Raw genomic sequence first — 57,671 nt, 5'->3', positions numbered from 1 at the left:
AAATTGCATAGACAAAAACTAAATCATAGAACAGCTCAAACATCCCTACCGGCTTAGCAATTATCTTTTTCATTTTTTCTCCATCATTCCAAATTACCAGTATTTTTTCAAAGGTGAATTATCGCGACCATTTCTTGTTTGATAAAGATGCTCTTCCACGATTTCAGTTAATACCTCTGCTAATTTATCAATCTGTTCAACTGTCGCATATTCATAGCGACCGTGATAATTACCGCCACCATTAAATAAATTAGGTGTAGGGATGCCCTTCTTAGTGATAAAGTTACCATCCGTACCACCTCTAAAAGTTTGTACATTTGGCTTAATACCTAACTTTTTATAAGCATCCAAAGCTAAATTAACGACATAAGGTTGATCCTTAATTACGTTATAGATGTTCTCATACTGGCGTCTCATCTTTAATGTAAAACGATCACCATATTTCTGATTCATTTCGGCAACTAAATCTTTAATCAGTTTTTCTTTGCCAGTAAATTTATCCCAGTCAAAGTCGCGGATAATCAAGCTAATATCCGCGTGGTCAACTGTGCTTGCAGTACTAAGTACCAAGAAATAACCATCATGATCCTTAGATTTTTCAGGAACCTCATCTTTAGGCAATCGATCCAAGAAATCATTCATTAAAGTCGTAGCATTCACCATTAAGCCGTATGCTTCACCAGGATGAACTACGGTGCCACGAATATGAACCTGTGCCTCAGTAGCATTAAAAGTTTCATATTCAAAATCACCCGGCCGTCCATTTTCCAAAGTATAAGCCAACTCTACTCCAGGAAAATCTTTAGCATCAAAACGGCGACCACCATAGCCAATTTCTTCATCAGGACCAAAACCGATATAAATATCTCCATGTTCAATCTTAGGATGTTCGGTCAAATATTTAAGCATACTCAGTATTCCGACAATACCGGCTTTATCATCTGTTCCCAACAAGGTATGTCCATCAGAAGTAATCAAAGTTTCACCCTTGCAAGTTGCTAAAGCTGGAAATTCTTTTGGATCTAGAAATATCTTTTCTTTTTCATCTAAAACGACCCTTTTACCATCGTAGTTGCGATGAACTTGTGGACGAATATTTACGGCATTAAAATCGGCCGTGTCAATATGTGAGAAGAAGCCAATAGGTGTCACGTTATCTTTTACATTGCTCTTCAAATGGCCGATGGCAAAACCAGTTTTATCATTGTAATAAGCATCTAACCCTATATCTTGAAGCTGCTTAGTCAATTCTTTACCCATCTTAATCTGACCAGCAGAAGATGGAACTTGATCATGTTTGTCTTCATAAGATCTAGTATTTTCTTTAGCATAATGAATAAAAGTCTTTTCAATAAAATCTAAATCATAAAAAGCCATAAAATCCTCCTTGTAAATGTAAAATTAAATTTTATTTAATTTTACACTTATTTTTAGGTAAAAAAAGGCCGAAACTTCTTTTTCAGAAATTTCGGCTTTTTAAGTATTTATTCTTTACTTATTCTTCAATTGCTTCAAGTGTTCCTTAATCTTATCAGCAGCAACTTGAAGTTGTTCACGTTCCTTTGAAGTCAATTTCAATTCTATGACTTGTTCAATCCCATCACGGCCAATAATTGCCGGATAGCCAATGTAAGTCTTGTATTCTGGATTATAAACAGATACAGGAGCATACAAACGTGAATCAGCAAAGATGGCTTGAATCAATTTGGTGGCACAAGTAGCGATAGCATAGCTAGTATAACCTTTGCCCCTTGCAACTACGAATGAATTCTTATTAGGTTCTTTATTTAACTTGCTTTGTTCATCTTCACTAAACAATTGAATCGCAATCTTATTGTTTACGCGTACTGTTGACCAAGCAATAAATTGAGCAGAACCATGTTCGCCTAATACCCAACCTTCAACATTACGTGGGTCTTGACCAAGCTTTTCGCCAACAATTCTTTGCATTCTAGCGGTATCCAAGAAAGTACCAGTACCTAATACTTGATTCTTAGACAAGCCAGTAGTCTCTTGCAAGATTTGACTTACAGCGTCACATGGATTAGAAATATTGACGATTACGCCTTTGAAGCCAGATTCTTTAATCTTTTCACCAACTTCTTTAGCATTCTTGGCATTAAGTTCAAATTCACCAAAACGGTCGCCTGTCTTAACGCTAGCTGCAATATCACCAAAAGCGGTAACAATAATATCAGCATCTTTTAATTCATGCCAATCTTGCATGGTGACGCGAACATAGTAGTTATTTCTAGCTAAGGTATCATGCAGATCATTATATTCTGCAGCAGCCTTATTTTCATTCTTGTCAATTAACACTAATTCATCTGCAATACCATGAGTAAACAAAGTGTAAGCAACAGTTGCACCAACATGGCCTAAGCCGATAATACCTACTTTTCTCATAAAAAATCCTTTCTAAAGCAAAAAAGGAGATAGATTACCTACCTCCTTTTTATTTATTCAGCTTCAACCTTGTTAATTACAACGTCAAATTTGCCACCAGGAGTGGTAATTGATACTGTTTCACCTTTCTTTTTACCAAGCAAAGCTTGAGCAATTGGTGAATCATTAGAAATCTTGCCATTCAATGGATCAGATTCATCACTACCTACGATAGTGTAAGTCTCTGGATCATCTGTACCAACTTCAGTATAGGTAACAGTCTTACCTACTGAAACTTCGTTAGGATCAACACTGTCAGCATCGACAACTTGTGCATACTTAAGCATGTCTTCAACTTGAGCAATTCTGTCTTCTACATGACTTTGTTCATCCTTAGCTGCATCGTATTCAGAGTTTTCTGATAAGTCACCAAATGAACGAGCAACTTTAATACGTTTGATTACTTCTGGACGTTTAACTAATTTTAAATTCTTTAATTCTGCTTGAAGTTTTTCTTTACCTTCAGCAGTCATTGGATAAGATTTTTCAGGCATATTTTTTAACTCCTCAGAAATTAAATTTACTTTGCACTGATCAATAATATTGGTTTACACCACTAAAGTCAACCTTTAACGGATTTTAATGTCAAGATCATTCTCAAGACCTGCTCTGATCTTGTCCATTGCATTATTAACAACCTTGTCAGTTAAGGTATCTTTTCTATTCAAGAAAGTTAAACTGTAAGCCAAACTCTTCTTGCCAGTATCAATATGATTACCTTCATAGACATCAATTACCTTAAGATCAACTAAGTATTTACCAGCATTAGACTTAATTACATTTTCAACTTCTTGATTAGTTACATTCTTATCAGTCAAAAGTGAAAGATCACGTTCAATTGCTGGGAACTTAGGAGCAGGTTGCGCAGTCATACCCTTGGTAAGCATTGGAATAATAGTATCCAAGTTGATTTCGTAGCCGTAAAGTTCACTACCACGCAAAGCCTTGTCAGCAAATGTTACAGCATGAGCAATCATACCAATCATACCTACATATTGCTTATCAATATAAATACCAGCAGTTCTAGTTGGGTGCATCCCTTCAATACCTTCGGCACGGTAAACTACCTTTTCAGGATCAATGCCAACTGCATCAAATAAGTTAGTCAATTGACCTTTAACGAAGTAAAAATCAACTTTTTGAGTCAAGTGTTGCCAGTTTTCTGCAAAAGTATTACCTGCATACAAAGCTGCCAAGTGTTCATGTTCATTGTAGGTACCACCGTCATGATCATAAACACGACCTTGTTCAAATAATGCCAATTGGGTTTGCTTTCTAGCAAAGTTGTAGCTAGCTGCATCGACTAAACCAGTCATTAAGTTTTGACGCATTACTGAACGACTTGAATTCAAAGGCCATTGAACCTTAACGATGTCTTTAGGATCTTTAGTATAACGAACAGCCTTTTCAGGTGAAGTTAATGAGTAAGAAATAGCTTCCATTAAGCCTTGTCCTTCGACAATTGCCTTCATGCGACGCATCATTTCTTCTTTTTCTGAATAGCCACCGTGAGTTTCTGCTAACAATGGTTGAGTTGACTTCAAATTGTCATAACCATAGATACGGCCAACTTCTTCAACTAGGTCAGCTGGAATAGAAATGTCCCATCTTCTGTTAGGTACGTGAACAGTAATGTCGTCACCGTCACGATCAACACTAAAGCCCAAACGATCAAAGATCTTAAGCATATCTTCTGGACTAATTTCTGAGCCTAAAACCTTGTTAATGTATGAAACAGTAGTCTTAACTGCAACTGGCTTGCGCTGAGTATCAGTAGCCTTGATAATACCTTCATCAACAGTAGCTTGGGCATCATTTCTAAGAAGTAATGCAGCCATGTTGATTGCCTTTTCTGTGGCATCCCAGTTAGTACCCTTTTCGTAGCGACTTGAAGCCTCGGTACGGTTAGCATGACGGAAAGCAGCTTTTCTAACTAAAGTTGGATCGAAAATAGCAGATTCAAGGATAACATCAGTCGTATCTGCAGTAATTTCCGAATTGAGACCGCCCATCACGCCAGCCATCATTACCGGCTTTTCACCATCAGTAATGATGATGTCATGTGGATCAAGTTCAACTTCTTTTTCATTAAGCAAAGTCAACTTTTCACCTTTGTTAGCTAATCTAACTTCGAGCTTGCCACCGGCAAAAGTCTTTGCATCATAAGCATGCATAGGTTGACCTGTCAAAAGCATGACATAGTTAGTAACATCAACTACGTTGTTGATTGGACGAATACCAGCATTCCAAAGACGTCTTTGCATCCAAAGTGGTGAATCTTGAATCTTAACGCCAGTCAACTTACGCAAATAGAACTTAGGGGCTAGCTTAGCATCAACTTTAGCATCAAGTGAATCAGTCCAATCAGGACCATCTTCCTTTAAGACAACGTCTTCAATCTTTGGCTTTTGGTCAACAATAGCACCAACTTCATAAGCTGCGCCTTCCATACCCAAAGTATCGGCACGGTTAGGAGTAATATCGAAGTCTAAGATGTAATCATCCATGCCAAGTGCTTCATAAACATCTTGACCTGGTTTAACATCGGCATCTTCTGGGAAAACATAAATACCATCAGCAAATTCTTCTGGTACAACGCTATCATTGAAACCAATTTCTTGCAGACCACAGATCATACCGTAACTCTCCATGCCACGGATTTTACCCTTCTTGATCTTTTCATTGCCAGCAATTCTGGCACCATGAAGGGCAACAATTACCAATTCGCCTGCAGCTACATTAGGAGCACCACAAACAATTTGCAATGGTTCATCTTCACCAACATCAACATGAGTTAAGTGCAAGTGCGTACCTTCAACGGCTTTGCAGTCTAAAACTTTACCGACTACTAACTTTTTAAGTCCCTCTTCTGGATGCTTAACGTCAGCAATTTCTACACCAGTACGAGTGATTTTTTCAGCTAAAGCGTGAGGATCTTGATCTAAGTTAAGAAAATCTTGTAACCAATTGTATGAAACTAACATATTTTACTTTTCCTCCTTGCGGAATTGTTCCAAGAAACGAACATCGTTAGTGTAGAAATCACGAATGTCGTCAATGCCATATTTCAAAATTGCAAAACGATCAAGTCCTACACCAAAGGCAAAACCACCGTAAACGGATGAATCTACGCCAGCATTTTCCAAAACATTAGGGTGAACCATACCAGCACCTAAAACTTCGATCCAGCCAGTGTACTTACAAATTGGGCATCCCTTGCCATCACAATTGAAGCAAGATACATCCATTTCTACTGATGGTTCCGTGAATGGGAAGTAGCTTGGACGAAGACGAGTAGCTCTATCTTGACCAAAGATATGCTTAGCGATCATTTCCAAGGTACCCTTTAAATCACCCATGGTAACATTCTTGTCAATTACCAAGCCTTCCATTTGCATGAATTGGTGAGAGTGAGTTGCGTCATCATCATCACGACGGTAAACCTTACCAGGACCTACCATCTTAAGCGGACCCTTTGAGAAGTCATGTTTTTCAAGGACACGAGCTTGGTCACCTGAAGTTTGACTACGCAATAAGTTTTCATTATCGATGTAGAAAGTAGCTTGCATATCACGTGCAGGGTGATCTTTAGGCAGGTTCATCATTTCAAAACAGTAGTGGTCTGTTTCGATTTCTGGACCTTGAACTACTTTATAACCCATGCCGATAAAGTAGCTTTCAAGGTCATCTAAAATAATATTGATTGGGTGCTTGGAACCTAAATGACCTTGACGACCTGGCAAAGTAACGTCGATCTTTTCTTCTTCAAGTCGCTTAGCCAAAACAGCTTTAACGATTTGTTCCTTTGCGGCATCTAATTGAGTGTTGAACAAGTCACGCAATTCATTAACTTTTTGCCCAACTTCACGTCTGTTCTCTGGTGCAACATCACGCATTGAGTGCAAAATCTTGGTTAATTCACCTTTACGACCAACCAATTCAACTCTAACTTTATTTAACGTTTGCTCATCAGTTGCTTTGTTGATTTGCTTAAGCCCTTCTTCATGGAGCTCTTTCAACTTATCAAATAAGTCCATTAATTCTTTCCTTTCAAAACAAAAAGCTTCGCCCCTCATAGGGACGAAGCGTCGCGGTACCACCCTAGTTTAGACATAATCTGCCTACACTTAAGTTTTCTTTAACGGTGAAATACCGGAATTGATTAGATTCTACTCCCAAGATGAAATTCACAATCGTTGTCTCATCTTCTCTCTCAGCTTTTTAAAGAAGATTCTCTGTCTGAAACACTAACTGTTACTAGTCTTGATCTTAGTAATTAATTAATATAATATTTCTTTTTTGGAATTCTTGCAAGTCCTTAAGCCCATTTATCAGCCCAGTGATGAACTTGATCAAAAACAGGCTTCAGCTCAGCTCCTTTTTGAGTCAGACTGTAAGAAATAATGCCGGTGTCCTGATCTACGCTTCTTTTAACGATTTGCTCTTGCTCAAGCTCCTTTAATCTTTCAACTAAAACACGGTCTGAGCAAGCCTCGATGCAACGAGCCAAATCTTTAAAACGCATATCTTGCGTGTCACATAATGAGCTAATAATCAACCCATTCCATTTTTTGCCAATTATTTGAAAGGCTTTAATAAAGTGACAACACAATTCATAATCTTCAGGTTTACAAGGAACGGTCTCCTTTTTTTCTTTAACTTCTTGCATAAGTAAATTCCTCCATCGTCATAAAATTCCAGTAAAAATATTATCATATTTTATTTTTATTGTAATTTCCATATACAATTATAGAAAATTCACTTACTAATTACAAGCGCTAAGCAAAGTGATAGATCATTATCCCAGCAGCAACAGCAGCATTCAATGACTCTGCCTTGCCCTTAATTGGAATGTATAATTTTTCATCGCACAAACTAGCAATAGTTGAACTAACTCCATGAGCTTCATTTCCAATAATTAAAGCTAGTTGTGGTACTTTGGCAAAATCTTGCAATTGCTTAGCCTTTTTATCCAACATACTGGCATAAACTGGAATAGCCACATCCTGAAAATCAGTAATAACGTCAGCTAAATCACGTTTAATTAAATCAATATGGAATTGACTGCCTTGCATAGCCCTTTGAGTTTTAGGATTATACAAATCCGCGCTTTCAGGCGATAAAACAACGCCATCAAAGCCTGCGGCATCTGCTGTTCTGATAATAGTACCTACGTTGCCAGGATCAGCTAAATTATCTAATAAAACCCATTTGCCATAATTAAACGGAAATTCCTTTGGCTGATCAATTTTAAGCACCATAAAAATTTCTTGTGAATTTTTGGTACTACTTAAATGACGGGCAATTGCCTTATTGATCAAAATTACATTTTTGCCACTTAAATCAACGTCATAATCGCTTTCTGCTTTATCTAGGGCTTCTTCAGTTCCTAATAAATACTGATATTTTTTACCCGCTTTAATAGCTTCATCAAATAAATGAAAGCCCTCAATTAAGTAACTATTTTCTTCATCGCGATATTTCTTTTGCTTTAATTTAGCTAATTTTTTTACTGTTGCGTTGTTAACTGAACTAATTTGTTGCATAATGACTCTCCTTTTTACTCTTCTTATTATAAAGTATAATTATTCATAGACATGGTAAAATTTAGAATAGAGTAAATTTTAAGAAGGAAAATAAAATGGAAACAAGAAAATTAATTGTCTCTGGCTTAGTTCAAGGAGTCGGCTTTCGCTGGAGCACCCAAAATTTAGCAAATCAAATGAACATCCCCGGTACAGTTAGAAATAATTCTGACGGTACTGTTACGATCTATTTGCAAGGCGATTCAGATACTATTGATAAATTCATTAAAAAATTACCATCCGCTTCTGGATTCGCTCATATTAAAAATATTGAACAAGAATCTGTCCCAGAAGTAGAAAAAATGCATGATTTTCATGTATTATATTAGAGATGCATATTTTATTGAAAATAGAAACTAAGTGGTGATTATTTTAATGAAAAAAATCAAAAAATATACAGGAGTCCTCGCAATTGTGTTGATTGCTGCTCTTGTATTAAGTGCTTGTGGTGCTACTAATAATCCAAATGTTACACCACACAGTGGTATTTACGGTTGGGTTTACCAATGGCTAGGCAAGCCTTTGCAGAATATCATGATCCATACTGCCCACATGATTGGTGGACAAAATGGCGCAGGCTGGGGTATCGTAATTATTACTGTTGTCGTTCGAGTAATCTTGATGCCCTTAATGCTTATTCAACAAAATAAGAGTGTACGTCAACAAGAAAAAATGGCTCGTTTGCAACCACAGATGAAATTAATCCAAGCTGCAATGAAGCATAAGGGCATTACGCCACAACAACAAATGACTTTATCTGGTTGGCAAAGAGAGTTATATTCTAAGAACGAAATGTCGCTCACTGGTGGAATTGGCTGTTTGCCATTAATCATCCAGTTGCCTATCATGTGGGGTATTTACCAAGCGGTATTCTACTCACCACAATTAGCTCACTCAACTTTCTTTGGTATTTCTTTAAGCCAAAAATCTCTTGTTTTAGCTATTATTGCTACAGTCTTCACGGTCATTCAAGGATATATTTCATTAATTGGAATTCCTGAAGAGCAAAAGAAGACAATGCAATCAATGATGTTGTTCAACCCAATCATGACTTTATTCTTCAGTTTATCCTTCTCTGGCGCTCTAGCTTTGTACTGGGCTGCTGGTAACTTAGTAATGATCGTTCAACAAATAATTGTTACATTTATCCTTACTCCACAAGTTAAAAAACATGTGGCTAATGAAATAAAGGATAAGCCGGTTGAAGTTGTGGTTACTAAGGAAAAAGTTGATTCACTATTCAACTCTGATTCTGAAAGCAGTACTTCAAACGAAGCTAAAAAAGAATTACACCAAGATTTACGCAAACGTAATCAAGGCAAACAACAAAAGCGAAATAATAAAAAATAATTGATAAGCAAAAAAGTAAGAGTATCAAAATTGATACTCTTACTTTTTTTGTCTTATTTTAAAATTCCATCTGGTAAATCATTCTTGTGTTTTTCAGCTTCAATCTTACGCAGCTTCGCTGCCTTCTTTTTGGAAAGAAGCGGGAATCTCATCTTAAATTGACTTCCCTGTCCTACAACTGATTCTACACTGATGCTACCTTTATAACTGTCTACCAACTTTTGTGCAATAGATAAACCTAAGCCATTGCCACCTTTTTCACGAGTTCTTGCTTTATCAACTCGGTAAAAACGGTTAAAGATCTTCTTTTGGTCTTCTGAAGCAATCCCTTCACCAAAGTCTTGAACAATGATACTGACTTCTTTTTTAGTAACACCAGCAGAAACATTGATTTGCTTTCGGTCAGTAGAATACTTAATCCCATTATCAATCAAGATTACTAATAATTGCTCTAAATGACCATGATAGATTTGTATTTCTGTATCATCTGGCAAATCATCTTCATCTAATTGAATATTAAAGTCGGGATGCACCATTGCCAAATCAGAGACAACTCGGCGAACCGTCTCATTAACATTAGTTATCTCATATGGATATTGAACATCAATCTGTTCAGCTCTAGTTAAATCAAGCATTTCTTGAATCAAGTGCTTCATTCGATCTGCTTCCTGCAGAGAAGCTTTAATAGATTCATCCAGAATTTGTGGATCATCCTTACCCCAACGTTCAAGCATATTTAAGTGCCCTTCAATTACGGCTACAGGAGTCCGCAATTCATGAGAAACATCCCCCACAAATTGCTTTTGTTGCTCAATATAGCTCTGCATTCTATCTAGCATTAAGTTAATCGATGTTGCTAATTCTGCTAATTCATCATCACGATTAAGCTTTTTAATACGCGCCTCGCTATTTGGATCAGCATTTACTTCTTTAGCTACCTTCGACATATCCTTAATTGGTTTAACTACGTTAATTACCAAAATATATGAAGTTGCCACGAAAACGATAATAGCAATAATTGAAATAACTAGCATCCAATGAAGCAGATTGCTCATCAAATGGTTATAATAGGTCATTTCATTGGCAACAACTACATAACCAGTCAGCTTATTATTAACTGACGAGTAAACTTTCTGATAGGTTAATAAAATCGTACGGTGATTTCTTTTAACTTTCATCACCTTCTGACTGCCCTCAAAAGTTCTAAACTTAGGAGTCGTTGTTCCGTTAGCAAAAACTACTTCGTTGTGTTTATTATAAACAGCAACATTGATATCAGGATTGGAAATTGATGAAATCAAATTATCACTAAACGCATTATTTCGGAGATCTTTTTCATTAATAGCAGGACTTCCCTTTAAAATTCGTCGAGTCGATGGAGATAATGACGGAATTACGTTAGAGATTTCAAGTTCATCTGGAATTGAGCTTAATGTTCTATCTAGAGTTACAACTACATTATTTGAAGTTTCTGCTTGTTGATTTAAAGACTGTCGACTAACAATCTGATAAACAACAACTGAAAATATGACAAAAGAGACCGTAATCGTCAACGCAACGATACTTACCCACCGTATAACTAACGATGAGTGTTTGGTCTCTTCAGTTTCTCTTTTATTCTTTATCATCATCTTCATCTCTTACCATATAACCGGTACCACGAACCGTCTTGATGTAAGAAGGCTGGCCTGGTACATCGATCTTATTACGTAAGTAACGAACATAGACTTCTACAACATTGGTTTCAATATTTGATTCTGGTCCCCAAATCTTATTCAATAGTTGATCACGACTGACAACATTATTTTTATTCTCAATCAAAGTCATCAACAAATTGTATTCACGTTTAGTCAAATCGATTGCTTTACCATCACCACGGTGAACAATTCTATTAGCAGTTTCAATAGTAAGATCCTTAAACTTAACGATCTTTTGCTTGGCAACTGTAACCTTAGAAGCATCTTTTTCAATCTTGACGCGACGTAGAACAGCACGTAAACGTGCAAGCAATTCTTCAATTGCAAATGGCTTAACGATGTAATCATCAGCTCCATGATCCAAACCAGATACGCGATCAATAACAGAATCACGGGCAGTCATCATGATGATTGGAGTAGTTTTTACTTGACGAACACGACGAGCAATTTCCAAACCATTTAAGTCAGGAAGCATCAAGTCAAGCAAAATTGCATCAAAATTTTGTTCAAGAGCATCATCTAAGCCCTTGCGACCATTATTTTCTACTACAGTTTCATAATTTTCATGTTGTAATTCAAGCTCGACAAAACGAGCCAAGTTCTTTTCATCTTCAATAATTAGAATTTTTGCCATGTTAATTCAATTCCTCATAGATCAATTTGGTTTTCTAATACTAATAAATTAATTAAAAAATGTTTTTATAATTAAAGGATACTTTAAAAACGTTCCTAAAACAAGATCAAAAAACAATCAAAGTTAAAATTCTTTGATTGTCACTTAATACTATTTTTTAAATTATTTATTATCTTTGTTATCTAACAGAACCTTTAACTTAGCAAAGGCTGGGTTAATTTGATTCTTCTTTCCTTCTTCAAATGCAGATTCAGAAACTACTTCCCAACCTTTGCCTTCAGGATAAATGTTCTTTGTTTTTTCCTCTGGTGTCAAAATAGTAGTTGGAATATTAAGCAACATATTATCTTCAACCGCAGTTTGCAAGTCAATGACGTCATTTTCAATTTGTACAATTGTATCGTTATCTTCTAATTCTTCTTTAGTAGGTTTACGATCAATGTAATTTTCAATAAAGGTAAAGTCTTCATGATAATCTACTGGCTTTAAACTTCTACTTGATGGTACTGTCAAATCTGCAGTGATATGAAAATTACCTGTTACAAAAGGTTCTTGATAAAACAAATCACCCGAAAGATGTACATTTTGAGCATCAATCAACAATTCTTTGCTTCTATTAAAGAATTCCGGGCGCATTTCAACATCACGTTCAATATGCGTCAATGGCTCTGCAGAATTCATAATTTTAGAAAAATTAATTTCTAACATATTACACCTCGATTGGCCGTTGACCAAAATTCTGATCAACACCCATTATTTGTTCAAATAAACGGTCTGTTCTTACTTGTAAGGCTAAAGAACCGCTCTTTGCACTTCTTTTATCAACCTTAGAAATAATCTCTGTTTGGAAATCTTTGCGATGTTCCTTCAAAAATTTACGTCCAATCTTACTAAAGCCCAATAGCATCAAGGACTCATGATTAAAACTGGCAATCATATCATCTTGAGTTACATTTAACAACGTATATAAGCTTAAACGACGTAAACGAGAATAAGTATAACGTTTAGATTTAATTCTGCGTAAAAACTCAGTAAAATCACGAGCAAGATGAATCTCTTGTTTCATCTTGTATTCTAATCCTTCACTCATTTGATAAATTTTTTGTAATTCTGAAATTGAAGAAGATTCAATCCGATATTTTAAAAATGGGTAAAGTAAATTCCAGTTAGGATAGACGCTCTGCTTACTCAAAATAGCTGCTTCAGCCTTGGGCATCCAATATTTAAGATTACTCGTATCTTCTCCATGCAACAACAAATTTCGGATTGCACTTGCACTTTGAACGACGCCACTACGTTGCAAAAGATCATCATGTCCTGCACCAATCCGATTTACAGGATGAAGTTTTAGCGGTGAACCTAAATTATGATTGGCCACTGCATAAGCCAAACCTAAAATAGCATTAGGCTGATTAATTTCATGACCAACTTCACGAGCAACCATTTGATTATATTGCGTCGAATAAGTCTGACTATAGTCCTTAAAATCCATATGATTTTGTGGAATTTCAGCAATTTTGCTACCAAGATAAGCAAAATTCAAATTGGCATCATCTTCTACACCAAAAACTAAGTCAGTTACGCCTAATTTAGCTAGTTGCTCAAGGTTGCCTAAAGAGAACAAATCTGCAGGTTCAACTGCAGTTGAAAATGGTGACTCAAACACCAAATCAGCACCCGATTGTAAGGCAGCTTTAGCTCTCTCCCATTTGCTCATAATAGCCATTTCACCACGTTGAACATAATTACCGGACATAATGACTACAATAGGATCATTTTTCGCAACAAGTCGAGCCTGATTTAACAAAAACTCGTGTCCACTGTGAAAAGGATTAAATTCCGCAATAATCCCAACAACGCTCATTTTTAACTAAGCTTCCTTTAACTCAACTTGCTTACCATTAGCCCAAAGTTTTTCAAGGTTGTAAAATTCACGAGCCTCTTTGGTAAACACATTAACTACAACGTCACCCAAGTCTAACAAAAGCCAGTTAGAATCTCTGGTACCTTCAATGCGGTAATCAGTGTAGTTATTCTCATGAGCTGCTTCGACAATTGAATTAACAATAGCATGAAGTTGACGGTTAGAACCAGCACTAGTGATCACGTAATAATCAGCTAAAATACTAATACCACGCATATCATAAGCTTCAGTATCTTCACCATGACGATCGCTAATTGCCTTAGTAGTAAAATCTAAAATTTCTTGACTAGTCAAATTATTTCTCCTTTATTTTTATAATTTCGTACTCCAAACATTGTATGCTTCAAGAGTACGTGGATAAATCTTATTTCTTTTTTCAACCAAAAATGCAAGAGTATGAGCTAATTGATAACCTACACCCTCATCAAGATTAGCATAAGTAATTTTACGTGCTTCTTCAACACCAGGAAAATCACGCCCTGGTTCAATAAAATCGGCCATAAAAACGATTTTATCCAACGTGGTCATCACAATATCACCTGTTGTATGACGACGAACCGCAGTTAAGATCTCAGCATCCCTGATCTTTAAATCACGTTCAATAAAGTAAGTACCTACAATGCCGTGCCAAATAGCGCGATTCCAGTTAAGCAAGTCTTTATCAAAATCTTGTTCCTTAATAACTTTACGATATTCTTCAACAGGAACTTGCTTAGCATAATCATGCACAAAGCCAGCTAAAGCTGCTTTGTCTTCATCGTAATTATTCAGTTTGGCCAACTTACGTGAAGTTTCACTAACCCGTACACAGTGTTGAAATCTCTTATCATCCATATTTGTCTTTTCTTTAGCAATGATCTCATCACTAGATAGAGGTGAATAGGTCTTCTTAAATGTTAGTTTCGTCAAGATAAAGCCCCTTTTCTTCAATATACTTTCTGACTGCTTCTGGTACTAAGTATCTAATTGAAGTGCCAATCGCAACTGAGCGACGAATAGCCGTTGAACTTAAACGAATATCCGGAGCATCTACCCAAATCATTGGATATTGCGGATCTTGTGGGTAGCCAGGACGGCGAATACCAACCAAAGTTACCATTTTAGCTAAAGTAGGTGCTTCTTTCCAAGTATGAAAACTATTTACTTGATCACTACCCATGATTAAGTAGTAGTCGTTTTGCGGTGCCTTTTCTTTCAAATAGCGCATCGTATCAACAGTATAGGATACGCCACCACGGAATAATTCCAGCAACTTAACTCTAAACTTTGGATTATCACGTGTAGCTAGATCAAGCATCGTTGCTCTATCTTTAGCAGAAGTAAGTGGGGCATTCTTATGTGGAGGAATATTATCAGGAATAAACCAAACTTCATCCAGACGTAATTTAGTCATCGCTTGTTCAGCCGCAACCAAGTGTGCAATATGAACTGGATTAAAAGTTCCACCCATAATGCCAATTTGACGCCCTTTACCATTTTCACGTTCCAATTGAGCTTTAACTTCAGCAGCAGGTGCTTTTTCAATACATTTTGGATTTACCATATGCAAAACCTCTAAATCAATGCACGACGAATTCCTAAACCAATACCATCTGGGGTATAAGTTTTAACAACGCATCCCTTAGGTACAGTTACAAAACCGATTCCACCGAATAAAAGATCACTCTTATATTCCGTTTTAAATTCTTGCCCTTTGAGTGATGCCATCTCATCATCTTTTGCCGGTGGTGCAAGAAGTTCACCTTTATGCTTTTCATAAAAAGCATCTGCATTTGTAGTCTTAGTCCGGTGAACATACATACCACGAGCTACATATACTGTAAAACTAGTTGATTCACCCTTAAGGTAATCAATACGACCTAAGCCAGCTAAAAATAGCGTATTACCTGGCAACAATTGATAAGTTGCTGGTTTTAACGGCTTTTTAGGAGAAATCAATTCCAAATCTTTAGCATTTAAATGCGTTGCTAACTGATTATCAGTCATAATCCCTGGCGTATCAATTAAGAAATGACCACTATCAAGTGGAATCTCAATCTGATCAAGCGTAGTACCTGGGAAACGTGACGTGGTAATTAAATCTTGAATATCGCCCATCATATCAATAATTGCGTTAATCAAAGTAGACTTACCAACATTAGTGGTTCCTACAAAGTAAACGTCTTTATCTTGTGATTGTTTATTAATATAGGCAATTAATTTCTCTAAATTTAACTTCTTTTTAGCTGAAACTAAGAAGATCTCTTTAGGGAATAATCCCATACGATTAGCTTTCTGACGCATCCAGTCCTTAATCTTGCTCTGCTTTGAATTTTTGGGGAATAAATCAAATTTATTTCCTACTAAAATGAAGTCATTCTTGCCTACAAAACGCTTCAGAGAAGATAAAAGCGAGTTAGAGAAATCAAATAAGTCAACCACATTGACAACCAATGCTTTTTTCTCAGAAAGTGAATTGAGCAAAGCTAAGAAGTCATCGTTATTTAAATCAACTGGCATAATTTCATTATAATGCCGTAATCTAAAGCAACGTTGACAATAAACATCTGTATTTTCTTCATTCTTTGCTTTTTCAAGGGCGCTTTTTGGTAAATAACCTGCCTTTTTAGGATCATCAGATTGAAGCGTTGCCCCACATCCAATACAAATAATATCCTCATCCATGTCGCAAATTCTCCTTAAAAGTTACTCGATGCGATAAATTAAGAAAGAAAAAGATAAACTTTTCAAAGAAACGATTAATTCGTGTGTTCCATTTATCTGTCTTAACTAAAGGCTGAACCAAAACAGTTTGTACACCAGCCAAATTACCTGCTTGCATATCAGTAATTAATTGATCGCCCACCATCATTACTTGATTTTTAGTAAGATGCATGGCTTCACGCTTACGGGTAATTGCAAATGGCAATGGCTTACGTGATTCTGAAACAAAGTCAATATGATAAGGATTGAGTACTTTCCCCACTCGTTGAGCATTATTATTAGAAATCACTACTAACTTAATATTCGCTTTAGCCAATTTCTGATTCAGCTTATCCATCTCTTTAGCAGTTTCAAACTTGTTCCATGCAAGCAATGTATTATCCAAGTCTGAAAATACTGCTTTTATTCCCATCTCATTCAATTTCTGGGGGTCCAGATTATAAATAGTATCTATTGTATATTTTGGTCTAAATAACATAAAAACTCTCCATTTTTTGTCACTTTCTATAATATCAAAAATGCGTTTCTATTAGAAATTTTTGTCTCAAACTTCTGAAAAAGTGATAAAATACTAAACAATTTAAGCAAATTCATCAATTTATCAGAAAGGAAATAGAATGAGAAAATTTATCGATTTACATCTTCATCTCGATGGTTCAGTCCCTGTAGCAACTATCAAAAAATTAATTAGTGAACATCATTATCCTATCCCAAGTGACGAAAAATTACGTCAAGAATTATCTGTTGATTCTAATTGCAAGAGTCTAGATCAATTTTTGGAAAAATTTGCATTACCCAATAAGTTAATGCAGACTAGACACGATATCAAGACAATTGTATATGATTTATTGGTTGAATTGAAAGAGCAGGGGTTAGTCTACGCAGAAATTCGATTTGCTCCACAACTCCATACTAAGAAAAGATTAACCCAAGAAAACGTAATTAAAGCCGCAATTGAAGGATTAAATCAATTTTTAATTGATCAAAAACAAGAAAATAGCAATCAACCCGAGCTTCATGCCGGCTTAATTCTATGCTTAATGCGTTTTGCTAACAATCAAAAAGAAAATATGGAGACCGTTGAATTAGCTAAAAAATTTTTAAATCATGGCGTAGTTGGTCTAGATTTAGCTGGTGCAGAGGGACCTATTCCTAATATTAAATACAAGCAATTTTTCGACCGAGCTCAAGAACTTGGAATACCTTATACAATTCATGCTGGCGAAGCAGCTGGTCCTGATTCAATCAGACAAGCCTTAGAAATGGGCGCTAAAAGAATTGGTCATGGTATTCGCTGTACTGAAGATAAGAAATTAACACAAGAATTAATCGATCGACAAATTATTCTTGAGTGTTGTGCTACTTCAAACATGAACACTAAAGCTTTTGATCAAATTGATTCATATCCTATCAAAAAATTATTACACAAAGGTATGAAAGTTACGCTTAACTCAGATGATATGACAGTTTCCAACACTAATTTGCCACGAGAATACAAATTACTTGAAGAAAAGACCAACTTAACCTCGGAAGAAGAAACGACACTTTACCTAAATGCAGTTGATGCTGCTTTCACTTCTCCAGATGAAAAAATTCGTTTAAGAGCTTTAATTCAGAAATGAAAAATATAAAAAATAAAGGTCAGGGAAATTCTCCCTGGCCTTTATTCATAGTGAACTATTAGTTCAATGCCTTCTTAGCAGTTTCTGCTAATTGTGCAAAAGTCTTTGAATCGTTGTAAGCAATATCAGCTAACATCTTACGGTTCATGTCAACACCAGCTAACTTCAAGCCGTGCATTAACTTAGAATATGAAATATCATTTTGTCTTGCAGCTGCGTTGATACGAGCGATCCATAACTTTCTGAAGTCACTCTTACGTCTTCTACGGTCGCGGAATGCGTACTTGTATGAAACAAATAATTGAGTACTTGCGGCCTTAAATTGCATGTGCTTTGCGCCACGGTAACCCTTGGCAAGCTTCATGACCTTCTTACGACGTTTACGTGTTACAATTCCACCTTTAACTCTTGGCATTTGAAATTCCTCCTACTATAGTCTTTTCAAGAACAAATAATTAACGCATTTGAGCAAGCATTTGCTTGATACGCTTCATATCACTGCGTGAAACCATAGCAGCTTTTCTCAAGTGACGACGTTGTTTCTTAGTCTTACCGTGGAAACGGTGACCAGTAAATGCATGGTGACGCTTTAAACCACCATTTGCAGTTCTCTTAAAACGCTTAGCAGAAGCGCGGTGTGTTTTCATCTTTGGCATATTTCTATTTCCTCCAATTAACTACTTTTTCTTTTTGTCCTTTTCACTCTTAGGTGCGAGCATCAAGAACATTGAACGGCCTTCCATCTTAGGTCTGCTAATAACACTAGCAATATCTGAAGTTGCTTCAGCCATCTTTTCAAGTACTTGTTGACCTAATTCCTTATGAGTGATGGCACGGCCTCTGAAACGAATTGATACACGAACCTTGGCACCTTCCTTGCTGAGGAACTTACGAACATGCTTCAATTTCGTATCGAAGTCGTTGCCTTCAATTGTTGGACTCAAACGAATTTCTTTTACACTGACTGTCTTGGACTTTTTACGGGATTCTTTAAGTTTCTTTTGTTGTTCGAAACGATACTTCCCGTAGTCCATGATACGTGCTACAGGTGGTTTAGCATTTGGTGAAATTAAGACAAGATCAAGACCAGCATCGCTTGCACGACGTAAGGCTTCCATCTTGTTCATAACGCCAACTTGCTTACCATCTTCATCGATTAAACGAACTTCGCGTGCGCGAATTCTTTCGTTTAGGATTAAACTCCTTGGTATGACTATTCACCTCCGTGTTAATTTGAGGACAAGAAAAAGGCGGGATAAGTATCACCCGCCTTTAATCAACAGAAATTATCGATCAGCCCAGAGGTTAATTTAACGTAGGCGAGAAGCGGGAGCTTCTTCTTGTTCTCAACTAGAAATAGTATACTCGTTTCTATTATACGCGTCAATAAAATATTGCTATTTTATAGTAGAATTTTCAGCTATTTTACTAATTTCTTATTGTGATATGCATAGCTAATGAAGAAATTGCCAGCGCCTTCGCCTACACGCAAAGCATTAATTTTCTTTCCTTTAACCGTCCTTTTCACTGGAACATAGTAATATCCATCACCGCCACCAGCAAGCCAGCCGTTGGCGTTAAAGCCAGTTACGCCATGAAACTTAAAAGTATAAGCTTCAAGTTTAGAACTGGATACCTTATCAGCAAACTTATAATCTGCTTTCTTATCTGCAACCATTAATCTTTTGAACCATTTGACTTCTTCTTTACCTTTTAAAACCTTGTATAATTTGATTCCATTTACTGCATGAGCGGTAATCTTTGTTCTGACTACTCTCCCATCTTCTTTATGATACCAAACGCCGCGAGTTCTTTTAGGAGTTGTAAAAACCTTTTTGGCACCCCAACTTGCAGCATTTACCGTTGTTGCCTTAACATTAACCACACCTAAAACTACTAAAAAAACAGTTAAAAATAATAAAGCCTTTTTCTTCATCTTTAACATTCCCCTTAAAATTTATATATATATTATGCCACGAAAAATTATAATAAGAGGACATAAAAAAAGCTTCATAACTGTTAGATCTCTTTCTAACGGTTACGAGGTACTTTAAATCGCATCTCAATTTCAATTTTCATGAGTTAAGAACTGCTTTCTTTTAAATCTTTGTTTTAACAATTTTATTCAGTAACAGTCCAGCCATTGTTCTCAAATAGCTTTTTGCCATCTTCAATGGTTAATTTGTGATCTGCAAAATGAATACCGTTTAAATCTACATTACTTTCTAACATGTCAAACATAATTATCTACCTTTCAATCTTAATTTCTTATTACTTTTATATCTCTCAACACATTTATAATAACACTATGTATTTTAAAGTAAAGTCCAAGATCGTTGATATGACGGCACTTTGCAAATTATATACAAGTATATAAAATAACATATTTTTGACAATAAATTGTACAAGCTGATTTAAAATATAGGATATAAGTATCAAAAATAAAAAAAAGAATATACTTTATATCACCCTTTATAGGCTATAAATTGACAAAAAAATTTTTTATTTTTTTGTTTTTATTATTCTATTTATAAATAGATTTAGATAGAAAAAGGGTAGTAGACAAATATTGTCTACTACCCTTTTAATTATTTAACTATTTTAATTAGTCGTTTTTACGTGAGTATGACTTAACGTCAGCATCAATTTCCTTAATAAAGTCATCTAAGCTCTTAGAAATTTCTTCATCAGTACCGTAACGACGAACATTAACTTTACCGCTCTTCATTTCGTCATCACCTAATACCAAAGTGTAAGGTACCTTTTGGGTTTGTGATTCACGAATCTTGTAACCCATCTTTTCATTTCTGTCGTCAACTTCTGCTCTGAAACCACGCTTAGCAAGTTCTTGACGAACCTTTTCAGCGTATTCGCCGTGAGCTTCATTGTTAACTGGGATGATTTCAGCTTGGATTGGAGCAAGCCAAGTTGGGAATGCACCCTTGTAGATTTCAGTAAGGTAAGCGATGAATCTTTCCATAGTACCAACAATACCACGGTGGATCATAACTGGACGGTGTTCTTCACCATCTTGACCTACGTAAGTCAAACCAAATCTTTCTGGAAGCATGAAGTCAAGTTGAATAGTTGACATAGTTTCGTCGTTACCCAAAGCAGTCTTAGTTTGAATATCAAGCTTTGGACCGTAGAATGCTGCTTCACCTTCAGCTTCAACATAGTCAAGGCCAAGGTCATCCATAGCACCCTTAAGCATCTTTTGACTTCTTTCCCACATTTCATCGTTTGCAAAGTACTTTTCAGTGTTCTTTGGATCACGGTATGAAAGTCTGAAGTAGTAATCAGTAATGTCGAAGTCCTTGTATACATCCATGATCAACTTCAAAATCTTAGCGAATTCATCTTGAACTTGATCAAGTGCTACGAATGTGTGACCATCGTTCAAAGTCATTTCACGTACACGTTGAAGACCTGACAAAGCACCTGATTTTTCATATCTGTGCATCATACCAAGTTCAGCAACACGAAGTGGTAAATCACGGTATGAACGAATGTGGTGCTTGAAGATTTGAATGTGTGATGGGCAGTTCATTGGACGAAGTTCAAGCATTTCACCATCACCCATGTCCATTGGTGGGAACATGTCGTCACGATAGTGTGCCCAGTGACCTGAAGTCTTGTAAGCATCAAGGTTCATCAAAACTGGAGTGTAAACATGATCATAACCGTCAGCTACTTCACGGTCGATGATGTAGCGTTCAACAACACGACGAATAGTAGCACCCTTTGGCATCCAGTAAGGAAGACCTGCACCAACCTTAGGATCAACGAAGAAGAGGTCAAGGTCACGACCGATAGTTCTGTGGTCGCGTTCCTTAATTTCAGCACGACGCTTTAAATCGTCCTTTAATGCTGATTCCTTGAAGAATGCAGTACCAAAGATTCTTTGAAGCATTGGGTTTGATGACTTACCTAACCAGTAAGCACCAGCAACTGACAAAAGCTTGAAGTGCTTAATCTTGCCAGTGTTTGGAAGCAATGCATCAAAACCGAAGTCAACAAAGTCACCTAACTTGTAAGCATCAACCTTGTCACCTTCAACTTTGTTCAAAAGTGCACTCTTATATGGATCATCCTTGTACATATCTGCAAGTTCTGATTTAGCCATTTCAACGTGTTCAATTGCTTGACCACTCTTGATCAACTTTTGCATAGCTTTTTCAAGATCTGGCAATTCAGTAACCTTAATTTGATCCTTCTTATCAGTATCTACGTAAAAGCCGCCTTCATCAGCAACATGTTCACCCAAGTGAAGTTCAGGATACTTCTTCTTAGCAACTGCTTCAAGTGCAAATGCTGCAGTAGCTCTTAAGATGTCTAAACCTTCTTCATCTTTATCAGTAAGGATTGCAACTTCAACGTCACTGTTAATTTCATAGTCAAGTGGCTTAACCGCACCATTTACCTTAGCACCAACAGCTGCCTTTCCAAGAGAAGTAGCAATTGATGAAGCCAAATCCTTAACTGAAACAGCTTTATCAAAATCTTTCTTTGATCCATCTGGCAAAGTGATTGAAAAACTCATATTTTTACCTCCAAATAAAAAATCCCAGTGCCTAAAGCACTGGGACGTTAATTGCGTGGTTCCACCCAAAATTCAGGCTAGCGTAAATCTAACCTCTTAACATGGATTAATAAAGGTATCCGACCTAAAAATTTTAATTTTGGGAATAAACGATTGGGGTGATTCTCTAATGAAGAACTTCCAGAACTAGGTTCTTCTCTCTGAATCGAGAACCATCATGTCTCGTTTAATTAACTACAATTATACGCATTCAAATCTTTGATGCAAGACTTTTTTCAAATTAATGCAAAGAATTTCTACGATCAGGACCAGAAACTACAACTTCCTTAGCTAAGAAGCGAATTCGTTGCATTAATCTTCTGGCTTTGACAGGATCAGTTGCATTTCGTGTTTCTTCAAAGTGTGATTGCAATGCATCCATATCTAAATTGGATGAGAAAAATGTTGGCAAAACATTATCCATTCGAGCTTGCAAAATAACGCCTAAAACATCATCTCGAGACCACTGGCTGAGGCTCTCAGCTCCAATATCATCCATGATAAGCAAGTCGCAGTCTGACAATCTACGAATCTCTTCCTGCAAGCTCATTCGACTATTATCATCGAAATGACTAGCAAGCCCCGCAATAAAAGTGGGAACATGTAGAAAAATGACATTCTTATTGAAGTTAGTAACTACATAATTAGCGAGTCCCGCTAAAATATAGGTTTTACCAACGCCAAAGTCACCAGATAAGTAAAGTCCCTTTTGATGTGGATCTTTTTGATATTTTTTCAAGAAATCATAAATTAAAGTTAATACTACCTTCCGATCATCAGTTACATCTAATTGACTTAGACTCACATTATGCAGACGCGGAGGCAGGTCTATTAATTGCAAGCGTCTTTGCGCGGCTAGTTTACGATCTTGTGCCACTTTAGCTCGAGTAGGTGAATAACGAACATCAATTACCTTTCCGTTTAAAAATAATTGTGGAGCATAACCTGCCATGACCTTATTAGGATGCTTCTTTTGCGTATAAAATTCATACAAATTAGGCATACTATTGTCGACTATTTTTTGATCAATTCTATCTGCATGCTTGTTAAGAAAAGCACGTACATCTGGATCTTGTAAAGTTTTCTCCTTCAGGTCCTTGGCACTCCCCAAATTACGTTTTTTAACAATTTGGTCAATTACTTTTCCAATTGGTTCCATTTTTTCACCTACTTTTTATTTTACTTATTATTTAAATCTTTAAATAAATCTTTTAGCTTTTCAGTTGACATACCAGCACTTGTGTCAGCTTTTTTCTTGCTCCAGTCTGTCCCCTTTTCAACACGCTTAGTTTGATAATTCCGGCTAGTTCTTCTTTTACCAAAACTATCACGCCGCTTTTTTATATATTGCAAAGCCTGAACTGCTGTAGCAACCCCATGTTGCAACCAATCATTAGCAATTTTATAGGCTAGATTAGAACTAACCACAGTATCATAGGTCAGACAAGTATAGGTCAAAATATTTATTAGATCTTCGGGCAAACCATACTGAGTATGTAAATTGTCAATAATATGTTTTTCACCCGCACTAGTAATTCCGCCTTTTTGCGTTTTTAGTTTATACAAAAATTCAGCTGGCGAATTTTCATTGGCTTCTTTAAGCAGTTTAATATCGTTATCGTCCATGCCCTTAATAGCAGCTAATGCTTTTTCGTGGCTTTCTTTCATCTTCTTTTGAATATTTTCACGCGTATTAAGACGCTTGAAATTTTCGGCCAGCGTATTACCAATATCACGCATATTCAATTGGTATGAGCCATGCAAACAAGGTAAGCTTTCATCTACAAATTCTTTTTCAGACAAGCCATAAGTTTGCATTAAGCTGCGAATTTGGTTCTTCTTAAGATCAATTTCACTCGCTGGAATTTGATAAATTGCATACTGCTCTTTAATCCATTCCCAGTCTATCCCATCTTTATCATTGACTTTTGCTTCTTCAACCTCATGAACTTTATTCTCTTTAGCAGCTTCAACCACATCATTTGAAGGAGTAATCGCTTCATCCCCCGGTAAACGAAACACATCAAAAAAGTTTGCTGACACATCTCTAGCATTTTTAATGGGCTTTTCTTTCAACTTAGCTTCTTTCGCAAAAGCGTGACTCAATTTACGAAAAGTGGGGACGCCTACTTTTTCTTTAAGTAAACTAGCTAATAAGGGTGTAGCGAAGAATTTATCCGCATTGGGTACTCTCAACAGTTTAAAAACTAATATATTGTTAAAAACATTGTCAGATAGGTATGTTTGGACTAACCCCACAGCCTCTAACTTATGTAATGACTGAAACATTTGCTTTAAACTGCAATCCATTTGCTCCTGCAAGGAATAAATTCCTTTGGAATCAGAAATGATGCCATAAGGATTATAATCATTAATCAAAGTCTGATATAACGCAATAGCTATACCACCAACCAAGGGTTGGTAAAGTTTGATCAATATTTCTTCATTTTCAGGAAAAAGCGTAATTTTATTAGCCACATAATAGAGATGCTTGGGATTAGAAGTCTCAAACATGATTAATTACCTTTCCCCTTTTTGGCCATCATATCTTCCATTGTTTTCATAAAGCTAGACATATCTTTAAACTCACGATAAATAGAAGCAAATCTAATGTAAGCAACATCATCCAAATCAGCCAATTCATCCATTACATATTGACCAATCTTTTTAGATGAGATTTCACTAACTCCTTGTTTTCTAACTTTATTTTCTACATGATCAACTAGTTGCTCAAATTGTTCACTACTAATTGGACGTTTTTGACCAGCAGCCATAACACCATGCAAGATTTTCTTTCGACTAAACGGTTCACGTGTACCATCATTTTTAATAACCAATAATGGTGCAGTTTCAATTCTCTCAAAGGTAGTAAAACGAAAACCACAATTTTCACACTCTCTGCGTCGTCTGATTGCACGGTTTTCATCACTAGGACGTGAATCAATAACGCGGGAGGCATTTTGATGACAATTTGGACATTCCATAGCTATCCCTCTTCTTTGATTTTAATTAATAATTGTTCTAGTTTCTTCTCTAGTTCTTTTATTGTACCAGTATTTTCAATGACAAAGTCAGCCATTTCAGCTTTTTTAGCTAATGACATTTGACTATCAATTCGTATCCTTGCCTCCTTATCCGTTAAACCGTTTCTTTTTTTCAAACGAGCCAACTGCATTTTTTGAGGTAAAGTAATGACTAACACGCCATCAGCTAATTTTTTCTTATCCATTCCAGATTCAAAATACACTGGAGCATCAAGAATGACCAGCTTTTGCTTCTGATACTCTTTTATCTTTTGTATTGTTTTAGCGAAAATTAAGGGATGAGTCAACTGATTTAACTGATCAAGTGCATTTTGATTGCTAAAAACCAACTGCCCCAATTTCTTGCGATTAATTGTTTGATCCGCATTTAGATAAGCAGGGCCAAAATGTTCTTTAATTGCTAACCAAGATGCATTCTGTGGTTTCATTAAATCATGAGCAATTTGATCACAATCAATCACGGGAATATTTTTATTCTTAAAAAACTGATCCGCTGTACTCTTTCCCGTTGCAATTCCACCTGTTAAGGCTAATACATATGTCATTTATAAATCACCTGACAGTGAGGACAAAATGTTGTCCCTCTCCCTGAAACTTTAATTTTCTCAAGAATAGTGCCACATTTAAGACACTTTTCTCCAGCATGCCCATAGACTTTAAGCATCTTTTGATAGCCACCAGTTTTGCCATTAGCATCAAGATATGTATGGACAGTAGTACCACGTTCTTTTGTCGCAACTGTAATAGTATGATTAATATTTTGGCGCAGCTGTTTAACTTTTTCTTCTGGAATCTTATTAGCCGCACTTAAGGGATGAATGCCGCTTTGCCATAAAGTTTCATCAACATAGATATTACCCAGACCTGCAACAGTTCTTTGATCAAGCAAAGTATTTTTAATATTTTTCTTTTTGCGTTTCAGACTATCTATAAAATATTGTTCACTAAATTCTGAACTATTAGGTTCTGGTCCTAACTTGCCAATGCCAGTTATCTGTCTTTCAGTACCAGTTAATATCAACTGCATCCGCCCAAATTTGCGCACGTCATTATAACGTAAAGCTGTACCATCAGTAAAAATAAATTCAACGTGATCATGTTTATCTTTAGGCGCATCTGGTGTAGTCAAATGATATTTACCTTCCATCCGTAAATGTGACACAATCGTCAAATTATCACTTAAACGAATGAGTAAGTATTTCGCATATCGATCGATATCAATAATTTTCTTGCCCGGTAACTCTTCAACAAATTTATCATGATCCGTAGCTACAATCTTGGGATACCACAAAATCACTTTTTTAATTGTTTTCCCTTTTACTAACGGCAATAAAGTTCTCCGAACAGTTTCCACTTCGGGCATTTCAGGCATTTTATCACCTACTTTGCATCATACCAATTGTGACCCCAGCCAGAGTCTGCAATCAGTGGCACATCAAGTTTAACAGCTGATTGCATTACTTCTGGGACAATCTTCTTAATCGTTTCAAGTTCATCCTTAGGTACATCAAAGATCAATTCATCATGAACCTGTACTACCATCTTGGTTTTCAGATGCAATTCATCTAACTTCTTTTGCATATTGATCATGGCAATCTTGATAATATCTGCAGCTGATCCTTGAATTGGTGAATTAATAGCGGTTCTTTCAGCGAAAGCACGTACCGTGTACTTCTTAGCATGAATATCAGGCAAGTATCTGCGCCTATGCATAATTGTTTCTGCATAACCCTTATCGCGTGCTTCTTGAACAGCTTTATTCATGTAATCCTTAATTTGTGGATATTGTTCAAAGTAATTATCGATGAATTCCTTGGCCCGTTTTCGAGAAATACCTAAGTTCTTGGATAAACCATAATCTGAAATTCCATAAACAATCCCAAAGTTAACGGCCTTAGCATGACGACGCATGAGGGGTGTAACTTGATCTGGTGAATCCAAGTGGAAGATCTTCATAGCAGTGTGTGAGTGAATATCATAGCCGGTCTTAAAGGCTTCCTGCATATGAGCATCCCCAGACACATGTGCTAACACACGCAGTTCAACCTGTGAATAGTCACAAGAGAAAATATAGCCGTCTGGTTCACTAGGCACAAAGGCTTTTCTAATTTGTTTGCCTTCTTCAGTACGAGTTGGAATGTTTTGTAAATTTGGATCAACACTAGAAAGTCGACCAGTTGCAGTCAAGGTTTGCAAATAACGCGTATGAACACGACCATCAGGCTGAATTACATCAAGCAAGCCTTTGACATAAGTAGATTGAATCTTCGCTATCTGACGATAATCAAGAATTTCACTTACAATTGGGCTTTGCGTCTTCAATTGGTCCAAGACTTCTACTGAAGTTGAATAACCAGTCTTCGTCTTTTTCAGAACTGGAAGCCCTAGCTTTTCAAACAAAATATGACCTAATTGCTTAGGTGAATTCAAATTAAAGCGTTCGCCGGCTTGTTCATAAATCTTGTCTTCTAGTTCTTTTAACTTAACCGCAAATTCATTTTGCAATTGGATCAAGGTGCTGGCTTCCACCTTCATCCCATTCATTTCCATTTTTGCCAAGACACGAGCAGTCGGAATTTCAATTGTATCAAATAAATCATCTTGCTCATGTTCCTTCAATTTCTTCAAAAGTGGTTCTTTCAATTTTTCAATTGCATTAACTTTAGAAGCTAGGTGGTTGAACAATATATCATCATCTGGAATATGTTCACTCTTACCCTTACCATAGACTTCCATGTCGGTTTTAACCGAATAATCTCCATAAAGATGAGCAATTTCACCTAAATCATTAGAGTTGTTTTCATTATTAACTAGGTACGAAGCAAGAAGCATATCGTAATCCAAGCCATGAGCATGAATGCCTAAACGATGTAAGCCTACTGTTGTTCTCTTTAGATCAAAAACATTCTTTTTTATTTTTTCATCTTCCAATAAATGCTTTAAATTATCTTCTTCAAGCAGTTCGACATCTTTGGAAACGTAAATTTGATCATTAATCTTTAAACTGAAGCCGACAAAATCTGCCAAATGATAATTTGCACCGAGCATCGCTAAATAGAATTCAACCTGATCATTTTCTGTGACTTTAACATCTTTAAAATTATGATCATCGAGTACCGTATATTCCACTTTTTCAGTAGCAGTATCATCTTGTCCCTTACCAGAAGCATTCAATTCAGCTAAGAACTTGCGGAAGTTCAATTTTTCATAAAACTGGCGCAATTTTTCATAATCAACTGGTTGTCTCTTAACATCATCAATATCAATGGTAACAGGTGAATCACGATCAATCGTCGCTAACTTCTTAGCTAAAAATGCCTTATCCTTGTCATTGATCAAGTTTTCCTTTAGCTTCGACTTCTTCATTTCATCTACATGTTCATAAAGATTTTCAACTGAACCGTATTTTTGAGTTAAACGAGAAGCAGTCTTAGGACCAACTTTAGTTACGCCTGGATAATTATCTGAATTATCACCCATTAAGGCTTTCATATCAATGAATTCAGTTGGTGTAACACCATTAACTTCTTTCATGTGTTCAGGTGTATAAGCTTCAAGTTCAGAAACACCAGACTTGGTTACTTCAACAGTCGTTTTATCTGAAGCTAATTGGGTCAAGTCGCGATCACCTGTAACGATAGTCGTTTGAAAACCATTTTCTTCACCCTTAGTCGCAAAAGTACCAATGATGTCATCAGCTTCATAGTTTTTTAGCTCATAAGTTTTAATACCTAAATCATGCAGCATCTCTTGAATATAAGGCATCTGTTCCAGTAATTCTTCTGGCGTCTTAGCACGACCACCCTTATATTCGCCATACATCTTAGTTCTAAAGGTTACTTTGCCTGCATCAAAAGCTACCAAAATATGAGTTGGCTCAACATCCTTTAAGAGAACATCAAGCATATTTTTAAAAGCATAAATGGCATTGGTGTGCAGGCCATCAGGACTCTTGAAAGATTCTAGTTGACGATAAAGAGCATAGAAAGCTCTAAAAGCTACAGAGTTACCATCGATTAGAAGTAATTTTTTATCTGCCATTTTATCTCCCTTTTAAATAAATAGTTCTATCTTTACTTATCTATTTTACCAGTTTACTAGCTATTCTTTCAGCCTGATGTTTTTAGATAAAGAAAAAGTAGACTAATTTCTACAAATTAGTCTACTAAAATCTATTAATCTTTTTTATTTCCTATATATTTGAAGAACAAAACCAAAATAATTATTGCCAAAACAAATAGAAAGATAAACGCATGTTGCGTACCAATTGCAGTTGGATAACCAACCTTAGAATGCAACTGACTTTGACTTAAAGCAACAATCGCTGAAGTAATCGATGTACCAACGGCACCAGCAAATTGTTGTACCGTATTCAAAATAGCATTACCTTGCGTCGTTTTTTCCGGATCAAGTCCGGCTAAGGTATCGGTCATCACGTCACCCATGATCATACCCATACCTGCCATATAAATAATATAAATGAATAAAATCATAGTGTTATTCAAATGCAATGAAAGAATTGAAAATAGAAGCAATTCGATCAGGATTAAAAAAACGCCACTAAGGATAGGCTTTCTAGCACCATGTTGATCTAACAAGCGACCACCAATTGGCCCCATAATTGCCCCAGCAGCTCCAGCAGGCAAAACAATCAAGCCAGCTGCTAAAGCAGAATTGCCATTCACCAATTGAATATAATTTGGCAACAAGAAAGCATTACCAAGAGAGATCAGCTGTATCATGAAGAAGCCTAAAATGTGAGCACTAAATCTAGCTGATTTAAACAATTTCAAGTTTAAAATTGGAGTTGTCAGATGATTTGAACGCCAGATTAATAAAACTAATGCAATTAAAGCAAGAATAATTGAACCGCCAACCTTAAACGACAGAAGCGAACCAGAACTAAGATTACTAAAGCCATAGATCATGCCAATGAAGAAAACAGCAATAAATAAGACGCTTAGTAGATCAATTTTGACCTTCTTAATAGCTGACTTTTGTTCAATCCCCCAGATTCCTAAGAACAAAGAAATTAGGATTAATGGAATCAAAAAATAAAAGACCCAGCGCCAGCCGAGGGATGCAATTACAATACCACCAAAAGTTGGTCCAAGAGCGGGTGCAATACCGGTAATCATATTGCCAACGCCCATCATTGTACCAATTTTTTTCTGCGGGACTTGTTCCAAGATAATGTTAAACATTAGTGGCAAAGCGATTCCAGTACCAATACCTTGAATTGCTCTCCCTACAAGCAAAAAGCCAAATGCAGGCGCTACCGCATCAATGATTAAGCCAACCAGGAATAAGATATTGGCCACTAAAAACAACTTTTTTATCTTGAAGTTGCTCTTCAATGCAGCTGATAAAGGTACCACAATGGAGATCACTAAGAGGTACATCGAGGTCATCCATTGTACTGTATTAGTCGAAATGTTGAATTGACGCATCAAAGTTGGGAAGGCAATATTCATTGAGGTTTCAACTATAACTCCACAGAATGACATAATTCCTGTAGCAACAATCGCTGCAATCACTTTTTTAGGTATCTTATCTTCATTCATTCGCATTTTCCTTTTTAATAAAATTTAAAACCCTCTTTGTAATTTCCAATTCTTCTTTTGAAAAATACTGCAAGAGGTCAAGATCATCATTTTTAATCGTTCGCTGAATCTTAGGTACTAAAGACAATGATTTTTCAGTTAGTTGCACCATCTTTTTTCGCTTATCAGTTGGATCAACGATTCGTTGAATCAAATTTCTCTTTTCCATTCGCTGCAACATAATTGTTGTAGTTGAACGCTGAATTTCAAATTCATTTTCGATAGCAGTCTGCGACGCAGCATTATTCTTTTGATTAGCTAAGAAATCAATCACAGAGAATTGCACGCCAGTTATACCAAAGCGTTTAGCACGTTCTTCTCTTAATTGATCGATTCGCACTCCTGCTTGTTTGACCAATTTTTTTACAGGTTCCATAGTTTCTCCTATTTGTTAGACAACTAACAATTATTTTAGCTACTATTTGTTAGATGTCAAACTAATTTTAAACAAAAATAAAAGTGCTCCTTAACGAAGCACCTTAATCATTATTCTTCTGTAGAATCTTTTTGACCACTTGCATCCCAAACTTTCTTCAAAGCTGGAACCTTACCCAAGTCAGTCATCTCATCTTTACCAACAACGATCAAATTGTTAGGACCTTGAGCCAATTGATTGAAGCTATCCAAGCTTTGGTTTCTGAAGTAGCCTTCTCCTGCCTTAGATAAAGCATCTTGCATTTTTTGTACCCGATAAGCATCGGCATCGGCTTGAGTCTTAACTGCTTGTGCATTGGCCTTAGCAGTGGCAACCAAAGCATCGTTTTTAGCCTTGGTAGTCATTTCAATAGTACGAGCTTCCCCTTCAGCCTTGGCAATGGTAGCAGTCTTTTCACGATCAGCTGTTAATTGCTTGTCCATCGCACGTTGAATCTCGGGACTTGGTAAAAGTTCATCAACATTCACACGTACAACCTTGATACCGTAGATATTGGTCAAATCACCAGTAGCAGTAAACAATTGATCATTAATTTCCTTAGTAGAACCAAGAGCTGAGTTTAAATCCATACGGCCAATGATATCACGCAAGTGACCACGAATTAATTGCACCATTGATTCAACGGAATCGGTGTTGTTATAGAAGTAACGGTATGAATCAGTTACTAAATAGTTCAAAGTCAAAGAAGTGGTAATTTCTGCGTTATCTTTAGTAATGATTGAATACTTAGAAATCTCAAGTGGTTGCAGGGCTAAAGGTACCTTGCGAATACGTTGGAAAAGTGGCCAAATAAAGATAAAACCAGCCTTAACGGTCTTAGAATATTTACCTAAAGTTTCTACCAAACCTTCGTTATTCTGAGGCACAATTCTAAATCCACAACAAATGTAAGCAATGATTAAAACAACAATTACTCCCAGTAAAATCTTCAACATCATGTTTTTACCTCAAATGTTAATTATCTTTCTTTTTATCTGCATCAAGCCGCTTAGCTATATCCCCTAATAAATCTTTTTGTCCACTTAATGTATTGAGGCGTTCGTCAAGCAACTTAGTATATTCATACCTGTTCATCTGATCTAAATTGTCCCAAGCATTCGGAATTTCTACTCTAAATGGAATCCCATTATGCAGAATAATTTGATCATAAAACATGTTGATGGCAGTAGCCGAATTCAAGCCCAGCTTTTTCAAAATTGCTTCTGCTTTTTCTTTCTTCTCTGGATTCATTCTGACATAAAGTCCAGTTGTCTTCTCAGCCATAGCCATTATCTCCTTTCTAATTCATAGCTATTATATATTATATGTATATCGTTTGTATATAAATTTGTAAAATATTTTCGAATAAAAAAAGGTAGAAGAAATCTTCTCCTTCTACCTTTTGAAACTATTCTGTTATAAATCTCTAATATGAAAAATCTGATTCTCCAATGTACGCAAGCTATACTCACCAGCTTTAACATATTTTTGGTGGTAAGCTACAGTCAAATAAATGTCATCCGGTGCATTAACATGGATGCTTTCCAATTCACTATACCGATCTGGCAAGTCAATCCCATCAACCATTGCTACATTCCAGTTAGCATTATTGGTTTCACCCCATGGGAACTTAACAATCTTGCGTGACCAAGTAGTTACTTCACCTGTTGTGTGATTGATCCTTGGTGATAATTGATTAGAAATATAAATATTCTTATCATCATCGATTGCATAACCCTGAACTGAATCAATCACGTTCGGTTGCTCTTCATCTGGAGCAAGTCCTGAATTATCAAAATTATCAATATGAAAAGCACTTAAGCAATGCAAATCAGTAATTGGGGTATTTTTAGTACCATTTTGATCTAATTTTTGATTAACTTCATCTAAATCATATAAAGCAAAATGTCCCGAATTATCATTCCAAATAGCAGCGATCATAAAATACTTACCATTAGGTGATACTGCAGCTTCAACACGATGCAAATGATTGTGTCCATCATAAGCAACATCGGTCGCATGATTTAAGTGCGATAATCGTGGTAATTGAGTATTAGAAGTATAATTCTCTGATAACAATTTAGGATATTTTACTCGAGCTATTTGAGTTGTCCAATTATCTGAATTTGGTTTAGCACCCACAAAATATTCATCTTTATCATTAGCTGGCACCCAAGTTTGAGTATGACCAAAACCGGTCATTACTAAATGTGGTTCTGTATAATCGATATTCTTAGTAATTCCCTCATGTTTTCTATAAACTAACACATCATGAGCACTATGCAACAACTGTAATGCAAAAACATGCTTGTCATTTACTGCACCTACCTGTGCAACTACATGATGCATCCCGTTCAATCGATAAACTAATTCTGGTGTTATGCTTTTTACCATTTTCTATATCTTCTTTCTCATTTCAAAACTCATATGCTCATTATACCCTAGTTCAGAAACTTATCTTCTAATTTCGAATTGTGTTCTTTCCTTGTTCTTTCTATAATTGAAATCATCGGAGGAAACATTTATGAAGAAGAAATTAATACTTGTGTTATCCAGCTTCATCACATTCACAGTTCTTTTAGCTTTCAGCCCACATGTACAAGCTGCCGCTGACCCCACAATCAGGGCAACAAATTATAAAATGAGCATCAAGCTAAATACACGAAAAAATCAATTAACGGAAAAAATTACTATGCATATTGTTAACAATGGTAACGAATCCGTCAAAAATTTACTTGTTAGAAATATTGCATATGGCGTATTAAAGTATGACCATCAGCATTTTAAAGCCACGCGAAATGCCAAAACTACTGTCAAAAATATCAGTTCTAATGGTGAAAAACTGACTTACACTACTGGCAAAGATAAAAGCAATTTATTTGTTAACAAAAGCTTAAATGCTGGTCAATCAACTGATCTTACAGTAAATGTTGTAACTGATGTCCCTCAAAGAAACGATCGTTTTGGTTATCAAAAGGTAAACAACGGTAAACTATATAATCTTTCCTTCTGTTTTCCTTATTTAAGTGATTATCGCAATAGTAAATGGAATTACCATCCCTACTATGATCCGGGTGAGAATCGTAATAGCGCCATCAGCAACTTCCACGTTAACCTTTTCGCTCCAAAATCTTATAAAGTAGCAGCGTCCGGTCAAAATACTACTAAAAAAGGTATGACCACAATTGATGCTAAAAACATGCGTGAAGTTGCTATCGTTGCCTCAAATAAGTTTAAAGTATCGCATACCTCTGCTAACGGTATCAAAATCAATAATTATTACCTCTCAGGAAAAAACAGCAAACAATATAACAAACTAGCTTTAATGACAGCCAAAGATAGCTTCAATTTATTTACTAAAGATGTTGGTACTTATCCCTACCAAGAACTAGATATGACTGAAAGTTTACTAGGTAAGGATACAGGCGGCATGGAATATCCTGGTTTAGTAATGATTGATGGCAGTGGATTTATTAAAAAGACTAGAAAGAAAAAGACTATCAAAAAGCATAAGAATACTGCTCCAATTACTACAGATAAATATACTGAACTAACTGCAGATGTCGCTCATGAAATTGGTCATCAATGGTTTTATGGAACAGTTGGCAGCGATGAATATATGGAACCCTGGCTTGATGAAGGCTTAACAAGTTTTCTTGAAAATAGCATTTATGATTTAACTTACAGTAAGAGTAAGGTATATTGTGCCAAGCTAGAACATAATAAATACTATAATCGCAAAATGGTTAGGCGAGCTAACCAAGCCCTTGCTAGTTTTATTAAGAAAATCATCAATCAACCCAATGAAAAAACTACTTATGTTAATCGCCCTGTAAACAAACCTCAAAAAGGAATAGATACAGATGACATGGCATACGATATTGGTAATATTTTCCCTCTTGCCTTGATGGAAACGATGGGTAAAAATAAGTTCTTTGCTGCTTTACATGACTATTATCAGACCTACTACCTAAAGCAAGCTACTACGCAAGATTTTTTAAATATTATTCGAAAGTATGATAATTCTAAAAAAGTAAATTACATCATTAATAGATTTATAGATTCTAATTATTTACGTTAAAAAACCAAGCAATTTTTATTAGATTGCTTAGCTCTTTTTTATATAATCATGGTAAGCTAAAAGTAAGAACTTATAAAAAGAAAGGTGAATCCTATGAAAAGATCTATCAAATTGGCAGCTGTTGCTGCAGCCTTTTTAACTATGGCTCCAGTTGCAACCGCTGTAAGTACACCTATTACTACTTATGCTGCTACTAAAGCAGTTAAGCTTACTATCATTCACAATGCCTATATCTTTAACAAGAATGGCAAAAAGCTAAACAACATGTACTACAAAAAGGGTGCTAAAGTTGCTGTCTATGGCGATGCCATTAAGATCAAGGGCAAGTACTACTATTCAGTCGGCAACGCTAAATATGTCAAGCGTGCCAACTTTGCTACTCCAGTTAGTGCCAATGCCTTCCAATTGCCAGCAGGCTATGCAGATGCATTAGAAAACTACAATGATTTGCAAACCGATGGTAGCGAAAATAAACTGATCAGAATTTCTAAACAAGGTGTTAAGGACAATGTTTTCCATGCAGATAACAAAGCTGATAGCAAAGAAAAGGCAACTGCTCCAACTTTAACTACTGCTCAAATGAAGGAACTCAACAAGTATGCCTTAAAGTTGCTCAACAGCGCACGTAAACAAGCTAAATCTACTCAAATCAAGACAGATTACAATATTCAAAGCAAGTTTACTGACGAAAATGATTGGGATCAAACTACCTATACTTTCCAAGTAAAGAACTATCCTAAGACTATGACTGGTATGAAGAGAGTTATCTACAATAGCTTAAAGAAAATATTATTCAATGGTGCCTACTCTGATTATCATTCATATGATCGTGCTAACATGTTGCTCAGACACAGTAACACTCGCGCTGGCATTTGGTTTAGCGGCAACAGCAAAACTGCAGTTTTAAACTGGGGTGTAGCTAACTTACCCAGTGAATAATTAACAAATTAATATTTAAAGTAAAAAAAGTCTCATTGCCCAACGCAATGAGACTTTTATTTTACTTATTTTCAATTAAAGCAACTTTTCAAAAGCATCTTCGTACTTAGGAATATCGCCAGCACCCATGAAGACAATGACTGAGTTTTTATTCTTAGTCAGATCAGCAATGTTATCCAAGTCAATAACTTCTGAGCTCGGAATATTCTTAACTAAATCATCACTAGAAATATCACCATTCTTTTCACGAGCTGAAGCATAGATTGGAGTGACATAGGCTTTGTCTACACCACGTAAAATTTCTTCGAAGTCCTTTTGATACTTTTTAGTTCTTGAGAAGGTATGTGGTTGGAAGACAACAACTAACTTCTTGTTAGGGAACTTTTGACGAGCAGCCTGAATAGTTGCACGCATTTCAGTTGGATGGTGAGCGTAATCATCAATAACGGCAATGTCGCCAAAGTCTTTTTCACTAAATCTACGCTTAGCACCTTTGAATGTAAGAAGTCCATCGCGGATATCATCCATTGGTACCTTTTCAGTGTAAGCAACCGCAATAACAGCAGTTGAATTCAAAATGCTGTGGTCACCAAACAAATGGATTTCAAATTGACCAAGATCTTTACCGTGAGCCAATACATGGAATTTGGAACCAGTAGTAGACTTTTCAACTTGAGTAGCTTGGAAATCATCGGTATCTTTAAAACCATAAGTATACTTAGGAATATCTGTCTTAAGACTTTGCAAACGCTTGTCATCGCCCCATACGAACAATGCCTTCTTAGTTTGATCAGCTGCAGATTGAAATGCACTCGTGTAATCGTCTTGATCCTTGAAGTAATCTGGGTGATCAAAATCGATGTTAGTCATAATTTGGTAATCTGGGTGATATGCCAGGAAGTGACGACGGTATTCATCAGCTTCGTAAACGAAGAAACGTGAATCTGGAACACCTTTACCACGACCATCACCGATCAAGTAAGTAGTTGGTGCAACTTCACCTAAAACGTGTGACAACAGACTAGTAGTTGAAGTCTTGCCGTGAGTACCTGAAATGCCAATTGAAGTGTGCATTTGTACAATTTCTTCAACAGTATCTGGATAACTTTGCCACTTTACGCCTTTATCAAGGCATGCTTTAACTTCTGGATTGTCTTCTTTAAAAGCATTGCCTTTAACAATTACTTGTTCATCATTTGACTTGATATTTGCTGGATCAAAATTCTTAACTTCAATACCAGCTTTTTCAAGTGGAACTTGAGTGAATGTATACTTCTCAATATCACTACCAGCAACCTTGTAGCCTAAATCATGTAAAAGCAAAGCAAGGGATGCCATACCTGTACCCTTAATACCAATAAACCAAATTTGTTTGTTCTTATCTAACATAATAAATCTCCATAATGTTAAAAATACTCGTCTTTCATTTTAACATTTTTTCATTTTTCCGTAGCAAAATCAGAAAACTTTAGAAGTACTTTTTTGGCACCATTACCAGGAAGCAAATAATATCTTGTCTTTTGATTGCCTTTCCATCCTTCTGCAGGATAATATCCTGGCTTATGAGCCCACTTTTGATATACACCAACTACAGCGTGAGACCCGTTGTAAGCTTGACGCATTACATTTAAGACTTGTTGTGCTTCTATTGGTGTCAGATTATTAATATCCTTAACTTTAACCTTAGCACCCTTCAAATTTTTCTTTGCAAAATCAACTTGCCACAAAGCCTCTTTTACTGCAGCCTTAGTTGCATTTTTATCACTAGCAACAGTTCTAGCATTTTCTACTGCTTGGTTATACAAGCTACGATTTACCCAATTATCTAGACGATACTTAATTGAATTCTTAACGCTACTTGCATCGGAAATTGAACTGGTAAGCGTAGCCTTTTCACTAGCAGTGGCCAATTCGCTATCTGCTTGCGCTTCGGCTTCCGTATTGCTAGTCTTGAGTTTTCGACCACTAATTGTGAATTCACTAGCCTTTATATAAAGATTGCTAATGGCAGTGTTTTGACGCTCATCTTCAGCCCCAGCTTGATAGACTAATGAGTTTTGAACATGGTAATACAATTCAGCCTTATTTTCTTTAGCATTCCAAAGATAAAGCTTCTGGTTAACGGCCAATTCATCACCACTAAATTTATAATCGACTTTCTGTCCATTCACATTGTAAAAGACACCCTGACCTTTCTTAAAATTGGCTACAGTATAACGCAATTGGTAGTAATCTTGACTGCCGAGATACTGCTTAACCAAGGTTGAGTTATTTTCGCTTTCTTCGCCACTCCAAACATAAGGGCCTTCAATATAACTATCTTCATAAAGCCTTGTATCAAGGTAAACCGGATTCTTGCCACCTTTTACACGATAATAAGAAGTGGTATAGTCACCATCTCCAAATCTAACCATCTGATCAGCGATCACAGTTTGACCTTTCTTATACAACTTGTCAATCATTTGGAGATCTTTATTATAAGCATACGTATCTGCAATGATTTTCACTTTGATAGGACCCTTAGTATAAAGAGGATTACCATTAATAGCATTCACATTATTAGCTTTAATATATTTATTCTTACCAATTCTAAAGTAATAGTTGCCCTTAATTTTGTAATTCTTAATCGAGCGAACATGATTCTCATTATCGTTAGCTACATAGAAATACTGGCTTGACTTATCCCGAACTTTGCCAGCGTATGGTACTAATCGACCTGCTTTGATTACTCGTTTTTGACGTTGACCACGAGAGTTATAAACGGAACTATTTTGGGAGACAAACAAGACGCCCTTGCCGTTTACTTTGGCTATTTGATCACTCTGAATATAAGTATTCTTGCCAATATTGTAGTAAGTATAAGGTGTGCGGTAATATTCATTGCGAACTCCTGACTTAATTTGGGTATTAGCAGTCAAATAAGCGCGTTTACCACGGAAAGTCTTTAACCTCTTCCCATTTTTGCCGTAAATATATGAATTATGAGTCAACACATATGTGTTTCCCTTCACGGAAGCATTATCTTGTTTAATGTATCCGCCATTACCTAAATAGTAGTAGCGACCCTGATTAATTAAATACGATGTCGTCGCATTAATATAAAATACTTTCTTGCCTTTAGTTAAAATAGGCTGACCGTAAAATTTATAATTCTTAATTTTGATTTCTTTATTAGCATTGATAAACCTGCCTTTTTGTCTAATATAAGGCAATGTCATATAATCATAACCTTTACGAAGCGTAATGCTTTGTGCATGAACCGTTTGAGTAGTCAATAGACCCAGTGATAGCGTTGCTAAGATGGTTGCTGCACTGGAAAAAATTTTATTATTAAGACGCATTTGTCTCACTCTCCTTGTGGTTTACTTAAATAACTCGTTATGGTTCTATTATACCTTTGTTTGATTATCCCAAGACAGCAAAAAAAGCGCTGAGAACTAATCCAATGTCTTAACTTAATGACATTGGGAACTAATCTCAACGCTTCTTTTATCAAAATTATAAAGTGATTTCGCCACTAGCAATTAATTCATCGCACTTAGTTGGTTCAAATTCTGCACCAACTTTAAAGTTATCAGGAACAACCATGATACCACGCTTTTGTGGAGCATGTGGCAAACCAAGTTCACGAGCTGAACAAATCATGCCGTATGAATCAACGCCACGTAACTTGCCTGGCCAAATTTGTTCACCATTTGGCATCAAAGTACCAGGAAGTGCAACAACTACTTTTTGACCTTGAGCAATGTTAGGAGCACCACAAACAATTTGATGTTCTTCATCATCACCAACTTGAACAGTAGTTACATGAAGGTGATCTGAATCTGGGTGCTTTTCACAAGTCTTAACATAACCATAAACAAGAGTTGGCTTACCATATGCAAGTTTGTCATCAAAGCCAGCTTCAGCAAGTTTCTTGTTAAGAGCAGCAAGTTCATCATCTGAAAGCTTAACTGGACCATTTGGCAACTTGTCGTAGTCCATAAATTTATTAACGTTGAAGAAGTTGAAACCGATAGTTTTACCTTCATCGTTAGTTACGCGAGTAACGTCATCTTTTTCTTCAAATGAGCTACGACCTTCGTCATGACCCAAAATAACGATCAAAGTATTAGGATAAGCTTCTTTATTAGTACTAGTAATCATGCTTTTTTAAATCTCCTCTATTAGTCAAGTGATCGTAAAAATTTTTCTACTTCATCTTTTGTTTTACGGTCCTTATTTACTAGTCTACCAATTTCTTTGCCATCTTGGTAGACAACAAATGAAGGAATTCCCATAATCATTAATTTTTTTGCGACATCAACTGAACCATCACGGTCGATTTGGTAAAATTTGGCTTCTGAAAAGTCTTTTTCAATTTCTGGCAAAAATGGATCAAGGAAGCGGCAATCTGGGCACCAAGTTGCTGAGAATTCTAAAACAACACGACCAGATTTGGTGATTTCTTGTAATTTATCTTCAGTTAATTCTTTAATCTTTTCCATTTTTTATGCCTCTATTCTTTCTTACTTTTTATAAGTATTATACAAAAATGTTAAGTTTTTGCAAACTACTTTGTTTTATTTATAAAAAGTTATTTCTTTTAAATTATAAAAATCTTTCCAGGTTTCACAAATTTCATCATAGTTCTTTACAATAAATTTTGTTACCAGCTTTATTTCTTTGCGAGATAGTTCTCCTTTGTTATTGGCTTGTTGGCAAGAACCATCTGATAATATCCAGAATTTTGTCGAAGATAATGAAGGCTTACCATGTGCAACATGCACATGGATAGGTTCATTCCCTTCATTTGACCAAAAATATAATTTCAGTCCCAAAAAAGTGAAATAATTAGGCACGTTTTTTACTCTCCTCTTCTGACACTTCCCAGATCAGTTCGGCATTGTTATGAAGAATTTTTTCATTTCTTTTTGTTTCTGAAGGAGAGAAATCTTCATTAAAAATCATCTTATAATCTGGTAAACTATATCTCGCTTCTTTAAAACCAAAATCAGTTGGCATTTCAAAATTCACCAAGATTTTCTTTTTTCCTTCAACTTTCTCATCATTGATTATTTCTGAACAAGTAACAATTAATCTACCAGGAAACTCAGCATACGGATAAAGCATTTTTCTTACCTCTTATTATTTTGTTTGAAAACTGGCATGCAATGCATAAATCGGATTGCCCTTGGCTGCGAATTTATGCTCGTATTCTGTTTCAATATTCTTTTCCACAATTTCTGGTTTTTCATGATGTAAATCAACAGAAACAAAGTCAAAGTGCATCCCAAAATTATTCATACTTTGAACTGAGTATGCAAACAAACCTGAATTATCAGTCTTAAATTCGATATGACCTTCTGGCTTCAATACTTGTTTATACTTGCTTAAAAAGCTCTTATAAGTTAAACGACGCTTTTCGTGGCGAGTTTTTGGCCATGGATCACTGAAATTCAAGTAAATTACATCAGTAGTATTTTCATCAAAGAAACAATTAATATCTGCTGCATCCCCACGCAAGATTTGTAAATTGTCTAAACCCTTTTCCAGCTTTGTCCGCAAAATAATTCCAGCTGCAGTCGTTTGCAATTCCAAAGCTACGTAATTCTTATCGGGATGCATCTCTGCCAATGTAGTAATAAAATGTCCCTTACCAGAACCTACTTCAATTTCAATTGGATGATCGTTGCCAAATCTTTCAGTCCAATCAATCTTTTTTTCAGGATCAGGATTTTGTAAAACACTTTCAGGATGTTCATTAACCAGTTTTACAGCCCAAGGTTTATTTCTTAATCTCATTCTCTATATTTTCCTTATCTAATTCCAAAATTCTTTTGATTCATTTTCTTAACTCGGTTTGGTAAATATGCTGCAGTTACTAATGCTGTAAAGACTAGTAAAATACCTACAGCTTCAAACAAGTTAAGATTAATTGGCAGGACAATTAGCCAGCAAACACTAATTAAAAGCCATTGAATAAATAATCCTAGTGTCAATACTTTAACTAAATCTTTGCCCCGATTTCTACGTTCAATTGGATAAACGCGATACATAAAGTTGCGATCAAATTCTGTAGCCATTGGCAATAATTGGTAAACTGTCAAGAAAATTACCAAGCAGGATAATCCAAGTGCCCAGCGCCAATCCTGTACTAGCCAAGAAATCAAAATAGCAAACACAGTCATTCTAACTAAGAGATTCAGGTATTCTGGATTCCTAAGCAATGATCTTCTATATAAGAACAAGTTTGGATTTTCTTTAACAATTGATCGTGGCAGAAGAAAGTCTAAATACTTTCTGCGCTTAATATTTACTTGTTTTTCTTGTACATCGGTAAACATACTGAAAATTGAATATACACGATCTTTTCTAGCCTTTTCGTTTTCAACAGCATAACGCCAATCAAAGAGCTGTTTATTTTTCTTGTTGCTGAAGTAAGGCACATACACAATTGCAACTACACCAAGTACATCGCCAAAAATTGGATAATAAGCAGAAATCAAAGCGACAACTAAGGCAACTAAGCTGACAGTCAAAAAGCCAATTTTTTTACCAAAATGCAAATTGTTTTCTTCAATATCGAGCTCAGCAGCTTTGATAAAAAGCATGGCAATAACAAGCAGAACATAGCCTGAAACACTCACTCCTGCTTTAATCGTAGCAAAAGGAAATACTATACCTGCTAACAATATTTCAAGAATAAATGGCAAGGTTAAGCTATAACGATACATCGGTTTCAGATATTCTTTCATCTGTTCATCCTGTGTAAACAGGAATTGCATATCTGCTTCTTTAATTAAAGTAACCAACCGTCCCGTTAAAAGCGGTAACCACAAAATAAAGCCAACTAAAGGCTTATAAAACCACAAATTGCTGGGCATCGTCTTCATTGCTTCGGCATACCAAAACATGAGTGCACCAACTAAAAAGATCAAAGCCAAAATAAAGAAGTCATTAAACACCAATGTTAGATATTTAATGGATTGTTTAAGGTTCTCATTCAACCTTTTCTTAGCTAACTCACGCATTGCTACGATCCTCTCTATTCAAAGCTAAATATAACTTATCAAATGGATCATCAGACTTTAAACCATAATGTTGGCGAATATCTTGTAAACTGCCAATTACTTCAATCGTGCCATTATTTAAAACAGCATAGTTAGAAATCGCTTGCTGGGCATCGGCTAAAACGTGTGTAGTCATCAATACCATTTTGCCATTGGCAATTGCCTTTTTGATCAAATCGATCAAGTTAGCTACGGCAAGTGGATCCAAACCGGTAAATGGTTCGTCAATAACTAGCAGACTAGTATTAGCCAAGAAAGCAGATACGATCATTACTTTTTGTCGCATCCCTTTTGAAAAATGGATTGGCAACCATTCTAACTTATCATCAAGACGAAACATTTTAAGCAACTCGTGAGCTCTCTCCCATGCTTTCTTTTCATCCAAATGATAGCTAAGCATAGTCAACTCTAAATGTTCCTTTAATGTCAATTCAGGATACAAAATTGGTGTTTCGGGAATATAAGCAACTTCTCGTTTAAATTTCGTTGGTTGTTGCGTTAAAACAATATCGTTTAATGTAATTTTCCCTTTTTGTGGACGAAGCAAACCTAAAATGTGCTTAATTGTAGTTGACTTACCAGCCCCATTTAATCCAATTAAGCCAAGAGCTTCACCAGGTTTAATTTCTAAATTAATATTTTTAATAACTGGAACTCCAGTATAGCCTCCAGTTAAGTGTTCAATTTTTAGTGTCATTTTAGTATTCTTTCTAAGCATTTACCCAATCATATCTTTGCAAGAAAAGATTAGTCTTATGCTTGTTTTTATCTATTTCATTATTTTGCTTAGCCATATGTAACTTGTAGTGAGAATCTAATGACAATAATAATTCACTAGAAATACCCATTACTTTTTCAATTCTTAAGGCCAATACTTCATTAATAAATCTTTTTCTTTTTAAAATATCTGAGATATTCTTTTGACTCACACCTAGTCTTTTAGCTAGATCCGTTTGAGTAATATCATAATAATCCATTGTTTCTTTAATCAAATCAGCTGCTGAACTAGTATGATACTTTTTTATCCTATTTTCTCGGTGTAACATACGTAATCAACTTTCATAATCACTACTTTTCCTTAGTAAACTATCACATTTTATAATATCATGGATGTTAGTAGAAACTAAAGTTCAAACACAAGAGGTATTTTAATTATGGAAAAATTAGTAGACGATTGTTTATTTTGTAAAATTATTCGTGGTGAAATCCCAAGCTACACCGTTTTTGAAAATGATGATGTTAAAGCATTCTTGGACATCTCACAAGTAAACCCAGGTCACACTTTAATGGTGCCAAAAAAGCATATCGTTAACTTGTTTGATTACACTAAGGAAGATGTACAACAATACTTGCAATACATTCCCGAAATTGCTAATGCAATTAAAAAAGCATTCCCTAATGTCACAGGAATGAACATTACCACTAACAACGGTAAGTCAGCTAACCAAGTGGTTATGCACTCACATATTCACTTTATTCCCCGTTTTGAAGGCGATGGCTTGAAGTTAATGACTCGTAACAATGCCGACAAATATGATGAAGCAAAATACACCGAAGTAGCCAACAAGATTAAAGCTCAATTTTAAGGAGTAATAAGATGAAACGTTTTCTATTAGGTTTAGTATTTGGCTCTGCAGCTGGTTTCGTTTTTTCATGTTTAAAAGATAGCAACGGAGATCGTCCAGGTAAACCTTTAAAGGAAGAATTCGATGCAGTAAAGCATGAAGCTGGTCGTTTCAGTACTGCTTTGCAAAAGGCAAAAAAGGCAACGCAAGAATTGAATGAACAAATGCCTGCTGCTCAAAGAACCATTAGCGATTTAAGCGATAATGTCGAAAAATATTCTAGACATATCCAACCTACAGTGGATCGTATTAAACAAAAAGGTGACGAAATTAACCAAGATTTAAATTCAATTACAGGTGAAAATACTGAAATTAAAGAAAAGAAATAAGAAAAATTAAAGAAAATTTGATTTTTCTATGAATATTGGCTAATTAAAAAACGATTTAGTCATTTTTATGGTATATTAGTTGACAGTTACTTATTTAAGGATGTGGAGATTTAATTATATGAAGAAGAGTTATATTAAGAAAATTGCTGCAGTCGCAGCTGTAGCTGGTGTTGCATTATCAACTGCTGCTTGTTCTAACAGTGGTAGCAATTCTACCGTTGCTTCCTACAAGGGTGGTAAGATTACTCAACAACAATACTACGATGAAATGAAGAAGTCACAAGCTGGTAAATCAACTTTAGCTAACATGATTATCAACCGTGCCTTGGAACAACAATACGGCAAATATGTTTCATCAAAGAAAGTTGACAAGCAATACAACAACTACAAGAAGCAATACGGCTCACAATTTAGTGCTGTTTTACAACAAAACGGTATGACTGCTTCAAGCTTCAAGGAAAACTTAAAGACTAACCTTCTTTCTGAACAAGCATTAAAGCACATCAAGAAGGTTACTAAGAGCCAAGAAGAAAAAGCTTGGAAGAGTTACCAACCTAAGGTAACTGTTCAACACATTTTAGTTGCCAAGAAGTCAACTGCTGAAACTATCATTAAGCAATTAAAAGATGGCAAGAGCTTCAGTAGCTTAGCTAAGAAGTACTCACTTGATACTGCTACTAAGAACAAGGCTGGTAAGCTTCCTGCATTTGACTCAACTGACAACACTCTTGATTCAGCATTCAAGACTGCTGCATTCAAGCTTACGACTGGTGAAGTTACTTCAACTCCAGTTAAGTCACAATCTGGTTACCACGTAATTAAGATGATCAACCACCCAGCTAAGGGTAAGTTTGCTGATCACAAGAAGGCTATCGATGATGAAATTTACGCATCAATGGCTCAAGATCAAGCAACTATGAAAGACGTTATCTCAACTGTTTTGAAGCGTGCTGATGTTTCAATCAAGGACAACGACTTGAAGGATGTATTATCTTCATACGTTTCAACTAACAACGTTACTAAGTAATAATTAACTTAGATAAAATACAAAGGTGTTAAGAGATTTTTCTCTTAGCACCTTTTTTTATTTCAACTAGATAATGTCTACATGATTAATTTCATCAAGATCTATCCAAGTACCAGAAATCACAATTGTAGATTCACCATTATATCCTTCAACAAAGCCAATAATATCTGCCGATAAATTGCCATTTTCATTCAGCCTTTTCAATTGAATACGTACCTGATAATGATTGCTAAAAGCTTTAAAAAGTATCATGCTAATCTCTTCTTGTGTCATCTCAGATCTCTTAGGATAAACAATTGATCTTTTAGCTTTAGCGTGATTAATCTTAGCAGTATGATCACTTGGAAAAAAGCCTGCCCACTTTTTCATCCCTCGATCCTGATAATTTCTAAAAAATGCATCTACTTTTTTATCAAAATCAGACATCGGACGCCTATTCATAGGCATTACCACCATTATGGCCGCCAACCAGATTACTCCGTTCAATAGCTGTAGCGCCTTGAATCAAGCTTGAAGCTTTAACTAATGCAGAAAAACCATACTTTTTTCTAACGCGATCTACTACATGATCTAGCTTATACCGTTTAATTTGTAATTCTGGACTTTCCAAAATATTTAATTACATGCAGCGATCTGGAACTAACCGACCATAATTAACGCCAATGCACCGCACAGCTTGTCCATGCCAATTTTGTCTAAACAAAAATAGCAAACTCCTCACCAAATCATGATTTACATTCGTCGGTATGATCTTCTTCTGTACATTAAAGCCAGCCCGATGTTCACCATAATCAATTTCTTCTAATGAATAACCAATGAACAAATTGACACAAGATGTCTGCAAATTGTGCGCTCTAATTCGCGCTGCAACTTGTTCCCCTATTTCTCTAATAATCACTTCAATCTGGCGCTGATTAAAATAATCTCGTTGTAAAACTTGAGAATTACCATAACTTTTCGATCTAGGATGGTATTTATAACTAATAATACTGCGATCAACACCCCAGCTCTCGGCGTAAAGCTGCTCGCCAATTACGCCAAACTCTCTTTTCAAAATATCAAGATCAGTATGTGCTAATTCATACATATTATTAATCCCGACTCGACGCAAATGATCAGCGGTTCTAGTATTAATTCCCCACACATCTTCTAATTTAGGAATCTTCCAAATCGTATCCGGTACATCTATATAATGCCAAAATGCAATCATTGACTTATTATGTTTAACTGCATTATCCATCGCCAGTTTTGCCAAAAGTGGATTTTCACCAATGCCACAAGTCGTGTACAGTCCAATAGTATCTCGAATATCTTCTTGAATTTTTCGTGCAACATAATAAGGATCATCATCAAATAATTTCCAGGATTTGGTCATGTCAATCATCCCTTCATCAATTGAATACATGTGAATATCTTCATCTGCCGCATATTTACGAAAAATATCTAGAACTTGCATGCTTCGCTTAATGTACAAATTCATATGAGGATCTACCAACATAAGATCTGGTGCTTCTTTTTTAGACGGCAACTGTTTTGCGCGCATTACATTATGAAGACCATATTTTTTCTTAGCTAAAGGAGAAGCTGCCATTATTAAGCCTGAGCCCCAATTTGCACCCTTTTGTCGCGAAATCACGGCTAAGCAAACCTTCATGGGATTAAGTCCCAATCGTAAAGCTTCGCAGGAAGCAAAGAAACTCTTATTATCTATCATAAAAATTATTCGGTGTTGCTCATATCTATAATCGTACATTGTATCTACACTCTCATTTGCACGTTTGTTCGTGTTTATATTTATATTATATAAACATTTGTTTGTGCAAACAAGTGTGTGGGTAAATGTTTTAATATTAAAATTCTTACATGAGATAAAATGTAATTAAGTTATTTTAGAAAGCGAGCTAAATCATGGAAAATATGAATCTATGGACATTTTACGTGTACCAACTTCTGACGAAATTAAAGTTACTTCTTTCAGAAAATGGATCAAAGTTTATAAACCCGATAAAAATGAAAAATAAACCAAAAGAACAGGTAACTCGCACAATGCGAATTACCTGTTCTTTAGTTATTCCAAATGTTTAGCATTATCAAGCGCTGTATCTCTCTTAGGACGATAGTATCGCTTGCCATCTTGACTAAGCAGTGGTTCTGTAAACGTACCCTTTGGGGTATGCTGCAAAGCATTTGTTATTGCATAAACTGCTGCATCTAAATCATCGATACGATGAAGCAATTCCGCTTCAAGCAAAGCTGGCAACTTAGGGGAACCATATTCAAATCGACCATGGTGAGATAAAACCATATGCCGTAATAACAATAAATCTTCTGACTCTAGATCCATCTTTAAATCCTGAGCTGCCAGCATAATTTGTTCATCGATTAAAACTAAGTGACCTACCAAATTGCCTTCTGGCGTATACTGCGTTGCTGCTGGGCCAGTTAATTCTAAGACTTTACCCATGTCATGCAAAATACACCCAGCATAAAGCAACGACCGATTAACTTGCTCATAATTATCAGCCAAGCCCTTAGCATCCTTTAACATTGATAAAGTATGAAATGCCAAGCCACCACGTACTGCATGGTGATTGCTCTTTCCTGCTGGATAATCAAAGAATCGTTTACCCCATTTTTTAAGCAGATACTCTACAATGGTCTTCCAAGTAGAATTCTCAATTTGCATTACAAAATGTTCAATCTCATTTTGCATATCACTAATTGGTTCCGGAGCAGACTTAACAAACTGATCAAGTTGATAACCCTCACTTGGACTCACTACTCGTAAACTATAAATTCTAATTTGAGGACGACCTTGATACTCTTCTCTTTTACCATTTAATTCAACAATAGTGCCCGTACTAAAAGTTGCCGCATCTTGATTAGTTGCATCCCAAAAATTACCACGAATTTCACCTGATCCATCACCAAATTGGATTGCTAAAAATAGCTTATTTTTCTTATTATGGCGCAACTGTGAATTTTTAATTAAGACAACGATGTCCATTTCCTCGCCATCGTTGTAATCTAAAAGCCGTTTAAGCATTTTGTGTTCCTTTCGTAAAAGTTAGAGGTTCAAGTCCTAATCTATCTACTAAATTCCCTTGAGCTGTGAAAATAAGTACTTGATTATTCTCACTAATCTCCTTAAGTAATTTTTCAATATAACCAACGCGCCGATCATCGAAGTTTACAAATGAATCATCAATCAAAATTGGTAGATTAATCTCATCCTTAATTTGTTCAATAAAGGCTAACTTCAAGGCAAAGTAAAGCTGTTCGGCTGTTCCGCGCGATAAATATTTCACGTCACGCTTTTTACCATCTTTCCTTATTACAGTTAACTTCTTACCTAAATCTAAATCAACATAGCGCCCGCCTGTAAGCAATGCTAAATATTCCTTAGCCGCTTTTAACATCTTAGGGAAACGCTCATTAGAGGCTAAATCAAGCGAACGGCCAATCCATTTAGATGCTAATAAATTAGCTAAATATTCTTTACTACTAGTTGCAAAATTGGTTTCAGTATTAGCCAAATTTTGTTTAGCTTCAAACACGGCTGTTGAATCAGCTAAATTATTTAACTGAACTTGAATTTGAGCTACTTCTTGTTGCAATCCATTAACTTCATTATTAGCCATGTCAATTTGTTTAGCTAATTCTTGCAAATGATCCGTCAATTCATTGGGCTTTGCCGCTGTCTTCTTTAACTCAATTAAATCATCATGCAAGCTCTTTTCAAGCGCCTCAACCTGCGTTTTAATCTTGGCTTGTTTAAGCGAATCTTGATATAAAGCATCATAGCCTGCCATATTTTCCACATTTGCTTGAGCAAATAAAGCCCTTAGCTTCAAGCCTAATTCTTTTAAATCCTGCTTATTTTGATTAAGTGAGGTCAATAAACTAGATCTTTTTTGAGTTAATTCTTGCGCTTCACTCATTTTTTCTTCTAATTCATCTATTCCATTCAAAATATCACTAAAATCATTCTCTATAGGCTTTTTCAGTGCATTTTGTACATTTGTGGCTAATTGAGCGACATCTTGATTTAATTCACTCAGCTGGTCATTATTAGCCTGCTCAGCGGTCTCTTTCAAATGATACTGATTAGCACTAGTAAGTAAATTATCCAAATTTAAATTATCTGGATTTAAGCCATACTTATTTTGAAAAGCTTGACGTTTTTTCAAAATAAGTGCATCTTGTTTACTTTGATCGGAGTTTTTCAAATAACCAGCTGCAATAACCCCAACTCCAGCTATTAGGACAATCAAGCCAACTATTCCCATCATTGTTAACAAAGCTAAGCCGACAACTGCTAGAACTCCACCAACAATGTACCAAAGCTTATCATTATTATTGACAGCACTATTTACTTGCTTAGGTAAATTTGAATAGTCAGCTTGTAATTGTTTAATCTGCATAGAATCCAAATCAAGCAATTGCTTAATATCTGGCGCTAAAGTTAAGATCTGTTCTTTTTCTTGCTCTAATTCAGCAGTCTTTTGTTGACAAGCCCGATATTCCGCTTGCCACTGAAGCAATTGAGGCTTTTGCCGAATCAACTTCTTATTTTCAATTACATTATCTTGATTATCAACATCCAGATCTGCCAGCTGTTCTTCTAAAGATTTAATGGTTCGTTGTAAATTACGACCTTGAGCCATAATGTCTTGAGCTTTTTGATAGCTTTCACTATCAAAAGCTACATCTTTAACCTGCTTTTGTAATTCAAGTAAAGTTTGATAATTTCCAAGTTCTTTTTGCAGATCTCGCAAGTTTTGCTCTTTAGCATGCAAATCTTGAAGAACTTTTTGCCTCTTTTGAAGTTCTTCAGCCTTGTTAGTTAGATCTCGATCCAGTTCTTCATAATTGTTAAATTCATCTTGAGTTTGGGTAAGATCTTCACGATCAGTTTCTAATTGTTTTAAAAGTTGGTTAACTTCTGGCTTTTTCCCTGTTTTCTTAAAAAGCTTACTTGCTTCTTTAGCAAAATCATCACGCATTTCAAGTAACTTGCCACTATCAGCTGCACCTAAGTAATAAATACGTTCAAGAAGATCTTCCTGACTAAGGCTGCTTACTTGACCCAGCATTTCCTGATTGAAGATAAAACTATCAGCATAAAATGAACCATCAATATTTTCAATCTGATCAAAAAATAAATTTTCAGGTACTACTTGACCATCTTTTTTAACAGTCAAAATACCACGCTTAGTCTTATCTCCCTTGGCATATAGACGTTCTAACTCATATTCGCTGCCATTAACATCAAAAATCAGGCTACCGCCCATTGGACTAACATGTGCCAGCGGTGTGTAATCTTCAAAAAATGGCGAAGAATTGCTACGCAAATGAAACCCAAACATAATTTGCTTAATAAAAGCAACTGTAGTACTTTTACCAGCCTCATTTGCACCAAAGAAAACATTAATCTTATCACTGGGTAAATCAAAAGTCTTATTTGAGAACTGCCCAAAATTGATCATCTTAATTTGTTTCAGTCTCATCATTAATTCCTTTCAATCTGCTCATCAATTTAACCTCTGTGAGTTGCTTGACATCATCAATAAAATCTGCATTTTCAGCTAACGCTGCTGCTTCAGGATCTTTCTTTTTCCAATCGTTTACAATTTTACTAAATTCATCGCTAGCAAAAATCTCCGCTTTAGCCTTGTCAAAAGCTACGCGATCATTTTCATTCAATTTCAAACTAGCATTAATTTGATAACGCACATCAACAAGTTGTGAATCAAATGGCAGACTTTGCGAAATTGTTTGCCAAAAATCAGTATCTTGCGTTAATTCACGCTCTTCTTCAGTTAAGAACTGCGCACCCTTAATGGTTAAACTGAAATAAGTCTTTTGCTTGACTTCACTTAATACTGAAACAATCTTTGTTTGCAAGTCAGTCTTACTAATTTCGGAATCAAGATTAATTTCTACGCCTTGCCAAACAATTGGACCGGTCTTTTTAAATGAAATACTAGTCTTACCAGTATTTTCATCAATCTCGCCAAGATAGCATCCCTTTTCACCCAGTTCATTAATATGACGCCCTTGAATATTACCAGGATAAACAATCCATGGCTTTTCACTTAAATTCATACGAGCATGAATATGACCTAAAGCAAAGTAATCATAATTAAGATTCTGAATCTCACTGACAGAAAATGGAGCGTAAACATTATTAGTTTGTGCCCTTTCCTGCGCATGCATTAAACCAAAAGTATAATTTTTACCTTTTTCTGGAAAATCAGGCACCATATCATGAGTAATATGATTATTTAAATAAGAAAAGCCAACGACATCATAGTCAAAGCCATTTCTAGTTTTAAAAGTAGCTTGTTCGACTTTTTCGTTATTACCCAAAAGCTTGAAATATGGGGATGGACTAACTAACAAATCTTCCTGCTTCATATGATCGTGATTACCAAAAATCATCACCACTTGAATATTTTGATCTGTTAATCGTTTAATCTGCTGAGCAAAAAACAACTGGGCACGTGGAGATGGTTTATCACTATCAAAAGTATCACCAGCAATTAATACTAAATCAACGTTTTCAGCTAAAGCCAAATCAACAATTTTTTTCAAAGATTGATCTGCAGCTTGATATATTTGTTTAAACTCTTTAGATGGCAAAAAAGATAGCCCACGAAATGGACTATCTAAGTGCGCATCCGCAAAATGGATAAATTTCATCGCGAATTCTAGTTTCTAAGATCTTCATAAAGATCAGTAATTGGTTTAGAATAAGTCTTTTGAATATCATTGAGCAAATTATACAAAGCTTGTTCGGTCTTAAGCATTGTAACGATCTTATCGTTCTTTTGCACCTTTTCATTCAAGTCTTTGTAAGCCTCTTGATCTTCTTTAGAAAGTGATTGACCAGCTTGTTGTGCCTTCAAGATCTTGGTTTGTAATTCATCCATCTTCTTGAACATAGCTGCGCTTTCTTCATCTGCCTTAACATCCTTAATAGCATCTGCTAAAGCCTTATATTGATCAGTTTGAGTTAAATCTTCTGCTAACTTATTAGCTGAATCATAAACGTTAACCATTAATGTCCTCCTAAATTTTATTGGCCTAATAGACCTTTCACATCATTATACCATTCATTAATCTTCTGTCCTGCAGAACCTATGCCATCTTGAATTTTTTGTCCCAATCCGCCAGTCCAATCAAAGTTCGAACCGTTATTCTTAACAATCTGGTTAGGTGCCTTTTCTGAGAATTGCGTTTGCGCAGTATATGGCAAAATACCTTCCATTTCAGCCTTATATAAACGCGTAATACCCGTTTCAGAAATTCCTTGCATATAATGCTGCTTATTGGTTCGATCAAAACCAACCCAAGTAGCAAGCACAATATCTGGAGTATACCCAACAATCCATTGATCCTTTGTACCAAAACCATACGAATTAGGTACTTCTGTAGATCCAGTCTTTCCGGCAACACGATAACCACTTGGTTGAGCAGCTTGACCGGTACCATTGGCAAAAACCCCGAGCATCATTGTAGTCATTTCTTTTGCAGTGTTTTCGGAGATAATGCGGTGCGTCCCCGGATTATTGTTTTCTGCTAAAACATTACCACTAGCATCTGTAATTCTAGTAATAAAGAATGAATTATTAGGCAGGTTGCCTTTATTGGCAAAAGCAGAATAAGCATGAGCCATCTGTAACGGAGAAACACCAGTTGACAAACCGCCTAAAGCTAAAGCCAAGTTTCGATCACTCTTTGGTACCTTTATGCCAAAGTTTTGAACGGACTGCACGCCTTTGCTTACGCCAATTTTATCAAGTAGCCAAACTGCAGGTACATTTTTACTCTGTGCGAGAGCTTGATACATTGGAATCTTATCAGAATAACCGTTGTCAACATTATGCGGCTCATAACCATTTTTACCAAATTTTTGCAACTTGTTAGAAAGTTGTGAATCATAGTGATAGCCTTCTTGAAGCGCTGGTGAATAAACAGCTAATGGCTTAATTGATGAACCTGGCTGACGCTTCATTTGCGTAGCTCGATTGTAACCGCGGAATACATGTTGACCACGACCACCAATAATTGCACGTACTGCACCAGTATTAGGATCCATAGCTACACTAGCACCTTGACACTGGGTACCATCTGCGCCATTTTGTGGGAAAAGCCAGCTTTGCTCAAAGGTATCCTGCAACTTGCCTTGATAATTTTGATTCAAGGTCGTATAAATCTTTAACCCTTTATTCATAACTTGTTCTTCAGTCAAGCCATACTTGCTAATAGCTTCATCAACCACTGCATCGAAGAAGTAAGGATACCGATAGCCATCCTTATTCTTGAACGTATTCCTCAACGTCAAACCTTGTTTAGAATAAGCTTTAGCTTGAGCTGCGGTTAACTTATTGTTATCGGCCATCAAGGTCAAGACTAAATTACGCCGAGACAACGCATTAGCCATATGATCAATTGGGTTGTAATAGCTAGGATTACGCAGCATGGCAGCTAATGTAGCAGCTTCTCCAACCGTTACTTCACTAGCATTTTTACCAAAGTATCTGCGACTAGCATCTTGCACTCCCCAAACACCATTACCGAAATACGCGTTGTTCAGATACATAGTCAAAATATCTTTTTTGGAATAAACATGATTGATTTCAATTGCAAAAAACAGTTCTTCCAATTTACGTGAGAAAGTCTGCTGCTGAGTCAATAGAGAATTCTTAGCTAACTGCTGAGTTAAAGTAGACCCCCCACCGGTAACTTGACCATGATGAATGATTAGACTTAAAGCAGCACGAGCCATTCCCTTAATACTGAAACCTGGATTTTTCCAAAAAGTACGATCTTCAGTAGAAATTACGGCATTTCTGATATTAGGCGAAATCTTATCATATTCAACAAATGACCCTTTTTGTGAATATAAAGAACCAGCTTTTCGACCTTTATAATCATAAATAGTAGTCGTAGTTGAAAGAGATGCTTTTAAGTTTGAAATATTCGAAGTTTTAACTTTAATTGTATAATATGTACAAGTTAAAAGCATAAGAGTGAGCAGGATTAAAATAATCCAGCGTCCGATAAAGAAGCGGTTATCTAAACGATGCCATGCACCTTTGAAACCACTTCTTTTTGGTTGGTCGTTATTCATTAATAATGCTCCTTACAATTAGAAACAAGAAAATTGTATCACATTGTAAAAACATGTGTTTAGAATTGAAAGAGACTTAGGAAATTTTTATGGTTTATCATTTTACGCTTTTTTATCCTAAAAATCTTGATCCATTACCGGTAAATGAAGTTTTACGTAAATTGCTTATCCCTAGAAAATGGCGGCATTATTTAAGAATAGAGCAAAATATAAAAATTAATGGTCAATATCGATATTTTAATATGAAAGTTTTTCCGAATGAACAAATAGATATTTATTTAGATCAAGTTGAATCTGATCAACAAAATTATCCTGCCAGTGGTAACTTGCCTGATGTAGTTTACGAAGATAAAAATTTATTGATTATCAATAAGAAAAAAGGACAAAAAACACATCCCAATTTAAATGAAACAAATACTGCTTTAAATGATTGTGCTACTTATTTGGGCAGCAGTCCTTATATCGTGCACCGCCTTGATATGCTTACAGGTGGTCTTCTTTTAGTAGCCAAAAATCCCGCAGTCGTACCAATTTTAAATAGAGAATTAACAACCAAAATTTTTCATAGAAATTATTTAGCTAAAGTAGATCATGCAGAAAATCTAAAAGATACGGGCACAATTAATGTACCTATCGGTCATGATCCAACTGATCAAAGAAAACGAATGGTAAGAAACGATGGACAAAAAGCCATTACTCATTATCAAATTTTGGAAAGAAACAATAATGGTAGTGCAATTGTACAACTAACGTTAGAAACCGGCCGTACTCATCAAATCCGAGTACATTTAGCATACTTAGGCGCTCCTATTATTGGAGACCCTTTATATAATCCTAACTTTACTGGAGAAGAATTAGCTTTAGATGCATACGAAATATCCTTAATAAAACCCTTCTCTTTTGAAAGATTAAATGTCAAATTGCCACAAAACAAAATAGAACTATAAGCAAATTTCTTGCATTTTTTAAAATAACCATACCTATTTTTTCAGTAAAGTGTATAATTTTTGGTTGTACTATTTTTCATTTATTTTTTCTACTAGAGGAGTAAAAAGTAATTATTATGGAACATACTTGGATGATGAAATATTTTGCTGAATTTTTCGGTACAATTATTTTGGTAGTTTTAGGAAACGGTTCAGTTGCGAATTCAGTATTACGTGATACTGGTGGTAATAGTCGCGACGGTCAAGCTAATGGTGGTTGGCTATTGATCGCATTTGGTTTTGGCTTTGGTGTCATGCTTCCTGCAATGTTGTTCGGTTCAATCTCAGGTAACCATTTGAACCCTGCTGTCACCCTTGCCCAAGCTTGCTCTGGCGTTTTCCCATGGGATCAAGTTTTGCCTTATATTTTGGTACAAATGATTGGCGCAATTGTTGGACAGCTTTTATTAGTAGCAGTCTACTGGCCATACATTAAGAGAACAGCCAGTGATGATGCTGTTTTCGCCAGTTTTGCAACAGGAGATTCCGCCAATAGTAAATTAAACGGATTTGTTACCGAATTCGTTGGTACTGCTATTCTATTGTTTGTAGCTGTTGGATTATATCGTGGCATGTTCTTCAAGCAATCAGAAGACATCGCCAACATTGGTGTTGGTTTCTTAATCACCGCCTTAGTTATGGCCGTCGGTGGTCCGACTGGTCCTGCATTGAATCCTGCAAGAGACTTAGGTCCGCGAATCGTTTATGCATTCTGCCCATTGCCTCATAAGGGTTCAGCTCACTGGGACTATGGTTGGGTGCCAGTTGTTGCGCCAATTGCAGGTGGTATCTGCGGTGCATTGCTTTACAAGCTCGCATTCGGTTTATAAAAATAAAATAAAAAATCAAAGCGTCGTTCTTCAAATTTTGATACATTCCCTGTCAAGTA

Annotated in this window: 59 protein-coding genes, 1 pseudogene and 2 other annotated features (1 of these 62 running past the window's edge); of the genes and pseudogenes, 10 read left to right on the top strand and 50 right to left on the bottom strand. The window is 35.9% G+C overall.

Annotated features, from left to right (window positions below; genetic code table 11):
- The 8 genes from FC57_RS00300 to FC57_RS00265 form a co-directional block, all read right to left on the bottom strand.
- On the bottom strand, positions 1 to 73 hold the start of the coding sequence (locus FC57_RS00300; RefSeq protein ID WP_007126518.1) for a low temperature requirement protein A. Its footprint begins 1,016 nt before the window's first position; only the first 73 of its 1,089 coding nucleotides appear in the window; the start codon lies at positions 71 to 73; the stop codon falls past the left edge of the window.
- 20 nt (positions 74 to 93) lie between these two features.
- Positions 94 to 1,377 carry a peptidase T gene (gene pepT / locus FC57_RS00295; protein ID WP_007126519.1) on the bottom strand — a complete coding sequence of 428 codons (1,284 nt, stop codon included), beginning with the start codon at positions 1,375 to 1,377 and terminating at the stop codon, positions 94 to 96.
- 114 nt (positions 1,378 to 1,491) lie between these two features.
- Positions 1,492 to 2,406: an L-lactate dehydrogenase gene (locus tag FC57_RS00290; RefSeq protein WP_007126520.1), complete on the bottom strand. Its 915-nt coding sequence runs from the start codon at positions 2,404 to 2,406 to the stop codon at positions 1,492 to 1,494.
- 53 nt (positions 2,407 to 2,459) lie between these two features.
- Positions 2,460 to 2,939, bottom strand: coding sequence for a transcription elongation factor GreA (greA, locus tag FC57_RS00285; protein WP_007126521.1), 480 nt, complete (start codon positions 2,937 to 2,939; stop codon positions 2,460 to 2,462).
- Positions 2,940 to 3,014: 75 nt separating this feature from the next.
- The gene (gene pheT, locus FC57_RS00280; protein ID WP_007126522.1) at positions 3,015 to 5,429 is read right to left on the bottom strand and encodes a phenylalanine--tRNA ligase subunit beta; all 2,415 of its coding nucleotides are present in this window, start codon (positions 5,427 to 5,429) and stop codon (positions 3,015 to 3,017) included.
- 3 nt (positions 5,430 to 5,432) lie between these two features.
- The gene (pheS, locus tag FC57_RS00275) at positions 5,433 to 6,482 is read right to left on the bottom strand and encodes a phenylalanine--tRNA ligase subunit alpha (protein ID WP_040529794.1); all 1,050 of its coding nucleotides are present in this window, start codon (positions 6,480 to 6,482) and stop codon (positions 5,433 to 5,435) included.
- A 36-nt stretch (positions 6,483 to 6,518) separates the two neighbouring features.
- Positions 6,519 to 6,725: a binding site (T-box leader), on the bottom strand.
- Positions 6,726 to 6,763: 38 nt separating this feature from the next.
- Entirely contained in the window at positions 6,764 to 7,114 is a 351-nt protein-coding gene (locus FC57_RS00270; protein WP_007126524.1) for a winged helix-turn-helix transcriptional regulator, read from the bottom strand.
- Positions 7,115 to 7,223: 109 nt separating this feature from the next.
- On the bottom strand, positions 7,224 to 7,991 hold the full coding sequence (locus FC57_RS00265; protein WP_007126525.1) for a TrmH family RNA methyltransferase: 768 nt from the start codon (positions 7,989 to 7,991) through the stop codon (positions 7,224 to 7,226).
- Positions 7,992 to 8,086: 95 nt separating this feature from the next.
- On the opposite strand from FC57_RS00265, the gene FC57_RS00260 reads away from it, so the two are divergent.
- Together FC57_RS00260 and yidC are read left to right on the top strand one after the other, a co-directional pair.
- Positions 8,087 to 8,359 (top strand): acylphosphatase, encoded by a 273-nt coding sequence (locus FC57_RS00260; protein WP_007126526.1) that lies wholly within the window; start codon positions 8,087 to 8,089, stop codon positions 8,357 to 8,359.
- Between the two features lie 46 nt (positions 8,360 to 8,405).
- A complete protein-coding gene (yidC, locus tag FC57_RS00255; RefSeq protein WP_007126527.1) occupies positions 8,406 to 9,380 on the top strand; it encodes a membrane protein insertase YidC in 975 nt (324 codons plus the stop codon).
- Positions 9,381 to 9,433: 53 nt separating this feature from the next.
- On the opposite strand, the gene FC57_RS00250 is transcribed toward yidC, so the two are convergent.
- The 9 genes from FC57_RS00250 to FC57_RS00210 all read right to left on the bottom strand — a co-directional run bounded on the left by FC57_RS00250 (position 9,434) and on the right by FC57_RS00210 (position 16,816).
- Positions 9,434 to 11,017 carry a HAMP domain-containing sensor histidine kinase gene (locus FC57_RS00250; RefSeq protein ID WP_007126528.1) on the bottom strand — a complete coding sequence of 528 codons (1,584 nt, stop codon included), beginning with the start codon at positions 11,015 to 11,017 and terminating at the stop codon, positions 9,434 to 9,436.
- Complete coding sequence (locus FC57_RS00245; protein ID WP_007126529.1) at positions 10,995 to 11,711, bottom strand: response regulator transcription factor; 717 nt, start codon at positions 11,709 to 11,711, stop codon at positions 10,995 to 10,997. The genes FC57_RS00250 and FC57_RS00245 overlap by 23 nt, the downstream gene beginning before the upstream one ends.
- A 162-nt stretch (positions 11,712 to 11,873) precedes the next feature.
- Positions 11,874 to 12,419, bottom strand: coding sequence for a YceD family protein (locus FC57_RS00240; protein ID WP_007126530.1), 546 nt, complete (start codon positions 12,417 to 12,419; stop codon positions 11,874 to 11,876).
- A gap of 1 nt (position 12,420) precedes the next feature.
- Positions 12,421 to 13,575, bottom strand: coding sequence for a nucleotidyltransferase (locus tag FC57_RS00235; RefSeq protein ID WP_007126531.1), 1,155 nt, complete (start codon positions 13,573 to 13,575; stop codon positions 12,421 to 12,423).
- Positions 13,576 to 13,581: 6 nt separating this feature from the next.
- Positions 13,582 to 13,929, bottom strand: a complete 348-nt coding sequence (gene rsfS / locus FC57_RS00230) for a ribosome silencing factor (RefSeq protein WP_056990006.1) — start codon at positions 13,927 to 13,929, stop codon at positions 13,582 to 13,584.
- A gap of 18 nt (positions 13,930 to 13,947) precedes the next feature.
- Positions 13,948 to 14,544 (bottom strand): bis(5'-nucleosyl)-tetraphosphatase (symmetrical) YqeK, encoded by a 597-nt coding sequence (gene yqeK / locus FC57_RS00225; protein WP_007126533.1) that lies wholly within the window; start codon positions 14,542 to 14,544, stop codon positions 13,948 to 13,950.
- Positions 14,525 to 15,178, bottom strand: a complete 654-nt coding sequence (locus FC57_RS00220; RefSeq protein ID WP_007126534.1) for a nicotinate-nucleotide adenylyltransferase — start codon at positions 15,176 to 15,178, stop codon at positions 14,525 to 14,527. The genes yqeK and FC57_RS00220 overlap by 20 nt, the downstream gene beginning before the upstream one ends.
- Positions 15,179 to 15,189: 11 nt before the next feature.
- Positions 15,190 to 16,299 carry a ribosome biogenesis GTPase YqeH gene (yqeH, locus tag FC57_RS00215; protein WP_007126535.1) on the bottom strand — a complete coding sequence of 370 codons (1,110 nt, stop codon included), beginning with the start codon at positions 16,297 to 16,299 and terminating at the stop codon, positions 15,190 to 15,192.
- Positions 16,292 to 16,816: a YqeG family HAD IIIA-type phosphatase gene (locus tag FC57_RS00210; protein ID WP_007126536.1), complete on the bottom strand. Its 525-nt coding sequence runs from the start codon at positions 16,814 to 16,816 to the stop codon at positions 16,292 to 16,294. Before FC57_RS00210 ends, yqeH begins: the two co-directional genes overlap by 8 nt.
- A gap of 139 nt (positions 16,817 to 16,955) precedes the next feature.
- Between FC57_RS00210 and add the strand changes: the two genes are divergently transcribed.
- The gene (add, locus tag FC57_RS00205; RefSeq protein ID WP_007126537.1) at positions 16,956 to 17,960 is read left to right on the top strand and encodes an adenosine deaminase; all 1,005 of its coding nucleotides are present in this window, start codon (positions 16,956 to 16,958) and stop codon (positions 17,958 to 17,960) included.
- Positions 17,961 to 18,018: 58 nt separating this feature from the next.
- On the opposite strand, the gene rplT is transcribed toward add, so the two are convergent.
- The 16 genes from rplT to FC57_RS00125 form a co-directional block, all read right to left on the bottom strand.
- On the bottom strand, positions 18,019 to 18,375 hold the full coding sequence (rplT, locus tag FC57_RS00200; protein ID WP_007126538.1) for a 50S ribosomal protein L20: 357 nt from the start codon (positions 18,373 to 18,375) through the stop codon (positions 18,019 to 18,021).
- 40 nt (positions 18,376 to 18,415) lie between these two features.
- Positions 18,416 to 18,616: a 50S ribosomal protein L35 gene (gene rpmI, locus FC57_RS00195; protein ID WP_004046139.1), complete on the bottom strand. Its 201-nt coding sequence runs from the start codon at positions 18,614 to 18,616 to the stop codon at positions 18,416 to 18,418.
- A 21-nt stretch (positions 18,617 to 18,637) separates the two neighbouring features.
- Positions 18,638 to 19,171 carry a translation initiation factor IF-3 gene (gene infC, locus FC57_RS00190; RefSeq protein ID WP_081445821.1) on the bottom strand — a complete coding sequence of 178 codons (534 nt, stop codon included), beginning with the start codon at positions 19,169 to 19,171 and terminating at the stop codon, positions 18,638 to 18,640.
- Positions 19,172 to 19,196: 25 nt separating this feature from the next.
- Positions 19,197 to 19,308: a sequence feature (ribosomal protein L20 leader region), on the bottom strand.
- A 72-nt stretch (positions 19,309 to 19,380) separates the two neighbouring features.
- A complete protein-coding gene (locus FC57_RS00185; protein ID WP_040529804.1) occupies positions 19,381 to 19,896 on the bottom strand; it encodes a hypothetical protein in 516 nt (171 codons plus the stop codon).
- Positions 19,897 to 20,565: 669 nt separating this feature from the next.
- Complete coding sequence (thrS, locus tag FC57_RS00180) at positions 20,566 to 22,503, bottom strand: threonine--tRNA ligase (protein ID WP_007126542.1); 1,938 nt, start codon at positions 22,501 to 22,503, stop codon at positions 20,566 to 20,568.
- A 280-nt stretch (positions 22,504 to 22,783) separates the two neighbouring features.
- Positions 22,784 to 23,701 carry a primosomal protein DnaI gene (gene dnaI, locus FC57_RS00175; protein ID WP_007126543.1) on the bottom strand — a complete coding sequence of 306 codons (918 nt, stop codon included), beginning with the start codon at positions 23,699 to 23,701 and terminating at the stop codon, positions 22,784 to 22,786.
- 20 nt (positions 23,702 to 23,721) lie between these two features.
- Complete coding sequence (locus tag FC57_RS00170) at positions 23,722 to 25,056, bottom strand: replication initiation and membrane attachment family protein (RefSeq protein WP_007126544.1); 1,335 nt, start codon at positions 25,054 to 25,056, stop codon at positions 23,722 to 23,724.
- 2 nt (positions 25,057 to 25,058) lie between these two features.
- Positions 25,059 to 25,526, bottom strand: a complete 468-nt coding sequence (gene nrdR / locus FC57_RS00165; RefSeq protein WP_007126545.1) for a transcriptional regulator NrdR — start codon at positions 25,524 to 25,526, stop codon at positions 25,059 to 25,061.
- A gap of 2 nt (positions 25,527 to 25,528) precedes the next feature.
- Positions 25,529 to 26,131, bottom strand: a complete 603-nt coding sequence (coaE, locus tag FC57_RS00160) for a dephospho-CoA kinase (protein WP_007126546.1) — start codon at positions 26,129 to 26,131, stop codon at positions 25,529 to 25,531.
- Positions 26,128 to 26,958 carry a bifunctional DNA-formamidopyrimidine glycosylase/DNA-(apurinic or apyrimidinic site) lyase gene (gene mutM, locus FC57_RS00155; RefSeq protein WP_007126547.1) on the bottom strand — a complete coding sequence of 277 codons (831 nt, stop codon included), beginning with the start codon at positions 26,956 to 26,958 and terminating at the stop codon, positions 26,128 to 26,130. Before mutM ends, coaE begins: the two co-directional genes overlap by 4 nt.
- Positions 26,959 to 26,966: 8 nt before the next feature.
- Positions 26,967 to 29,627 (bottom strand): DNA polymerase I, encoded by a 2,661-nt coding sequence (gene polA / locus FC57_RS00150; protein ID WP_007126548.1) that lies wholly within the window; start codon positions 29,625 to 29,627, stop codon positions 26,967 to 26,969.
- A 134-nt stretch (positions 29,628 to 29,761) separates the two neighbouring features.
- Positions 29,762 to 31,156 (bottom strand): DHA2 family efflux MFS transporter permease subunit, encoded by a 1,395-nt coding sequence (locus tag FC57_RS00145; RefSeq protein WP_040529807.1) that lies wholly within the window; start codon positions 31,154 to 31,156, stop codon positions 29,762 to 29,764.
- Positions 31,143 to 31,565 carry a MarR family winged helix-turn-helix transcriptional regulator gene (locus FC57_RS00140; protein WP_007126550.1) on the bottom strand — a complete coding sequence of 141 codons (423 nt, stop codon included), beginning with the start codon at positions 31,563 to 31,565 and terminating at the stop codon, positions 31,143 to 31,145. The genes FC57_RS00145 and FC57_RS00140 overlap by 14 nt, the downstream gene beginning before the upstream one ends.
- Before the next feature lie 110 nt (positions 31,566 to 31,675).
- The gene (locus FC57_RS00135) at positions 31,676 to 32,563 is read right to left on the bottom strand and encodes an SPFH domain-containing protein (protein ID WP_007126551.1); all 888 of its coding nucleotides are present in this window, start codon (positions 32,561 to 32,563) and stop codon (positions 31,676 to 31,678) included.
- 16 nt (positions 32,564 to 32,579) lie between these two features.
- Positions 32,580 to 32,888: a type II toxin-antitoxin system RelB/DinJ family antitoxin gene (locus FC57_RS00130; protein WP_040529893.1), complete on the bottom strand. Its 309-nt coding sequence runs from the start codon at positions 32,886 to 32,888 to the stop codon at positions 32,580 to 32,582.
- Between the two features lie 132 nt (positions 32,889 to 33,020).
- Complete coding sequence (locus FC57_RS00125; protein ID WP_007126553.1) at positions 33,021 to 33,998, bottom strand: class III bacteriocin; 978 nt, start codon at positions 33,996 to 33,998, stop codon at positions 33,021 to 33,023.
- 130 nt (positions 33,999 to 34,128) lie between these two features.
- On the opposite strand from FC57_RS00125, the gene FC57_RS00120 reads away from it, so the two are divergent.
- Together FC57_RS00120 and FC57_RS00115 are read left to right on the top strand one after the other, a co-directional pair.
- Complete coding sequence (locus FC57_RS00120; RefSeq protein WP_007126554.1) at positions 34,129 to 35,685, top strand: M1 family metallopeptidase; 1,557 nt, start codon at positions 34,129 to 34,131, stop codon at positions 35,683 to 35,685.
- A gap of 93 nt (positions 35,686 to 35,778) precedes the next feature.
- Entirely contained in the window at positions 35,779 to 36,624 is an 846-nt protein-coding gene (locus FC57_RS00115) for an SLAP domain-containing protein (protein WP_007126555.1), read from the top strand.
- 75 nt (positions 36,625 to 36,699) lie between these two features.
- Here the strand turns inward: FC57_RS00115 and murC are convergent, their stop codons facing one another.
- The 10 genes from murC to FC57_RS00065 form a co-directional block, all read right to left on the bottom strand.
- Positions 36,700 to 38,013 carry a UDP-N-acetylmuramate--L-alanine ligase gene (murC, locus tag FC57_RS00110; RefSeq protein ID WP_007126556.1) on the bottom strand — a complete coding sequence of 438 codons (1,314 nt, stop codon included), beginning with the start codon at positions 38,011 to 38,013 and terminating at the stop codon, positions 36,700 to 36,702.
- Between the two features lie 50 nt (positions 38,014 to 38,063).
- Positions 38,064 to 39,965, bottom strand: a complete 1,902-nt coding sequence (locus FC57_RS00105; protein ID WP_007126557.1) for an SLAP domain-containing protein — start codon at positions 39,963 to 39,965, stop codon at positions 38,064 to 38,066.
- A gap of 157 nt (positions 39,966 to 40,122) precedes the next feature.
- A complete protein-coding gene (gene ytpR, locus FC57_RS00100; RefSeq protein ID WP_007126558.1) occupies positions 40,123 to 40,770 on the bottom strand; it encodes a YtpR family tRNA-binding protein in 648 nt (215 codons plus the stop codon).
- Between the two features lie 20 nt (positions 40,771 to 40,790).
- On the bottom strand, positions 40,791 to 41,111 hold the full coding sequence (locus FC57_RS00095) for a thioredoxin family protein (protein ID WP_007126559.1): 321 nt from the start codon (positions 41,109 to 41,111) through the stop codon (positions 40,791 to 40,793).
- A 75-nt stretch (positions 41,112 to 41,186) separates the two neighbouring features.
- A complete protein-coding gene (locus FC57_RS00090) occupies positions 41,187 to 41,465 on the bottom strand; it encodes a DUF4160 domain-containing protein (RefSeq protein WP_007126560.1) in 279 nt (92 codons plus the stop codon).
- Positions 41,458 to 41,736, bottom strand: a complete 279-nt coding sequence (locus FC57_RS00085) for a hypothetical protein (RefSeq protein WP_007126561.1) — start codon at positions 41,734 to 41,736, stop codon at positions 41,458 to 41,460. The genes FC57_RS00090 and FC57_RS00085 overlap by 8 nt, the downstream gene beginning before the upstream one ends.
- Positions 41,737 to 41,751: 15 nt before the next feature.
- Entirely contained in the window at positions 41,752 to 42,408 is a 657-nt protein-coding gene (trmB, locus tag FC57_RS00080; protein ID WP_007126562.1) for a tRNA (guanosine(46)-N7)-methyltransferase TrmB, read from the bottom strand.
- Between the two features lie 14 nt (positions 42,409 to 42,422).
- The gene (locus FC57_RS00075) at positions 42,423 to 43,637 is read right to left on the bottom strand and encodes an ABC transporter permease (RefSeq protein ID WP_007126563.1); all 1,215 of its coding nucleotides are present in this window, start codon (positions 43,635 to 43,637) and stop codon (positions 42,423 to 42,425) included.
- Entirely contained in the window at positions 43,630 to 44,373 is a 744-nt protein-coding gene (locus FC57_RS00070) for an ABC transporter ATP-binding protein (RefSeq protein ID WP_040529811.1), read from the bottom strand. Before FC57_RS00070 ends, FC57_RS00075 begins: the two co-directional genes overlap by 8 nt.
- Positions 44,374 to 44,386: 13 nt before the next feature.
- Complete coding sequence (locus tag FC57_RS00065; RefSeq protein ID WP_007126565.1) at positions 44,387 to 44,722, bottom strand: HigA family addiction module antitoxin; 336 nt, start codon at positions 44,720 to 44,722, stop codon at positions 44,387 to 44,389.
- A gap of 108 nt (positions 44,723 to 44,830) precedes the next feature.
- On the opposite strand from FC57_RS00065, the gene FC57_RS00060 reads away from it, so the two are divergent.
- The 3 genes from FC57_RS00060 to FC57_RS00050 all read left to right on the top strand — a co-directional run bounded on the left by FC57_RS00060 (position 44,831) and on the right by FC57_RS00050 (position 46,657).
- On the top strand, positions 44,831 to 45,262 hold the full coding sequence (locus FC57_RS00060; protein ID WP_007126566.1) for an HIT family protein: 432 nt from the start codon (positions 44,831 to 44,833) through the stop codon (positions 45,260 to 45,262).
- An 11-nt stretch (positions 45,263 to 45,273) separates the two neighbouring features.
- Positions 45,274 to 45,630, top strand: coding sequence for a hypothetical protein (locus FC57_RS00055; RefSeq protein ID WP_007126567.1), 357 nt, complete (start codon positions 45,274 to 45,276; stop codon positions 45,628 to 45,630).
- A 118-nt stretch (positions 45,631 to 45,748) separates the two neighbouring features.
- Positions 45,749 to 46,657 carry a peptidylprolyl isomerase PrsA gene (locus FC57_RS00050; protein ID WP_081445822.1) on the top strand — a complete coding sequence of 303 codons (909 nt, stop codon included), beginning with the start codon at positions 45,749 to 45,751 and terminating at the stop codon, positions 46,655 to 46,657.
- 66 nt (positions 46,658 to 46,723) lie between these two features.
- On the opposite strand, the gene FC57_RS00045 is transcribed toward FC57_RS00050, so the two are convergent.
- From FC57_RS00045 to FC57_RS00015, 7 genes and pseudogenes are all read right to left on the bottom strand, one after another.
- Complete coding sequence (locus tag FC57_RS00045) at positions 46,724 to 47,098, bottom strand: hypothetical protein (RefSeq protein WP_007126569.1); 375 nt, start codon at positions 47,096 to 47,098, stop codon at positions 46,724 to 46,726.
- A pseudogene (locus FC57_RS00040) lies at positions 47,091 to 48,410 on the bottom strand (Y-family DNA polymerase). The gene FC57_RS00045 and the pseudogene FC57_RS00040 overlap by 8 nt, the downstream one beginning before the upstream one ends.
- A gap of 315 nt (positions 48,411 to 48,725) precedes the next feature.
- The gene (locus tag FC57_RS00035; RefSeq protein WP_007126573.1) at positions 48,726 to 49,703 is read right to left on the bottom strand and encodes a 3'-5' exoribonuclease YhaM family protein; all 978 of its coding nucleotides are present in this window, start codon (positions 49,701 to 49,703) and stop codon (positions 48,726 to 48,728) included.
- A complete protein-coding gene (locus tag FC57_RS00030; protein ID WP_040529814.1) occupies positions 49,696 to 52,167 on the bottom strand; it encodes an ATP-binding protein in 2,472 nt (823 codons plus the stop codon). The genes FC57_RS00035 and FC57_RS00030 overlap by 8 nt, the downstream gene beginning before the upstream one ends.
- Positions 52,148 to 53,362: a metallophosphoesterase family protein gene (locus FC57_RS00025; RefSeq protein ID WP_007126575.1), complete on the bottom strand. Its 1,215-nt coding sequence runs from the start codon at positions 53,360 to 53,362 to the stop codon at positions 52,148 to 52,150. The genes FC57_RS00030 and FC57_RS00025 overlap by 20 nt, the downstream gene beginning before the upstream one ends.
- 8 nt (positions 53,363 to 53,370) lie before the next feature.
- A complete protein-coding gene (locus tag FC57_RS00020) occupies positions 53,371 to 53,721 on the bottom strand; it encodes a YlbF/YmcA family competence regulator (RefSeq protein ID WP_007126576.1) in 351 nt (116 codons plus the stop codon).
- Between the two features lie 17 nt (positions 53,722 to 53,738).
- On the bottom strand, positions 53,739 to 55,796 hold the full coding sequence (locus FC57_RS00015; RefSeq protein ID WP_007126577.1) for a PBP1A family penicillin-binding protein: 2,058 nt from the start codon (positions 55,794 to 55,796) through the stop codon (positions 53,739 to 53,741).
- A gap of 89 nt (positions 55,797 to 55,885) precedes the next feature.
- Between FC57_RS00015 and FC57_RS00010 the strand changes: the two genes are divergently transcribed.
- Together FC57_RS00010 and FC57_RS00005 are read left to right on the top strand one after the other, a co-directional pair.
- Positions 55,886 to 56,743, top strand: coding sequence for an RluA family pseudouridine synthase (locus FC57_RS00010; protein ID WP_007126578.1), 858 nt, complete (start codon positions 55,886 to 55,888; stop codon positions 56,741 to 56,743).
- A gap of 116 nt (positions 56,744 to 56,859) precedes the next feature.
- A complete protein-coding gene (locus FC57_RS00005; protein WP_007126579.1) occupies positions 56,860 to 57,612 on the top strand; it encodes an MIP/aquaporin family protein in 753 nt (250 codons plus the stop codon).
- Positions 57,613 to 57,671: the final 59 nt, after the last annotated feature.

Source organism: Lactobacillus ultunensis DSM 16047 (assembly GCF_001436305.1).
GTDB lineage: Bacteria > Bacillota > Bacilli > Lactobacillales > Lactobacillaceae > Lactobacillus > Lactobacillus ultunensis.
The sequence above is the reverse complement of the archived record's forward strand: the minus strand, read 5'-3'. Positions and strand labels throughout refer to the sequence as shown.

What these genes read in the sequence shown, in the direction of transcription:
- pepT (WP_007126519.1), bottom strand. Translation starts at nt 1,377, where the DNA reads ATGGCTTTTTATGATTTAGATTTTATTGAAAAGACTTTTATTCATTAT.
- FC57_RS00290 (WP_007126520.1), bottom strand. Translation starts at nt 2,406, where the DNA reads ATGAGAAAAGTAGGTATTATCGGCTTAGGCCATGTTGGTGCAACTGTT.
- greA (WP_007126521.1), bottom strand. Translation starts at nt 2,939, where the DNA reads ATGCCTGAAAAATCTTATCCAATGACTGCTGAAGGTAAAGAAAAACTT.
- pheT (WP_007126522.1), bottom strand. Translation starts at nt 5,429, where the DNA reads ATGTTAGTTTCATACAATTGGTTACAAGATTTTCTTAACTTAGATCAA.
- pheS (WP_040529794.1), bottom strand. Translation starts at nt 6,482, where the DNA reads ATGGACTTATTTGATAAGTTGAAAGAGCTCCATGAAGAAGGGCTTAAG.
- FC57_RS00270 (WP_007126524.1), bottom strand. Translation starts at nt 7,114, where the DNA reads ATGCAAGAAGTTAAAGAAAAAAAGGAGACCGTTCCTTGTAAACCTGAA.
- FC57_RS00265 (WP_007126525.1), bottom strand. Translation starts at nt 7,991, where the DNA reads ATGCAACAAATTAGTTCAGTTAACAACGCAACAGTAAAAAAATTAGCT.
- FC57_RS00260 (WP_007126526.1), top strand. Translation starts at nt 8,087, where the DNA reads ATGGAAACAAGAAAATTAATTGTCTCTGGCTTAGTTCAAGGAGTCGGC.
- yidC (WP_007126527.1), top strand. Translation starts at nt 8,406, where the DNA reads ATGAAAAAAATCAAAAAATATACAGGAGTCCTCGCAATTGTGTTGATT.
- FC57_RS00250 (WP_007126528.1), bottom strand. Translation starts at nt 11,017, where the DNA reads ATGAAGATGATGATAAAGAATAAAAGAGAAACTGAAGAGACCAAACAC.
- FC57_RS00245 (WP_007126529.1), bottom strand. Translation starts at nt 11,711, where the DNA reads ATGGCAAAAATTCTAATTATTGAAGATGAAAAGAACTTGGCTCGTTTT.
- FC57_RS00240 (WP_007126530.1), bottom strand. Translation starts at nt 12,419, where the DNA reads ATGTTAGAAATTAATTTTTCTAAAATTATGAATTCTGCAGAGCCATTG.
- FC57_RS00235 (WP_007126531.1), bottom strand. Translation starts at nt 13,575, where the DNA reads ATGAGCGTTGTTGGGATTATTGCGGAATTTAATCCTTTTCACAGTGGA.
- FC57_RS00220 (WP_007126534.1), bottom strand. Translation starts at nt 15,178, where the DNA reads ATGGTAAATCCAAAATGTATTGAAAAAGCACCTGCTGCTGAAGTTAAA.
- yqeH (WP_007126535.1), bottom strand. Translation starts at nt 16,299, where the DNA reads ATGGATGAGGATATTATTTGTATTGGATGTGGGGCAACGCTTCAATCT.
- FC57_RS00210 (WP_007126536.1), bottom strand. Translation starts at nt 16,816, where the DNA reads ATGTTATTTAGACCAAAATATACAATAGATACTATTTATAATCTGGAC.
- add (WP_007126537.1), top strand. Translation starts at nt 16,956, where the DNA reads ATGAGAAAATTTATCGATTTACATCTTCATCTCGATGGTTCAGTCCCT.
- rplT (WP_007126538.1), bottom strand. Translation starts at nt 18,375, where the DNA reads ATGCCAAGAGTTAAAGGTGGAATTGTAACACGTAAACGTCGTAAGAAG.
- rpmI (WP_004046139.1), bottom strand. Translation starts at nt 18,616, where the DNA reads ATGCCAAAGATGAAAACACACCGCGCTTCTGCTAAGCGTTTTAAGAGA.
- FC57_RS00185 (WP_040529804.1), bottom strand. Translation starts at nt 19,896, where the DNA reads ATGAAGAAAAAGGCTTTATTATTTTTAACTGTTTTTTTAGTAGTTTTA.
- thrS (WP_007126542.1), bottom strand. Translation starts at nt 22,503, where the DNA reads ATGAGTTTTTCAATCACTTTGCCAGATGGATCAAAGAAAGATTTTGAT.
- dnaI (WP_007126543.1), bottom strand. Translation starts at nt 23,701, where the DNA reads ATGGAACCAATTGGAAAAGTAATTGACCAAATTGTTAAAAAACGTAAT.
- FC57_RS00170 (WP_007126544.1), bottom strand. Translation starts at nt 25,056, where the DNA reads ATGTTTGAGACTTCTAATCCCAAGCATCTCTATTATGTGGCTAATAAA.
- nrdR (WP_007126545.1), bottom strand. Translation starts at nt 25,526, where the DNA reads ATGGAATGTCCAAATTGTCATCAAAATGCCTCCCGCGTTATTGATTCA.
- coaE (WP_007126546.1), bottom strand. Translation starts at nt 26,131, where the DNA reads ATGACATATGTATTAGCCTTAACAGGTGGAATTGCAACGGGAAAGAGT.
- mutM (WP_007126547.1), bottom strand. Translation starts at nt 26,958, where the DNA reads ATGCCTGAAATGCCCGAAGTGGAAACTGTTCGGAGAACTTTATTGCCG.
- polA (WP_007126548.1), bottom strand. Translation starts at nt 29,627, where the DNA reads ATGGCAGATAAAAAATTACTTCTAATCGATGGTAACTCTGTAGCTTTT.
- FC57_RS00145 (WP_040529807.1), bottom strand. Translation starts at nt 31,156, where the DNA reads ATGCGAATGAATGAAGATAAGATACCTAAAAAAGTGATTGCAGCGATT.
- FC57_RS00140 (WP_007126550.1), bottom strand. Translation starts at nt 31,565, where the DNA reads ATGGAACCTGTAAAAAAATTGGTCAAACAAGCAGGAGTGCGAATCGAT.
- FC57_RS00135 (WP_007126551.1), bottom strand. Translation starts at nt 32,563, where the DNA reads ATGATGTTGAAGATTTTACTGGGAGTAATTGTTGTTTTAATCATTGCT.
- FC57_RS00130 (WP_040529893.1), bottom strand. Translation starts at nt 32,888, where the DNA reads ATGGCTGAGAAGACAACTGGACTTTATGTCAGAATGAATCCAGAGAAG.
- FC57_RS00125 (WP_007126553.1), bottom strand. Translation starts at nt 33,998, where the DNA reads ATGGTAAAAAGCATAACACCAGAATTAGTTTATCGATTGAACGGGATG.
- FC57_RS00120 (WP_007126554.1), top strand. Translation starts at nt 34,129, where the DNA reads ATGAAGAAGAAATTAATACTTGTGTTATCCAGCTTCATCACATTCACA.
- FC57_RS00115 (WP_007126555.1), top strand. Translation starts at nt 35,779, where the DNA reads ATGAAAAGATCTATCAAATTGGCAGCTGTTGCTGCAGCCTTTTTAACT.
- murC (WP_007126556.1), bottom strand. Translation starts at nt 38,013, where the DNA reads ATGTTAGATAAGAACAAACAAATTTGGTTTATTGGTATTAAGGGTACA.
- FC57_RS00105 (WP_007126557.1), bottom strand. Translation starts at nt 39,965, where the DNA reads ATGCGTCTTAATAATAAAATTTTTTCCAGTGCAGCAACCATCTTAGCA.
- ytpR (WP_007126558.1), bottom strand. Translation starts at nt 40,770, where the DNA reads ATGATTACTAGTACTAATAAAGAAGCTTATCCTAATACTTTGATCGTT.
- FC57_RS00095 (WP_007126559.1), bottom strand. Translation starts at nt 41,111, where the DNA reads ATGGAAAAGATTAAAGAATTAACTGAAGATAAATTACAAGAAATCACC.
- FC57_RS00085 (WP_007126561.1), bottom strand. Translation starts at nt 41,736, where the DNA reads ATGCTTTATCCGTATGCTGAGTTTCCTGGTAGATTAATTGTTACTTGT.
- trmB (WP_007126562.1), bottom strand. Translation starts at nt 42,408, where the DNA reads ATGAGATTAAGAAATAAACCTTGGGCTGTAAAACTGGTTAATGAACAT.
- FC57_RS00075 (WP_007126563.1), bottom strand. Translation starts at nt 43,637, where the DNA reads ATGCGTGAGTTAGCTAAGAAAAGGTTGAATGAGAACCTTAAACAATCC.
- FC57_RS00070 (WP_040529811.1), bottom strand. Translation starts at nt 44,373, where the DNA reads ATGACACTAAAAATTGAACACTTAACTGGAGGCTATACTGGAGTTCCA.
- FC57_RS00065 (WP_007126565.1), bottom strand. Translation starts at nt 44,722, where the DNA reads ATGTTACACCGAGAAAATAGGATAAAAAAGTATCATACTAGTTCAGCA.
- FC57_RS00060 (WP_007126566.1), top strand. Translation starts at nt 44,831, where the DNA reads ATGGAAAAATTAGTAGACGATTGTTTATTTTGTAAAATTATTCGTGGT.
- FC57_RS00055 (WP_007126567.1), top strand. Translation starts at nt 45,274, where the DNA reads ATGAAACGTTTTCTATTAGGTTTAGTATTTGGCTCTGCAGCTGGTTTC.
- FC57_RS00050 (WP_081445822.1), top strand. Translation starts at nt 45,749, where the DNA reads ATGAAGAAGAGTTATATTAAGAAAATTGCTGCAGTCGCAGCTGTAGCT.
- FC57_RS00045 (WP_007126569.1), bottom strand. Translation starts at nt 47,098, where the DNA reads ATGAATAGGCGTCCGATGTCTGATTTTGATAAAAAAGTAGATGCATTT.
- FC57_RS00035 (WP_007126573.1), bottom strand. Translation starts at nt 49,703, where the DNA reads ATGCTTAAACGGCTTTTAGATTACAACGATGGCGAGGAAATGGACATC.
- FC57_RS00030 (WP_040529814.1), bottom strand. Translation starts at nt 52,167, where the DNA reads ATGAGACTGAAACAAATTAAGATGATCAATTTTGGGCAGTTCTCAAAT.
- FC57_RS00025 (WP_007126575.1), bottom strand. Translation starts at nt 53,362, where the DNA reads ATGAAATTTATCCATTTTGCGGATGCGCACTTAGATAGTCCATTTCGT.
- FC57_RS00020 (WP_007126576.1), bottom strand. Translation starts at nt 53,721, where the DNA reads ATGGTTAACGTTTATGATTCAGCTAATAAGTTAGCAGAAGATTTAACT.
- FC57_RS00015 (WP_007126577.1), bottom strand. Translation starts at nt 55,796, where the DNA reads ATGAATAACGACCAACCAAAAAGAAGTGGTTTCAAAGGTGCATGGCAT.
- FC57_RS00010 (WP_007126578.1), top strand. Translation starts at nt 55,886, where the DNA reads ATGGTTTATCATTTTACGCTTTTTTATCCTAAAAATCTTGATCCATTA.
- FC57_RS00005 (WP_007126579.1), top strand. Translation starts at nt 56,860, where the DNA reads ATGGAACATACTTGGATGATGAAATATTTTGCTGAATTTTTCGGTACA.